At 62.8% G+C, this 55,601-nt stretch carries 55 protein-coding genes (1 of these 55 running past the window's edge); 33 read left to right on the top strand and 22 right to left on the bottom strand.

From position 1 onward, the window contains the following. On the top strand, positions 1-715 hold the 3' portion of the coding sequence (radA, locus tag REH59_RS24605; protein ID WP_003251626.1) for a DNA repair protein RadA. 656 nt of this gene lie to the left of the window's left edge; the window shows 715 of its 1,371 coding nt (coding positions 657-1,371); its start codon lies off the left edge, out of view; the stop codon is at positions 713-715. 35 nt (positions 716-750) lie between these two features. Here radA and REH59_RS24600 read toward each other — a convergent pair whose 3' ends face one another. Both REH59_RS24600 and REH59_RS24595 read right to left on the bottom strand, forming a co-directional pair. After that, positions 751-2,268 (bottom strand): nucleobase:cation symporter-2 family protein, encoded by a 1,518-nt coding sequence (locus tag REH59_RS24600; protein ID WP_012053706.1) that lies wholly within the window; start codon positions 2,266-2,268, stop codon positions 751-753. A 263-nt stretch (positions 2,269-2,531) separates the two neighbouring features. Then, positions 2,532-2,894 (bottom strand): PilZ domain-containing protein, encoded by a 363-nt coding sequence (locus REH59_RS24595; protein ID WP_003251630.1) that lies wholly within the window; start codon positions 2,892-2,894, stop codon positions 2,532-2,534. Positions 2,895-3,071: 177 nt separating this feature from the next. On the opposite strand from REH59_RS24595, the gene REH59_RS24590 reads away from it, so the two are divergent. From REH59_RS24590 to yjiA, 3 genes are all read left to right on the top strand, one after another. Then, positions 3,072-5,138, top strand: a complete 2,067-nt coding sequence (locus REH59_RS24590) for a carbon starvation CstA family protein (RefSeq protein ID WP_004577217.1) — start codon at positions 3,072-3,074, stop codon at positions 5,136-5,138. Positions 5,139-5,155: 17 nt separating this feature from the next. Continuing rightward, complete coding sequence (locus tag REH59_RS24585) at positions 5,156-5,353, top strand: YbdD/YjiX family protein (protein ID WP_003251633.1); 198 nt, start codon at positions 5,156-5,158, stop codon at positions 5,351-5,353. Between the two features lie 77 nt (positions 5,354-5,430). Continuing rightward, positions 5,431-6,408, top strand: a complete 978-nt coding sequence (gene yjiA, locus REH59_RS24580; protein WP_012053705.1) for a GTPase — start codon at positions 5,431-5,433, stop codon at positions 6,406-6,408. Here the strand turns inward: yjiA and REH59_RS24575 are convergent. Then, entirely contained in the window at positions 6,368-7,855 is a 1,488-nt protein-coding gene (locus REH59_RS24575) for a methylenetetrahydrofolate reductase C-terminal domain-containing protein (protein ID WP_265536552.1), read from the bottom strand. The genes yjiA and REH59_RS24575 overlap by 41 nt on opposite strands. Positions 7,856-8,084: 229 nt before the next feature. Between REH59_RS24575 and REH59_RS24570 the strand changes: the two genes are divergently transcribed. After that, positions 8,085-8,909 (top strand): 5-methyltetrahydropteroyltriglutamate--homocysteine methyltransferase, encoded by an 825-nt coding sequence (locus REH59_RS24570; protein WP_012053703.1) that lies wholly within the window; start codon positions 8,085-8,087, stop codon positions 8,907-8,909. Between the two features lie 287 nt (positions 8,910-9,196). Here REH59_RS24570 and REH59_RS24565 read toward each other — a convergent pair whose 3' ends face one another. Then, a complete protein-coding gene (locus REH59_RS24565; RefSeq protein ID WP_003251640.1) occupies positions 9,197-10,375 on the bottom strand; it encodes an acetyl-CoA C-acetyltransferase in 1,179 nt (392 codons plus the stop codon). A 301-nt stretch (positions 10,376-10,676) separates the two neighbouring features. Between REH59_RS24565 and fabV the strand changes: the two genes are divergently transcribed. Then, positions 10,677-11,888 carry an enoyl-ACP reductase FabV gene (fabV, locus tag REH59_RS24560; protein WP_003251642.1) on the top strand — a complete coding sequence of 404 codons (1,212 nt, stop codon included), beginning with the start codon at positions 10,677-10,679 and terminating at the stop codon, positions 11,886-11,888. Positions 11,889-12,031: 143 nt separating this feature from the next. Then, entirely contained in the window at positions 12,032-12,940 is a 909-nt protein-coding gene (locus REH59_RS24555) for an alpha/beta fold hydrolase (RefSeq protein WP_014859894.1), read from the top strand. 44 nt (positions 12,941-12,984) lie between these two features. On the opposite strand, the gene REH59_RS24550 is transcribed toward REH59_RS24555, so the two are convergent. From REH59_RS24550 to REH59_RS24535, 4 genes are read right to left on the bottom strand one after another with little or no spacing between them, the layout of a single operon-like run. Then, the gene (locus REH59_RS24550; protein ID WP_003251646.1) at positions 12,985-13,326 is read right to left on the bottom strand and encodes a HopJ type III effector protein; all 342 of its coding nucleotides are present in this window, start codon (positions 13,324-13,326) and stop codon (positions 12,985-12,987) included. Further along, positions 13,323-13,616 carry a DUF1244 domain-containing protein gene (locus REH59_RS24545; RefSeq protein WP_003251648.1) on the bottom strand — a complete coding sequence of 98 codons (294 nt, stop codon included), beginning with the start codon at positions 13,614-13,616 and terminating at the stop codon, positions 13,323-13,325. The genes REH59_RS24550 and REH59_RS24545 overlap by 4 nt, the downstream gene beginning before the upstream one ends. 9 nt (positions 13,617-13,625) lie before the next feature. Beyond that, entirely contained in the window at positions 13,626-14,363 is a 738-nt protein-coding gene (gene folM / locus REH59_RS24540) for a dihydromonapterin reductase (RefSeq protein WP_128573625.1), read from the bottom strand. Positions 14,364-14,396: 33 nt separating this feature from the next. Continuing rightward, entirely contained in the window at positions 14,397-14,957 is a 561-nt protein-coding gene (locus REH59_RS24535) for an antibiotic biosynthesis monooxygenase (protein ID WP_014859896.1), read from the bottom strand. 220 nt (positions 14,958-15,177) lie between these two features. On the opposite strand from REH59_RS24535, the gene REH59_RS24530 reads away from it, so the two are divergent. Beyond that, entirely contained in the window at positions 15,178-16,113 is a 936-nt protein-coding gene (locus REH59_RS24530; protein WP_012053699.1) for a MerR family transcriptional regulator, read from the top strand. Here REH59_RS24530 and REH59_RS24525 read toward each other — a convergent pair. Both REH59_RS24525 and REH59_RS24520 read right to left on the bottom strand, forming a co-directional pair. Continuing rightward, positions 16,098-16,715 (bottom strand): hypothetical protein, encoded by a 618-nt coding sequence (locus tag REH59_RS24525; RefSeq protein WP_012053698.1) that lies wholly within the window; start codon positions 16,713-16,715, stop codon positions 16,098-16,100. The two genes, REH59_RS24530 and REH59_RS24525, sit on opposite strands and share 16 nt — an antisense overlap. Before the next feature lie 59 nt (positions 16,716-16,774). Beyond that, a complete protein-coding gene (locus REH59_RS24520) occupies positions 16,775-17,203 on the bottom strand; it encodes a PAS sensor domain-containing protein (RefSeq protein ID WP_003251655.1) in 429 nt (142 codons plus the stop codon). A 115-nt stretch (positions 17,204-17,318) separates the two neighbouring features. Here REH59_RS24520 and REH59_RS24515 point away from each other — a divergent pair, with 115 nt between their 5' ends. Next, positions 17,319-17,774 (top strand): flavodoxin, encoded by a 456-nt coding sequence (locus REH59_RS24515; protein ID WP_003251656.1) that lies wholly within the window; start codon positions 17,319-17,321, stop codon positions 17,772-17,774. A 21-nt stretch (positions 17,775-17,795) separates the two neighbouring features. On the opposite strand, the gene REH59_RS24510 is transcribed toward REH59_RS24515, so the two are convergent. Next, positions 17,796-18,677: a LysR family transcriptional regulator gene (locus tag REH59_RS24510; RefSeq protein WP_003251658.1), complete on the bottom strand. Its 882-nt coding sequence runs from the start codon at positions 18,675-18,677 to the stop codon at positions 17,796-17,798. 97 nt (positions 18,678-18,774) lie between these two features. Between REH59_RS24510 and REH59_RS24505 the strand changes: the two genes are divergently transcribed. From REH59_RS24505 to REH59_RS24490, 4 genes are all read left to right on the top strand, one after another. Continuing rightward, positions 18,775-19,161: a CidA/LrgA family protein gene (locus REH59_RS24505; RefSeq protein ID WP_014859898.1), complete on the top strand. Its 387-nt coding sequence runs from the start codon at positions 18,775-18,777 to the stop codon at positions 19,159-19,161. Further along, complete coding sequence (locus REH59_RS24500; protein WP_003251661.1) at positions 19,151-19,837, top strand: LrgB family protein; 687 nt, start codon at positions 19,151-19,153, stop codon at positions 19,835-19,837. Before REH59_RS24505 ends, REH59_RS24500 begins: the two co-directional genes overlap by 11 nt. A gap of 176 nt (positions 19,838-20,013) precedes the next feature. Continuing rightward, the gene (locus REH59_RS24495; RefSeq protein WP_003251664.1) at positions 20,014-20,919 is read left to right on the top strand and encodes an alpha/beta fold hydrolase; all 906 of its coding nucleotides are present in this window, start codon (positions 20,014-20,016) and stop codon (positions 20,917-20,919) included. Positions 20,920-21,311: 392 nt separating this feature from the next. Further along, positions 21,312-24,536, top strand: a complete 3,225-nt coding sequence (locus tag REH59_RS24490) for a DUF6543 domain-containing protein (RefSeq protein ID WP_014859900.1) — start codon at positions 21,312-21,314, stop codon at positions 24,534-24,536. Here REH59_RS24490 and REH59_RS24485 read toward each other — a convergent pair. Continuing rightward, positions 24,467-25,300 carry an IclR family transcriptional regulator gene (locus tag REH59_RS24485; RefSeq protein WP_003251668.1) on the bottom strand — a complete coding sequence of 278 codons (834 nt, stop codon included), beginning with the start codon at positions 25,298-25,300 and terminating at the stop codon, positions 24,467-24,469. The genes REH59_RS24490 and REH59_RS24485 overlap by 70 nt on opposite strands. A 112-nt stretch (positions 25,301-25,412) precedes the next feature. Between REH59_RS24485 and hmgA the strand changes: the two genes are divergently transcribed. From hmgA to maiA, 3 genes are read left to right on the top strand one after another with little or no spacing between them, the layout of a single operon-like run. After that, positions 25,413-26,714, top strand: a complete 1,302-nt coding sequence (hmgA, locus tag REH59_RS24480; RefSeq protein ID WP_014859901.1) for a homogentisate 1,2-dioxygenase — start codon at positions 25,413-25,415, stop codon at positions 26,712-26,714. Between the two features lie 3 nt (positions 26,715-26,717). Beyond that, the gene (fahA, locus tag REH59_RS24475) at positions 26,718-28,010 is read left to right on the top strand and encodes a fumarylacetoacetase (protein WP_014859902.1); all 1,293 of its coding nucleotides are present in this window, start codon (positions 26,718-26,720) and stop codon (positions 28,008-28,010) included. A gap of 12 nt (positions 28,011-28,022) precedes the next feature. Next, on the top strand, positions 28,023-28,655 hold the full coding sequence (maiA, locus tag REH59_RS24470; protein WP_003251674.1) for a maleylacetoacetate isomerase: 633 nt from the start codon (positions 28,023-28,025) through the stop codon (positions 28,653-28,655). Here the strand turns inward: maiA and REH59_RS24465 are convergent. Next, positions 28,649-29,455 (bottom strand): SirB1 family protein, encoded by an 807-nt coding sequence (locus tag REH59_RS24465; RefSeq protein WP_004575364.1) that lies wholly within the window; start codon positions 29,453-29,455, stop codon positions 28,649-28,651. The genes maiA and REH59_RS24465 overlap by 7 nt on opposite strands. Positions 29,456-29,579: 124 nt before the next feature. On the opposite strand from REH59_RS24465, the gene REH59_RS24460 reads away from it, so the two are divergent. Then, the gene (locus REH59_RS24460) at positions 29,580-30,599 is read left to right on the top strand and encodes a Leu/Phe/Val dehydrogenase (protein WP_003251677.1); all 1,020 of its coding nucleotides are present in this window, start codon (positions 29,580-29,582) and stop codon (positions 30,597-30,599) included. 58 nt (positions 30,600-30,657) lie between these two features. Here the strand turns inward: REH59_RS24460 and REH59_RS24455 are convergent, their stop codons facing one another. Then, positions 30,658-30,921: a YebG family protein gene (locus REH59_RS24455; protein ID WP_003251679.1), complete on the bottom strand. Its 264-nt coding sequence runs from the start codon at positions 30,919-30,921 to the stop codon at positions 30,658-30,660. Between the two features lie 543 nt (positions 30,922-31,464). On the opposite strand from REH59_RS24455, the gene REH59_RS24450 reads away from it, so the two are divergent. Then, positions 31,465-31,935 carry a phosphate-starvation-inducible protein PsiE gene (locus tag REH59_RS24450; RefSeq protein WP_003251685.1) on the top strand — a complete coding sequence of 157 codons (471 nt, stop codon included), beginning with the start codon at positions 31,465-31,467 and terminating at the stop codon, positions 31,933-31,935. Positions 31,936-31,938: 3 nt separating this feature from the next. Here REH59_RS24450 and REH59_RS24445 read toward each other — a convergent pair whose 3' ends face one another. Both REH59_RS24445 and REH59_RS24440 read right to left on the bottom strand, forming a co-directional pair. Beyond that, complete coding sequence (locus REH59_RS24445; protein WP_003251688.1) at positions 31,939-32,229, bottom strand: DUF3509 domain-containing protein; 291 nt, start codon at positions 32,227-32,229, stop codon at positions 31,939-31,941. A gap of 121 nt (positions 32,230-32,350) precedes the next feature. Further along, entirely contained in the window at positions 32,351-32,698 is a 348-nt protein-coding gene (locus tag REH59_RS24440) for an HPF/RaiA family ribosome-associated protein (RefSeq protein ID WP_003251689.1), read from the bottom strand. Between the two features lie 255 nt (positions 32,699-32,953). Here REH59_RS24440 and REH59_RS24435 point away from each other — a divergent pair, with 255 nt between their 5' ends. From REH59_RS24435 to REH59_RS24410, 6 genes are all read left to right on the top strand, one after another. Beyond that, positions 32,954-33,259: a DUF3649 domain-containing protein gene (locus REH59_RS24435; protein WP_003251691.1), complete on the top strand. Its 306-nt coding sequence runs from the start codon at positions 32,954-32,956 to the stop codon at positions 33,257-33,259. Beyond that, positions 33,256-34,833, top strand: coding sequence for a PepSY-associated TM helix domain-containing protein (locus tag REH59_RS24430; RefSeq protein ID WP_014859903.1), 1,578 nt, complete (start codon positions 33,256-33,258; stop codon positions 34,831-34,833). Before REH59_RS24435 ends, REH59_RS24430 begins: the two co-directional genes overlap by 4 nt. Continuing rightward, on the top strand, positions 34,833-35,159 hold the full coding sequence (locus tag REH59_RS24425; RefSeq protein ID WP_014859904.1) for a DUF3325 domain-containing protein: 327 nt from the start codon (positions 34,833-34,835) through the stop codon (positions 35,157-35,159). The genes REH59_RS24430 and REH59_RS24425 overlap by 1 nt, the downstream gene beginning before the upstream one ends. A gap of 5 nt (positions 35,160-35,164) precedes the next feature. Beyond that, positions 35,165-35,740 (top strand): RNA polymerase sigma factor, encoded by a 576-nt coding sequence (locus REH59_RS24420; RefSeq protein WP_014859905.1) that lies wholly within the window; start codon positions 35,165-35,167, stop codon positions 35,738-35,740. Beyond that, positions 35,737-36,717 carry a FecR family protein gene (locus REH59_RS24415; protein ID WP_014859906.1) on the top strand — a complete coding sequence of 327 codons (981 nt, stop codon included), beginning with the start codon at positions 35,737-35,739 and terminating at the stop codon, positions 36,715-36,717. Before REH59_RS24420 ends, REH59_RS24415 begins: the two co-directional genes overlap by 4 nt. A gap of 198 nt (positions 36,718-36,915) precedes the next feature. Then, complete coding sequence (locus REH59_RS24410) at positions 36,916-39,306, top strand: TonB-dependent siderophore receptor (protein ID WP_320450364.1); 2,391 nt, start codon at positions 36,916-36,918, stop codon at positions 39,304-39,306. Positions 39,307-39,335: 29 nt separating this feature from the next. On the opposite strand, the gene REH59_RS24405 is transcribed toward REH59_RS24410, so the two are convergent. Then, a complete protein-coding gene (locus REH59_RS24405) occupies positions 39,336-40,211 on the bottom strand; it encodes a helix-turn-helix domain-containing protein (protein WP_014859909.1) in 876 nt (291 codons plus the stop codon). Positions 40,212-40,396: 185 nt separating this feature from the next. Between REH59_RS24405 and REH59_RS24400 the strand changes: the two genes are divergently transcribed. Further along, complete coding sequence (locus tag REH59_RS24400; protein WP_014859911.1) at positions 40,397-41,299, top strand: DMT family transporter; 903 nt, start codon at positions 40,397-40,399, stop codon at positions 41,297-41,299. Positions 41,300-41,416: 117 nt separating this feature from the next. On the opposite strand, the gene REH59_RS24395 is transcribed toward REH59_RS24400, so the two are convergent. Next, complete coding sequence (locus REH59_RS24395; RefSeq protein ID WP_004575357.1) at positions 41,417-42,391, bottom strand: 2-hydroxyacid dehydrogenase; 975 nt, start codon at positions 42,389-42,391, stop codon at positions 41,417-41,419. Between the two features lie 173 nt (positions 42,392-42,564). After that, positions 42,565-43,512: a LysR family transcriptional regulator gene (locus REH59_RS24390; protein WP_014859912.1), complete on the bottom strand. Its 948-nt coding sequence runs from the start codon at positions 43,510-43,512 to the stop codon at positions 42,565-42,567. 192 nt (positions 43,513-43,704) lie between these two features. Here REH59_RS24390 and REH59_RS24385 point away from each other — a divergent pair, with 192 nt between their 5' ends. From REH59_RS24385 to REH59_RS24370, 4 genes are read left to right on the top strand one after another with little or no spacing between them, the layout of a single operon-like run. After that, a complete protein-coding gene (locus tag REH59_RS24385) occupies positions 43,705-45,234 on the top strand; it encodes an efflux transporter outer membrane subunit (protein WP_014859913.1) in 1,530 nt (509 codons plus the stop codon). After that, entirely contained in the window at positions 45,231-47,408 is a 2,178-nt protein-coding gene (locus REH59_RS24380; RefSeq protein ID WP_003251716.1) for an FUSC family protein, read from the top strand. Before REH59_RS24385 ends, REH59_RS24380 begins: the two co-directional genes overlap by 4 nt. Continuing rightward, positions 47,398-47,598 carry a DUF1656 domain-containing protein gene (locus tag REH59_RS24375; protein ID WP_014859914.1) on the top strand — a complete coding sequence of 67 codons (201 nt, stop codon included), beginning with the start codon at positions 47,398-47,400 and terminating at the stop codon, positions 47,596-47,598. Before REH59_RS24380 ends, REH59_RS24375 begins: the two co-directional genes overlap by 11 nt. Before the next feature lie 10 nt (positions 47,599-47,608). Further along, the gene (locus tag REH59_RS24370) at positions 47,609-48,469 is read left to right on the top strand and encodes an HlyD family secretion protein (protein WP_014859915.1); all 861 of its coding nucleotides are present in this window, start codon (positions 47,609-47,611) and stop codon (positions 48,467-48,469) included. Positions 48,470-48,541: 72 nt separating this feature from the next. On the opposite strand, the gene REH59_RS24365 is transcribed toward REH59_RS24370, so the two are convergent. The 3 genes from REH59_RS24365 to REH59_RS24355 all read right to left on the bottom strand — a co-directional run bounded on the left by REH59_RS24365 (position 48,542) and on the right by REH59_RS24355 (position 49,871). After that, positions 48,542-49,009 (bottom strand): type II toxin-antitoxin system YhaV family toxin, encoded by a 468-nt coding sequence (locus tag REH59_RS24365; RefSeq protein ID WP_014859916.1) that lies wholly within the window; start codon positions 49,007-49,009, stop codon positions 48,542-48,544. Beyond that, positions 49,006-49,332 carry a type II toxin-antitoxin system PrlF family antitoxin gene (locus REH59_RS24360; protein ID WP_014859917.1) on the bottom strand — a complete coding sequence of 109 codons (327 nt, stop codon included), beginning with the start codon at positions 49,330-49,332 and terminating at the stop codon, positions 49,006-49,008. The genes REH59_RS24365 and REH59_RS24360 overlap by 4 nt, the downstream gene beginning before the upstream one ends. Positions 49,333-49,424: 92 nt before the next feature. Then, entirely contained in the window at positions 49,425-49,871 is a 447-nt protein-coding gene (locus REH59_RS24355) for a universal stress protein (RefSeq protein ID WP_014859918.1), read from the bottom strand. Between the two features lie 273 nt (positions 49,872-50,144). On the opposite strand from REH59_RS24355, the gene REH59_RS24350 reads away from it, so the two are divergent. The 4 genes from REH59_RS24350 to REH59_RS24335 all read left to right on the top strand — a co-directional run bounded on the left by REH59_RS24350 (position 50,145) and on the right by REH59_RS24335 (position 55,268). After that, the gene (locus tag REH59_RS24350; protein WP_014859919.1) at positions 50,145-51,050 is read left to right on the top strand and encodes a LysR family transcriptional regulator; all 906 of its coding nucleotides are present in this window, start codon (positions 50,145-50,147) and stop codon (positions 51,048-51,050) included. Between the two features lie 135 nt (positions 51,051-51,185). After that, positions 51,186-52,727: an MFS transporter gene (locus REH59_RS24345; RefSeq protein ID WP_014859920.1), complete on the top strand. Its 1,542-nt coding sequence runs from the start codon at positions 51,186-51,188 to the stop codon at positions 52,725-52,727. Positions 52,728-52,755: 28 nt separating this feature from the next. Further along, the gene (locus tag REH59_RS24340) at positions 52,756-53,817 is read left to right on the top strand and encodes an HlyD family secretion protein (protein ID WP_014859921.1); all 1,062 of its coding nucleotides are present in this window, start codon (positions 52,756-52,758) and stop codon (positions 53,815-53,817) included. Next, a complete protein-coding gene (locus REH59_RS24335) occupies positions 53,814-55,268 on the top strand; it encodes an efflux transporter outer membrane subunit (protein WP_003251734.1) in 1,455 nt (484 codons plus the stop codon). The genes REH59_RS24340 and REH59_RS24335 overlap by 4 nt, the downstream gene beginning before the upstream one ends. Positions 55,269-55,601: the final 333 nt, after the last annotated feature.

Below are 55,601 nucleotides of genomic sequence, written 5' to 3'. Positions count from 1 at the left end.
CAAGGAAGGCTCGCTGGCTGGCCCAAGGGTGCTGGAGCACATGGTCGACACGGTGCTGTATTTCGAAGGTGAGTCCGATGGCCGGCTGCGCTTGCTGCGGGCGGTCAAGAACCGCTTTGGCGCGGTCAACGAGCTGGGCGTGTTCGGCATGACCGATCGTGGCCTCAAGGAGGTATCCAACCCGTCGGCGATCTTCCTCAACCGTACTCAGGAAGAGGTGCCGGGTAGTGTGGTGATGGCAACCTGGGAGGGTACCCGGCCAATGCTGGTCGAGGTGCAGGCGCTGGTCGACGATAGCCATCTGGCCAACCCGCGGCGGGTAACCTTGGGCCTGGACCAGAACCGCCTGGCCATGTTGTTGGCGGTGCTCCACCGCCATGGCGGTATCCCGACCCATGACCAGGATGTGTTTCTCAACGTGGTCGGCGGGGTGAAGGTGCTGGAAACGGCTTCGGACCTGGCGCTGCTGGCGGCGGTGATGTCCAGCTTGCGTAACCGGCCACTGGCCCACGGTTTGCTGGTGTTTGGCGAGATCGGCTTGTCGGGCGAGGTACGGCCGGTGCCCAGTGGTCAGGAGCGCTTGAAGGAAGCGGCCAAGCACGGCTTCAAGCGTGCCATCGTACCCAAGGGCAATGCGCCGAAAGAAGCGCCTGCGGGGTTGCAGGTGATTGCCGTTACCCGCCTGGAGCAGGCGCTGGATGCATTGTTCGAATAGTGTGCAGGAGCGAGCAAGCTCGCTCCTGCAATCAGTCAGTGTTCGGCAACGGCCGTGCGCCTGACCGTTTCATTGCCATGCTCGTCCAGTTCCAGCATCGGCACTTCGTTACCTTCGGCATCGAACAGCTTGCCATCTTTGAAGTAGTCCCCATCACGCAGCGCGGAAATGTCCGAATACTGGATGGTCCGCTCGTAGGCTGCAGCGAACACTGACTGGTTTTCCGAGTTGCCGGTGGTGAAGTGGTTGAAGATCAGGTTCAGCAGGATGGCCATGATCGCCGCCGAGCTGATGCCGGAGTGGAAGATGGTCTCGAACCAGTTCGGGAAGTGGTGGTAGAAGGTCGGCGCGGCAATCGGGATCATGCCGAAGCCCAGCGAGGCCGCGACGATGATCAGGTTGACGTTGTTCTTGTAGCTGACCTTGGACAGGGTGCGGATACCGCTGGCCGCCACGGTGCCGAACAGCACGATACCGGCGCCGCCCAGTACCGGGGTAGGCACGGCGGCAATCACCCGGCCCATGACTGGCAGCAGGCCGAGTACCACCAGAATCACGCCGCCGGTAGCCACCACGTAGCGGCTCTTGACCCCGGTCACGGCCACCAGGCCAACGTTCTGGGCGAACGCGCTCTGGGTGAAAGAACCGAAAATCGGCGCCAGGATGCTCGATGCCATGTCGGCGCGCAGGCCGTTGCCCAGGCGCTTGGAGTCCACCTTGGTGTCGATGATCTCACCCACGGCGAGGATATCGGCCGACGTTTCCACCAGGGTGACCATGATCACGATACACATCGACAGGATCGCGGCGATGTGGAACTCCGGCATGCCAAAGTGGAAAGGCGTGGGGAAGGCGAACATCGGGCCTTCGCTGACCTTGCTGAAATCGGTCATGCCCAATGCCCAGGCGATCAGCGTGCCGACCACCATGGCCAGCAGGATCGACAGGCGTGAGATGGTTGCGCTGCCAAGCTTGCTCAGCAGCAGCACGATGGCGAAGGTCAGCCCGGCCAAGCCGATGTTGGCCACGCTGCCGAACTCCGGCGAGGCGCTGTTGCCACCCATTACCCAGCGTGCGGCAACCGGCATCAGGGTCAGGCCGATGGTGGTGATCACGATACCGGTCACCAGCGGCGGGAAGAACTTGGTGATGCGCGAGAACACCGGTGTGATCAGAAAGCCGATCAGCGACGCAGCCATGACCGCGCCGAGCACCCCAGGCAGGCCACCGCCCCCCTCGCTGCTCAGGATCGCACCCATGGTCGCCACACCGGCGAACGACACGCCTTGCACGAGTGGCAACTGGCAACCGAAGAACGGCAGGCCAAGGGTCTGCAGGAGGGTGGCAAGGCCACCGGCGAACAGCGAGGCGGCGATCAGCATGCCGATTTCGGCACCATTCAGGCCCGCGGCCTGCCCCAGGATCAGGGGTACTGCGACGATCCCACCATACATGGTCAGCACATGCTGCAGACCATAGGCCAGATTGGCACCAAGGCCGAGGTTTTCATCCTCGGGTCGCTTGGCGGGAGACGTGCTAGGGGACGTAGTCATGGAGCAGGCTCTCTGTTTATTGTTGTGCCGCTACTGTAGACACTTCCTACAAATGATTGCCACAAGAATTGTATACAATATTTTGATCGGAGCGCGAACAGATCTGGCTGCAAGGTGTGTTAAAACCCAATGCAGAAGGCGTACCAACTTGGCAGAAGCTGTATTAGAAGGGTGTGTACAAAGCATCGCTACCCAGGCTTAAAGCTGTCTGGGTAGACAAGAAACACCAGGCGGGAAGGCTATTAGCTAGCTAAGAGATTTTATTATTCGATGAGTTCGCGCAGCTCACGCATCATTTCGGTGCTGTCAGCCACGTTCAATTCCACAAGACGGTGCAAATGGCTCATCGAGTCGAGGTCGATGTACAGGCAGATGAAGCCCAGGCGGTCCGGTTCTTCGTGGCGCAGTTCGACCTGCATCTGCACACGGGCATCCTCGTTCAGCTCGATGATGGCGTCGAAGTCCTGAGTCAGGTCGGCATCCCAGCCTGCGGGGCGTTCGATCAGCAAGCCTTTGAGTGAAAGGTCCAGCAGTTTTGCAGGCCAGCGTTTCAGCCCCTGGCGCAGCTCGATGGGGGCATCGAAGTCGATGCGTTGAAAGCGGCGGCGTTCGTCATGATCGCTCATGGCTTGGATCCTCGAATAGGTCATCAGGTGTCATCCTGACTATAGTTAGAGTTGCATGTGCATCAGGTACTGCAATCAGGCCGCAGAGGCTCTAGAACAAAGCAAGTGTGGCAATGCCGCTTGACTGGCCCTAGACTCGGTGGGCGGTCTTTCCAATCCACCAGCTGGAAGCTAACCATGAACAACAATAATAGCCTGCTACGCCATATTCCGTGGCTGGCGCTGGCAGTCATAGGTGCCTGCGCACTGGGTGTGGTTGCCCTGCGTCGCGGCGAGGCGATCAACGCCTTGTGGATCGTGGTCGCGGCAGTGGCCATCTACCTGGTCGCCTATCGTTACTACAGCCTGTTCATCGCCACCAAGGTGATGCAACTCGACCCGCGCCGTGCCACCCCGGCGGTGCTCAACAATGATGGCCTGGACTACGTCCCGACCAACAAACACATTCTTTTCGGTCACCACTTCGCCGCCATCGCCGGCGCTGGCCCACTGGTGGGTCCGGTGCTCGCCGCGCAAATGGGTTACCTGCCCGGCACGCTGTGGCTGATTGCCGGCGTGGTGCTGGCCGGCGCGGTGCAGGACTTCATGGTCCTGTTCCTGTCTACCCGCCGCAATGGGCGCTCGCTGGGCGACATGGTGCGCGAGGAAATGGGCAGAATCCCGGGCACCATCGCCCTGTTTGGCTGCTTCCTGATCATGATCATCATCCTCGCGGTGCTGGCACTGATCGTGGTCAAGGCCCTGGCCGAAAGCCCTTGGGGCATGTTCACGGTGATGGCGACCATCCCGATCGCGATGTTCATGGGCATCTACATGCGCTACATCCGTCCGGGCCGTATTGGCGAAATCTCGGTGGTTGGCGTGGTACTGCTGCTGGCCTCGATCTGGCTGGGGGGCGTGATCGCTGCGGACCCGGTGTGGGGCCCGGCGTTCACGTTCACCGGCGTGCAGATCACCTGGATGCTGGTGGGCTACGGTTTTGTCGCCGCCGTGCTGCCAGTGTGGCTGGTGCTGGCGCCGCGTGACTACCTGTCGACCTTCCTCAAGATCGGCACGATCCTTGGCCTGGCCATCGGTATCCTGATCATCGCTCCCGAGCTGAAAATGCCGGCGCTGACCCAGTTCACCGACGGTACGGGCCCGGTGTGGAAGGGTACCCTGTTCCCGTTCCTGTTCATCACCATTGCCTGTGGTGCGGTGTCCGGCTTCCACGCGCTGATTTCCTCGGGGACCACCCCCAAGCTGCTGGATAACGAAACCAACGCCCGCTATATCGGCTACGGCGGCATGCTGATGGAATCGTTCGTCGCCATCATGGCCATGGTTGCGGCCTCGGTGATCGAACCGGGCGTGTACTTCGCCATGAACAGCCCGGCTGCAGTGGTCGGTACCGATGTCGCGTCGGTGGCGCAGACCGTCAGCAGTTGGGGCTTCCTGATTACACCTGAGCAGCTCGAAGCCGTTGCCCGTGACATCGGCGAGCACACCATTCTGGCCCGTGCCGGCGGTGCGCCAACCCTGGCGGTCGGTATCGCGCAGATCCTGCACCAGGTGTTGCCAGGTGAAAACACCATGGCCTTCTGGTACCACTTCGCAATCTTGTTCGAGGCGCTGTTCATCCTCACGGCGGTAGACGCTGGTACCCGTGCCGGGCGCTTCATGTTGCAGGACCTGCTGGGCAGCTTCGTGCCTGCACTCAAACGCACTGAATCGTGGGGGGCCAACCTGCTTGCCACTGCTGGCTGCGTGGCACTCTGGGGCTATCTGCTGTACCAGGGCGTCATCGACCCGCTGGGTGGCATCAACACCCTGTGGCCGCTGTTTGGTATCTCCAACCAGATGCTGGCCGGTATCGCCTTGATGCTCGGTACTGTGGTGCTGATCAAGATGAAGCGTCAGCGCTACATCTGGGTCACCCTGCTGCCGGCCGTATGGCTGCTGATCTGCACCACGGCTGCAGGCCTGATCAAGCTGTTCGACCCCAACCCGGCTGTCGGCTTCCTGGCCCTGGCCAAGAAGTACAGCACTGCGCTGGACGCCGGCCAGGTACTGGCCCCGGCCAAGGACATCGGGCAAATGCAGCACGTGATCTTCAACGCCTACACCAACGCGGGCCTGACGATCTTGTTCCTGCTGGTGGTCTTCAGCATCCTGTTCTTCGCCATCAAGGTCGGCTACGCCGCCTTGGGCCGCAAAGAACGCAGCGACAAGGAAACCCCGTTCCAGGCGTTGCCTGACGCGTAATCGAGAGGACTGCAATCATGTTCAACGACTTGGGTCGACTGGGCAAATACCTGGGGCAGGCAGCCCGCCTGATGGTCGGCATGCCCGACTACGACAACTATGTCGAACACATGCAGAAAACGCATCCGGACAAGCCGGTGATGAGCTACGAGGCGTTCTTCCGCGAACGCCAGGAAGCACGCTACGGTGGCAAGTCCGGGCCCAAGTGCTGTTGAGCCTGCGGTACGTGTAAACCTGTGGGAGCCTGGGTAACCGGCTCCCACAGTCATTTTCAGATTCAGGAGTATTTTGCGTGCAGACGCCCATTCCCGTAACCGTCCTCACGGGCTTCCTCGGTGCCGGCAAGACCACCTTGCTCAGGCACATGCTCAAGGCCGAGCATGGCCTGAAGCTCGCCGTGATCGAAAACGAATTCAGCGAGGCCGGCATCGACAGCCAACTGCTGGGTGACCAGCCGGTGCAAGTCATGACCTTGGCCAACGGTTGTGTATGCTGCAGCATCCATGGCGACCTGACTCGCGCGCTTTACCTGCTGCTTGAACGCCTGGATGCAGGGGAAATCGCCTTCGATCGCCTGGTGATCGAATGCACCGGCCTGGCCGACCCGGCGCCGGTCGCGCAAACGTTCTTCATCGACGAGGAGCTGCGTGAGCGCTACATCCTCGACGGCATCATCACCCTTGTCGATGCCGCGCATGCCGAACTGCACCTGACCCAGACCATCGCTCAGGCCCAGGTCGGCTTTGCCGATCGTCTGCTGCTGAGCAAGACCGACCTGGTCGAGCCAACTGCGGTTGAAGCCCTGCGCGAACGCCTGGCCCGCATCAATAGCAGGGCTGCGATCCGTGTGGTCGAACACGGCTGCATCGACCTGGCTGAACTACTGGATGTGCGCGGTTTCAACCTCAACCCCGACCTTGGGGTGAACCTGAAACCGATGTTGCAACCCGTGCTCAAGCCTGCCACCCCGGACCGTATCTCCACGATGGTGCTGCGTACCGAAACCCCGCTGGATATCGACCGCCTCAGCAGCTTCATGAACGAGCTGCTGGAAACCCACGGCAAACAGCTGCTGCGCTACAAGGGCGTGCTGAACATTGCCGGCGAGGAACGCAAGCTGGTGTTTCAGGGCGTGCTCAAGCTGTATGGCTTCGACTGGGACGCCGAGTGGGCCGCAGGCGAAGCGCGCGAGAGCGTGATGGTGTTCATTGCCGATGAACTGCCCGAGGCTACGATTCGGGCTGGCTTCGAGGCAATGGCTGCGGGCTGAGCCGCTGCGGCGCCTGCCCTGCGAACCACTGCGGCCATGAGCTGCGGTGGCGGGTTTCGACCTCGATGCACGGGATCAGGCGCTCGGTCAGCACAGCGGTTTGCCGCACGGCTTTGGCGGTGCGGTACTTGACGCTGTGGATGCACTCGCGGTCGCCGAACTCGCAGCGGTTCAGGGCGGTTCCGCCGCAAGGGCCATTGGCCAGGCCTTTAGGGCAAGTTTCCGGGCAGATATACAAGGTGTCTTCCAGGCGGCAACGGCCGCAGGTGTCGCAACCCACCAGGGGGCGCTTCACACTGCGCTCCAGCGTGTGTAGCACGTGTGCGCCAGCGCGTGTTGCCCACAGAGGCTGGCGCACTGCCCAGCCGAAGGCCTTGCTCAGGCCGTTGCGCCGGCTGAACAGCAGTGAATGCATGCCATGCATCAGGTGATAGCGGGCTTTTTCCTTGAATGAGGCATCGACCCGTGACTCGTCCAGGCGCCAGCCAGCCTGTGGCGGATGGAAGGTCACCGCCGGCAGGCCAGGCATCTGCCAGCTGGCGTGCCAGGCCGGTGCCCATTGCTCCAGGGACTGAACCAGGGATTGCCAGTGCTCGATACGGGTCTCAAGGGCCAGCAACTGTTCGAGTGTGTGAACCCCTGACAGGTGCACACCGGCGTACCCCATCAGCTTTGTACCGATGATCTGCAAGGCCAGGCGGTCAACACTGCGCGCCTGGGCAAAGGCCTTGGACTGCGCCGTTTCCGCTTCCAGCATGTCGCGCATGGAGGGCGTGACAGTCACGCCGGCCACGTGGTCGAGCATCGCCGCGCGCCCGTGGGTGAGGCTCATGAGGCAGGCCAGCATGGGCTTGGGTGAGGCCTGGCGGCGCATCCAGTGTATGGCTTCCTGATGCTTGGCGGCATCGAAGCCCAGTTGCAAGGTGAGAAAGTCAGCCCCCGCTGCCAGCTTTTTCTCGGCCTTGAAGTACTGGGCGCCGCCTTCTTCCTCGTGGTACTTGAACGGGTTCAGCGCCGCGCCCAGCAGCCAGTGCGGGCAGGCCTGGCGAGCAACCTGCAGGGCGGCGACCGATTCCAGATAACGCACCGGGCGCTGGCCAGGTTCATGGCCGGGCAGGCGGTCGCCAGTCAGCAGTAACAGCTGGTCGAGGCCGGCGGCGTCCATGCGCTGCAGTTGGGCGAGCAGGTGGTGGCGTTCGCGATCCTTGCCTGAAAAATGCGGCAGGGCAGGCACCGGGTTGCTGAACGAGGCGAGGGCGTCCAGCGGTGACATGTCCAGCGGGCTGCCGACACGATCACCGATGGCCACGGTCATCGGCCAGCCGCACAGGTGCGCACGGGCCATGATCGCTTCCATGGCGGCAAAGCGTTCTGCGGAAGGCTTGGGGACGAACTCCATGACACAGACGAAGTTCTGTTCGCGCAGGGCGGTTTTCAGCAGGCTCATGTTGGCCGGGCACCTGGTGTGGTCAGGGTGGCATTGTGCGGCAGAAGGCGAGCCGGGTCATGTCCGGATGCGCAGGATGGTGATCTGAATGAGACATGGGGGCGCGAAGATCATGACAGCATGATCATGAAGATTTCTTGGGTTCATCTCAAATTTAATGAGTTTGTCTCAATACCCCGTCAGCCGGAGAATCCCCCTTATTCATTCAAGCATGCTGAAGGGACAAGACATGGCACTGGCGCATAACCTGGGCTTTCCACACATCGGCCGTGACCGCGAGCTGCGTGCCCGCCACTGGCAGGTGCAGAAAGACGCCGGCATCGAGCTGGTGCCGGTCGGCGACTTCGCCTGGGACAGCCACGTGCTGAGCACTGGTGACCAGCCGTTCGTTCTGAACTGGGAACCATTGTTCGAAGAAGTGGAACACGCCAAGGCCCTGGGCCTTGCAGTCAAGCCGGTGGTGATCGGCCCCTTGACCTATCTGTGGCAGGGCCAGACCGTGGGCGGTGACGTCGACAAGCTGGAGCTGCTTGACCGCCTGCTGCCCGTGTATGACCAGCTTCTCAACCGCCTGGCCGACCATGGCGTTGAATGGGTGCAGATCGATGAACCCATCCTCGCCCAGGACCTGCCCCAGGATTGGAAAAATGCCTATGAACGTGTCTACAACATCCTTCAACGCGCACCGTTGAAGAAGCTGATCGCCACGTACTTCGGTGGCCTGGAAGGCAACCTCGGCCTGGCCGCCAACCTGCCGGTCGATGGCCTGCACGTCGATCTGGTTCAGGCGCCCGAGCAGTACCAGACCATTCTCGACCGCCTGCCGGCCTACAAGGTACTGTCGCTGGGCCTGGTCGACGGTCGCAACGCCTCGCCTTGCGATCTGGGCAAGACCCTGGGGCTGCTGCACGAGGCCCATGAACGCCTGGGTGAGCGGCTGTGGTTGGCGCCGGCCTGTTCGTTGCTGGAAAGCCCAGTGGACCTGGCCGTGCAGAAGTGCCAGGAAGTGGCGGTGCTGGCCGCTTCGCTGGAGCAGGACCGAGTCGCGGCTTGATCATTTGCTGCCTGTACGGGCCTCTTCGCGGGTAAACCCGCTCCTACAACGGCCTGCGCCCGATCACCGATGTGTGTCCGCCACCGATCAGTGGTAGGAGCGGGTTTACCCGCGATACGGTGGCAGCTGCAACGGTGAACGGCTGGTGGAAATTGGCCAGCAGGCCCGGCCCTTTCGCGGGTAAACCCGCTCCTACGACGGCGTGCGCCCGATCACCGATGTGTGTCCGTCACCGATCAGTGTAGGCGCGGGTTTACCCGCGAAGAGGCCGGGCCTGCTTGAATCAATCAGCGTTCGATGGCCAGCGCCACCCCTTGCCCACCACCAATGCACAAGGTCGCCAGGCCTTTTTTGGCATCCCGTTTGATCATCTCGTGCAGCAGGGTCACCAGCACCCTGCACCCGGAAGCACCAATCGGGTGGCCCAGGGCAATCGCCCCTCCATTGACGTTAACCCGCGCGGCATCCCATGCCAGCGCATTGCCCACGGCCAGCGCCTGGGCGGCAAAGGCCTCGTTGGCTTCGATCAGGTCCAGTTCGGCCAGTTGCCAACCGGCCTTGTCCAGGCAACGCTGGGTCGCCGAAACCGGACCAATACCCATGATCGCGGGGTCTACCCCGGCACTGGCATAGGCGGCGATCTTCGCCAGCACCGGCAGGCCCAACGCCTTGGCCTTCGCTGCGCTCATCAAAAGCACGGCGGCGGCGCCGTCGTTCAGGCTGGAGGCATTGCCTGCGGTGACGCTGCCGTCCTTCTTGAAGGCCGGGCGCAGTTTGGCCAGGGACTCGGCGGTGGTGTCCGGGCGTGGTTGCTCGTCACGGGCAAAAACCTTGGGCTCGCCCTTTTTCTGCGGCAGCACGATGGGGGTGATTTCAGCGTCGAAACGGCCGGCCTCGATCGCTGCCACTGCCTTGCGCTGCGATTCGGCAGCAAAGGCATCCTGCTGCTCACGGCTGAGGCCGTACTTGTCCACCAGGTTTTCGGCAGTGATGCCCATGTGGTAGTCATTGAAGGCATCCCACAGGCCGTCCGTGATCATGCTGTCGATCAGTTGGCCATGGCCCATGCGTTGGCCGGTGCGGGCCGAGGGCATCACGTAGGGGGCTAGGCTCATGTTCTCCTGGCCACCGGCAATCACCACCTCGGCATCGCCGCAGCGGATCGCCTGGGCGGCCAGGTGCAGGGCCTTGAGGCCCGAGCCGCAGACCTTGTTCAAGGTCAGGGCCGGTACGCTGAAGGGCAGGCCAGCCTTGATCGCTGCCTGGCGTGCCGGGTTCTGACCGGCACCGGCAGTGAGCACTTGGCCGAGGATGACTTCGTCGACCTGCGCCGGGTCCAGCTCGGTTTGTTTCAGCAGTTGCTTGATCACGGCGGCGCCGAGGTCGACCGCAGGCACAGTGGCCAAGGCGCCCTGGAAGCTGCCGATGGCGGTGCGGGTTGCGGCGACGATCACCACGTCGTTCATGTTGTTGTTCTCCGTGCAATGGGCGTAGTGCCGCCAGCATCGGCGGGTTTGGCTTATTTGTTAAGTTTGTTTTTCTTTCGGATTGATGTGAAAAGCAAATCAATGGGTGCCAGGCGTTCTAACCCGCCAATCTGGATTTCAAGCAGCCATGTCCTTCCTGCACAGAAGAACTCTGGTTTTGCATCCCTCTGATCACCCCGTAATATGTGTCGGATAACCTGCGGGGGTAGTCTCACCCTCTGATCAATCGGAATCGCCCCAAGCGGCGCTTTCCTGGCATAAACCTGACGAGGTACAGACATTGGCCATCATTCATCCTAAGGTTCGCGGTTTCATCTGCACCACGACTCACCCGAAGGGCTGCGAGCTCAACGTCCGTGACCAGATCGAAGCCACCCGCAAGCTGGGCGTACGCGAGGATGGCCCGAAGAAGGTCCTGGTCATCGGTGCTTCCAGCGGCTACGGCCTGGCTGCCCGCATCACGGCGGCCTTCGGCTTCAAGGCCGACACCTTGGGCGTGTTCTTCGAAAAACCAGGCACCGAGACCAAGGCCGGCACTGCTGGCTGGTACAACGCTGCCGCCTTCGACAAGTTCGCCAAGGCCGAGGGCCTGTACAGCAAGTCGATCAACGGTGACGCCTTCTCTGACGAAGCCCGCGCCAAGGTCATCGAGCTGATCAAGAACGAAATGGGTGGCAAGGTCGACCTGGTCATCTACTCGCTGGCTTCGCCCGTGCGCAAGCTGCCGCAGACCGGTGAAGTCATTCGCTCGGCACTCAAGCCGATCGGCCAGCCATACAAGTCGACCGCCATCGACACCAACAAGGACACCATCATCGAGGCCAGCATCGAGCCGGCCACCGAGCAGGAAATTGCCGATACCGTCACCGTCATGGGTGGCCAGGACTGGCAGCTGTGGATCGATGCGCTGGCTGGCGCCAATGTACTGGCCGAAGGCGCTCGCACCGTGGCCTTCAGCTATATCGGCAGCGATATCACCTGGCCAATCTACTGGCACGGTGCACTGGGCCAGGCCAAGCAGGACCTGGACGAAACTGCCCTGCGTCTGAACCAGAAGCTGGCCGGTGAAGTGAAAGGCGGCGCCAATGTGGCGGTGCTCAAGTCGGTGGTTACCCAGGCCAGCTCGGCCATCCCGGTGATGCCACTGTACCTGTCGATGGTCTTCAAGATCATGCAGGAGAAAGGTGTTCACGAAGGCACCCAGGACCAGCTCGACCGCATGTACCGCGACCGTATGTACCGTACCGACGGTGCGCCGGCAGAGGTCGACGAGAAGGGGCGCCTGCGCCTGGACGACTGGGAACTGCGTGACGACGTGCAAAACGCCTGCAAGGCCCTGTGGCCACAGGTGACCACCGAGAACCTGTTCGAGCTGACTGACTACGCCGGTTACAAGAAGCAGTTCCTCAACCTGTTCGGCTTCGAGCGCGCTGACGTCAACTACGACGAAGACGTGGCCACCGATGTGAAGTTCGACTGCGTCGAGCTGTAATCGGGTAAGCCTGTACCGGCCTCTTCGCGGGTAAGCCCGCTCCCACAGGTTCTCCCCCTGTAGGAGCGGGTTCACCCGCGAAGAGGCCAGTTCAAGCTACAAAATCTTTGCTAGTTTTGGCGCACAACAACAGGAAATGCGCCATGAGTAGCCTCATCCAACCCGCTACCCCATTTCGCCACCCCGCGGCCGACGGATACAGCCTCGGCGGCTTCTGCTGGCGCCACGCCCAACCTGACCCCCAGCGCCCGCTGGTGATCATCAACGCTGCCACGTCGGTACGCTGCCGCTATTACGCCCGCTTTGCCGACTACCTGTTCGCCCACGGCTGCGATGTGCTGACCTACGACTACCGTGGCATCGGCGAATCCCGGCCGGCGTCGCTGCGTGGTTTCCAGGCCTCCTGGAGCGACTGGGGCCGGCTGGATTTTGAAGCCATGCTGGCGCATGCGGCAGCGCATTTCCCAGGTCAGCCGGTGGACGTGGTGGGGCACAGTTTCGGCGGTTGTGCAGTAGGCCTGGCACCGTCGGCTGGCCAGATCCGTCGGGTCGTGATGGTTGGCGCGCAGTTCGCCTACTGGCGCGACTACGCGGCCAACCAGCGCTGGCAGCTGTTCGGCAAGTGGCATGTGGTCATGCCGCTGTTGACCCGGGTATTCGGCTACTTTCCCGGCAAGCGCCTGGGTTGGCTGGAAGACACGCCATCCGGCGTGGTGCACGACTGGACCACGCGTACCCCACGTTATGAGCACCGCCCCAGCGGGCGGGCGTTGGCGGCGCTACCGTTCGCCCAGGTGCGTGCGACGACGCTGGCCATCAGTCTGACGGACGACCCTTTCGGGACCGTAGCGGCAACCGAGCGTTTGTTGGGTTATCTGCAAACTGCCGAGCGCCAGCACCTGCGTATTGCACCTGTGGATATCTCGGTCGGGGAAATTGGCCATTTCGCGTTCTTCCATGACCGGTTTCGCGAAAACCTGTGGCCGGTGGCCTTGCAGTGGTTGCGGCAGGGGAGGCTGGAAGGTGGGGGGCCTGGCACCATTATCGATTGATGGTGGGCGCTGGATCGTGGGGCCGCAAAGCGGCCCCGGCAATATCAAGCCTTGCGCGCAAGCGGCTGCGCAGCAAACTTCACACCCGCCAGACCGTGTTTGATCAGCGCACGGATGTTGCCATGGTCGCTACCCTCAGGCGTGGCCACCACATCACGGTAGTGCTCGCCGAAGGCCAGCAGCGCTTCCTGGTCGCTCAGCCCTTCAAGCAAGGCCAGGCCCAGGGTTTTGCACGAACCTTCGTTCTGCCCTGCCGCATTCTCCACGCCGCCGTTGTTGAAGGCCTGCGGCTGGTAGCTGTAGTTGTCGGCAATGAACGCCAAGGTATCGGCAAATACATGTTGGCCGCTGGCCAGGCTTGCGCGCAGGGTATTCAGATCAGTCACGAGGTTTTTCCTTTTTCGAACGCCGCTTGTTGTTCGGCGCTGGCTTCTTTCTGGTATTGGGCTTTCCACTCGGCGTAGGGCATGCCGTACACCGCTTCGCGGGCATCATCCAGGCTCAGGTCCAGCTGACGCTCGTCAGCGGCGGCCTTGTACCACTTGGACAGGCAGTTGCGGCAGAAACCGGACAGGTTCATCAGGTCGATGTTCTGTACATCGGTGCGCTTTTGCAGGTGTTCGACCAGGCGCCGGAACGCGGCGGCCTCGAGCTCGAGCTGTTGTTGTGGGGTCATGGTCTTCTCTCAAGTCATGCGGTTCTTCAGGTGGCGGCCACCGTTGATGACCACCTGGCTGCCGGTGCTGTACTGGCTGGCGAGCAGGTACTTGACGGTCTCGATCAGCGGGCCGGCGCCGGGTTCGAATTCCAGCAGGGCCTTTTTCAGGGTTTGCTGGCGGTAGGCTTCGTCACCCCCTTCCTTGAGGATCAGCAGCCCGGGCAGGATACCGTTCACACGCACCTTGGGCGCATATTTTTCGGCGAATGACAGCACCATGTTCTGCAGTGCGGCCTTGGTGGCGGCGTAGCCGATGTGGCTTTTACTGCCGCGCGAAGAGGTTTCGTCGCAGATGTGAATGATGTCGGCCTTTTCCACCTTGGCCAGCAGGTCGCCCAGGGCCAGGTTGAGGTGGTAGGGCGCTTCGACGTGCAGGCGGAACATGGTCTCGAGGTTGTCGAGGCCGTCGTCGAGCCATAGCGAGGCGTTGTGGATGATGGCGCGCAGTCCGTCGTAACGATCGTGCAGGTGATCGATCAGCGCCTGGCGGTCGCCCGCCTGGCACAGGTCGGCCTGAAACTGCACGATGTTGGGGTGTGCTGCCTGGGGCAGGATGCTGCGGCTGGCACTGACCACCGTATGGCCGGCCTGTGCCAGTTCGAGGGCCAGGGCCAGCCCGACACGCTGGCTGGCTCCGGTAACGAGAATGGGGCTGTTCATGTTCGGGGTGGTCAACTTGTCTGTCCTTTGGTTGCCACCCAGCATACCCGAACTGTTTGCCTGTTGTATGGCCTGGCCTCAGCGGCTGCGCAAGGCGCCAGCAGTGGGCGGGGAGGCCTGAAGCCAACTGGCCAGCAGGCGGGTGGACAGCGGGATGAACAGGTACACCATCACCGGCGTCAGGGCCAGGGTGCTGAGCAGTACCCGGGGCACGAGGTCGAGTGCTGTCAACCAGTGGCCGAACAGCAGGTTGAAGGCCAGCGAAACTGGGAAAAACGCCAGCCAGATGGCCACGGCCTGCTTCCAGCGTGGCGGTTTCTGCACCGTGTTGGTGCCGAACCAGTCGTCGATACCGCTAACGCGCGCCTCTTTGGGGCGCTCGAACAGACCGTTGCCGCGTTGTAACCATGCGCGGCGAGAGGCGGAGTGCTCCCAGGCATGCAGGGTCGGCTCGTCGCTGAAGCGGAAGATGATCTGAAATTCGTCGCCATCCCGGGGCGGGGCAAGGATGCCCGAGCCGAGGTAGCCAGGGAAGTCGGTGGCCAGCTGTTCGCCTTCGTGCAGCCAGGCCAGCAGGTCCTGGTAGCGGCCATGGGCGGCGCGACGCGACACCATGAGGGTGACGGGTGGGGTAGACATTGTGTATCTCCTGGCAACGGGGCTGGCGGGTAGCTGGCCCCTTTGGCTGTGTGGCCCGGGGTGGTGGGCGACGCAGTCATGCATGCAAGAATCGGGCACGCATTATCGCGCAGTTGCGATCTTCGGCAACTATCAGCTGGCGAACGTTGGCATCAACAGACCGACGCAGTCGTAGTAAGCTATGTGCTCAGTTTTTTCGCACTGAGGGTACTTCGTGCAGATGAACGAACAGGGACGTAAACCGCTGATCGATGCGAGTTTCGAACAGCAGGAGCTGTTTCCGATTCGTGAAGTGTCACGCTTGACCGGTGTCAACGCCGTGACCCTTCGCGCCTGGGAACGCCGTTATGGGCTGATCCAGCCCATCCGTACCGACAGTGGTCACCGCCTGTATTCCCAGGCTGATATCGATGAAATCCGCCGTATCCTCGGCTGGCTGGAGCGCGGTGTGGCGGTCAGCAAGGTGGGCAGCATTCTCGCTCGCGGCCATGCCCTCTCCGGGCAGGCTGACGGCGCAGTGGACCCCTGCTTGCGCTGGCAAAACCAGATTCGCCTGGCGGTACAGCACTTCGACGTGGCGGGCCTGGATCGCCTTTATGACGAGGTGTTCGCGGCCAGCACCCTGGACCAGGTTTTCGCCAATGTGTTCATGCCGGTGTGGCATGACATGGTAGTCCGGCAAGGCGGCTACGGGCAGGCCAGCGAATGGCTGTTCTATGATCAGTTCCTGCGCGGTCGGGTTTTCGCCCGCTTGCAGCTGGCCCGTGTGCCGAGTAGCCGCACCGTGCTGGTGGCGCCATTGCCGGGGCAGTGCCATGAGCTTGAGTTACTGGTAACCAGTCTGATCCTGGGTAGCGATGAAACACGCGTGATCCCGCTGGCGAACGGGCAGCCGCTGCAAGAGCTTGCGCTGGTCTGCGAACGGCTGAAGCCGGACGCCTTGGTGCTGTTTTCCCATCCGTCGCCCACAGTAGAACTCACCCGGCACCTCAAGCGCCTGGCGTCGATGCTGGAATGCCCGTTGTTACTGGCCGGTGAGGCGGCAGAAGCGGTACAGGACAGCCTGGCTGGCAGCCCTGTAGCCTGCCTGGGCGCGCAGGGCAGTGTGATGCGCCAGCGTTTGCGGCAGTTTCTGGCCCGTCAGCTCGATACTTGAGTGTGCAGCTCGGGATGGGCGTGGCGGTGGGCCTGGAGGATATAGTCGCGCAGCCGTTCGATTTCTTCGGCTGGGCTTTGGCCGAGTTCGTAGGCAGCCAGGTCCGTGCCGATGCGCCGGCCCAACACACCATGCAGTTCGATCGGGGTGATGCCGCCTGGGGCGAAGCGCAGCTCGAAGCGGGCGGGTGCTGTTGGCAAATCACGGACTTCCAGCAGCACGCCTTTGAAGGAAATCTCGCGCACCCACAGGCCGCTTGCCTTGTCATGGGCATCGAGCAGTGCGCTCGGCTGGTCCAGCGACAAGCGCCATGGGCGCAGCATGGGGCCGTCTTCGTAGATTTCCGGTGAACCCAGCTGCAGGTGCAGGGCGTGGAACTCGTCCTCTACCAGCTGCAGCGGGAAACTGATCTGCTGGTTGTTGAACTGGGCCTGCAAGGTCACCTGCTCGTTAGCCACCAACCGCGTAAGCAAGCTTTGAATGCGGCGGTCGCCATTGACCAGCAGGCTCGACATGGTGTCAGCCAGGTTCAGTTGTGGCGAATGCTGCATGTTCTGTATGAAATCCAGCTCGTCCTGGGTCAGGAGGGCGTCTGCTTGCATGATCGAACTCGGTGGTGGCGATTTCTTCAACGGAATTGACCGTGCGTGGCGGACTTGGTTCAGGCGCGTTCGTCGGGTTTCGGACGAGCGCGCAGTTCCGCCAGCTCCCGTTCCAGTTCGACCTGGCGGCTGACGTCCTTCTGGATGCCGATGAAGTAGGTGCGCTGGTCGAAGTCGCTCTTTACCGGCGTGATCGACAGCTCGTTCCAGAAGGCGCTGCCATCCTTGCGATAGTTGCGCAGCACTTCGCGGCAGGGGCGGCCTTCGGCCATGGCCTTGCGGATGCGTGCGCGGCCAAGTTGGTCACGGTCGTCAGCCTGCAGGAACCGGCAATCCTGATAGAGAATCTCGTCACGGCTGTAGCCAGTGAGGCATTCGAAAGCGGCGTTCACGTAGATCAGGATAGTGTCGTCGCCTTCCTTTTCGGCAACCACGATGCCGTCATTGGACGCATCGACCATCGATTGCAGCAATTGCGCGTTGATCATGTCCGGGCCATAGGTGAAGGAAAACAGAAGATGGCGACTTTGGTAACGGCGGCCTTTTGCCAGCGTTGAATGCTAGTATCCTACGTTTTCACTCAGTTTCGGAATCCTCTACCCGATGAAAGTCGCCATTATTTCCGGCTCGGTCTATGGCACCGCCGAAGAAGTCGCCCGTCACGCTGAATCGCTCCTCAAGGCGGCGGGTTTCGAGGCCTGGCATGCTGCGCGTGCCACCCTTCAGGATCTTCAGGGTTTTGCCCCCGACGCCTTGTTGGCCGTGACCTCGACCACCGGTATGGGTGAGTTGCCGGACAACCTCATGCCGCTGTACAGCACACTTCGTGACACACTGCCCGCGGCCTGGCGCGGTCTGCCTGGTGCGGTGATCGCGCTGGGCGACTCCAGTTATGGCGATACCTATTGCGGGGGTGGCGAGCAGATGCGTGAGCTGTTCGCCGAGCTGGGCGTGCGCGAGGTGCAGCCAATGCTGCGCCTGGATGCGAGCGAGACCGTGACCCCGGAGGCGGATGCCGAGCCTTGGCTGGCTGAGTTGGCGAGCGCACTGAACGCCTGACCTGGCATCTGCGCAGGCGTGTTAGCCATGGGGCTCGCGCAACAAGGCCAACCACGCCTGCGCCGCCCGTGACAGGTAGGCGCCGCGTCGCCAGATAAACGCGATATCCCAACGCAAATCCTCCTGCGCATTCAACGGCACACGCACCACCCCGGGGCGCTCCAGCGCTTTTGCCACCACCCGGGGCAGCATCACCACGCCTTGGCCCGCTGCCACCAGCGCCGCCAAAAAATCCGCCTGGCCGCTGCGCCCGCCTTCCTTGGGGGTGAAGCCCTGCTGCTGGCACGCCTTCAGCAGCCGGTCGTTGAGCACGAAACTGCGCTGGTACAGCAGGAACGGTGTATCGGCCAGTTGCCTCAGGCCCACGGCGTCCAGGCCCGCCAGGGCATGGCCAGCCGGCAGCAAGGCATCCAGCGGTTCGTTGCAGAAGGGCTGGTAGTCGAATGCCTCGTCGGTGGGCGTCAAGCAGCCGCCCAGTTCCAGTTCGCCACTTCTGACGGCCTGTTCGACGTTGCGGCTGCCGCCTTCAAGCAGCTGGATGGCGATGTTCGGATGGCGCCGCCGGTACTCGGCGAACAAGCCGGCGAACAACGTGTCGCTGCCAAGCATCGGCAAGCCCAGGCGTAGTTCGCCACGCTCCATCTGGCTGAGGTCGTCCAGCTCGTTGAGCAGCGCCTGGCGCTGGCGCAGCAGGGCTTCGCCACGCTCCAGCACGATGCGCCCGGCAGCGGTCAGGTGCAGGTGCGACGCCTGGCGCTCCAGCAGCGGCTGGCCCACATCTTGCTCAAGCTGGGCCACCTGCTTGCTCACGGCCGACTGGCTGATGTGCAGGGTCTGTGCCGCCTGGGTAAAACCGCCGCGGTGGACCACTTCGATAAAGCTGCGCAGCTGTTTGAATTCCATTGCTTCGATTCCATTCTGGAATGGCAGGCAGTCTAACAATTCGCTTCTGGCCTAGGCAGCCAAATCTTAAAATGAGGGCCTGTCGAGGAACCCCGCCATGAAACCTGCATCATTGAAAAAAGCCCTGCGCCTGCTCGTCGAGCTGGCGGTTCTCTGTACCCTGTTCCTGCTCGGTGGCCAGATTGCCAGTTGGCTGGGCTGGCCGATCCCCGGCGGTGTGATGGGCCTGGCACTGCTGTTGATACTGTTCGCTTCGGGTGTGCTCAAACCGGCCATGCTGCAATTGGGGGCTGGCTGGCTGATGGCTGAGATGCTGTTGTTCTTCATCCCGGCGCTGATGAGCCTGCTCGACTATGGGTCACTGATCCGTGAAGAGGGCTGGCGCATCTTGCTGGTGATCGCCGTGAGCACGCTGATGGTGATGATAGTGACCGCCATGACCGTTGAGATGGTGTGCCGCTGGAGGCTGCGCCGTGAGCCTTGAACCCATGCCGCTGTTCTGGTTGGCCTTGACCTTGCTGGCTTACCTGGGTAGCCGTTGGTTGTACCGGCGTAGCAAGCGCTACCTGCTGTCGCCGTTGATCCTGGTACCGGTGTTGCTGCTGGCTGTGGCCGTGCCGCTGCATACGGCCTATGCCGAGTATGCGCGCAACACCCACTGGTTGATGGGCGTGCTCGGCCCGGTGACCGTAGCCTTCGCAGTGCCGATCTGGCAGCAGCGGGCCATGCTGGCGCGCCATTGGCCGGCCCTGATGGTGGGCATGGTAGCCGGCAGCAGTGCCTCGATCGCCAGCTCCTGGGGGCTGGCGCACCTGTTGGCGCTGGACAGCGCAACCAGCCTGTCGCTGGTGCCGCGCTCGATCACCACGCCCTTTGCCATGCCGCTGGCCCATGACTTGGGTGGGGTGCCAGAACTGACAGCGGTGTTCGTGATGTTCACCGGCGTGCTCGGTGCCATGTTCGGTGGTGTGCTGTTGCGTTGGTTGCCGCTGCGCACGCCGTTGGCACGGGGGGCGCTGTTCGGTGTTGGCGCGCATGGTGCCGGGGTCAGCCGGGCGCAGGAAGTGGGCCGTGAGGAAGGCTCGGTGGCCGGCCTGGTGATGGTCCTGACCGGGCTGCTCAACCTATTCGCGGCGCCGTTGTTGGCCTTGCTGCTCTGACCGTTCGTGCCACTGACTCGCTCAGTCATCAAGCTGGCTGGCAACGCAAGTTCCAGTCAATGGGCTGCTGGCTAGACTTTGCCTCGACATAGAGAGCACATGTAAGTGCCGAGGTGACATGCAATGAACGCAGCCTTGCCCTATTCCGCCAACACCACTACACCGGGACCCATCTGATGCCTATGGCCGAGATTCCATTGTGCGTCTGGCGTACCCGGTCACAGCGTTTCATGTTCCGGGGCCAGAGCATCCGCTACTGGACCGCAGGGCAAGGAGAGCCTCTGCTTCTGTTACACGGTTTCCCCACCGCCAGTTGGGACTGGCACTACCTGTGGGGCCCTCTGAGCCAACGTTTCCGGGTGATCGCTTGCGACATGCTTGGCTTTGGTGATTCGGACAAGCCCGTCGATCACACTTACAGCCTGATGGAGCAAGCAGACCTGCAGCAGGCATTGCTTGCCCATCTGCAGGTCGCGCAGCCCGTGCACCTGTTGGCCCACGACTACGGCGGCAGCGTGGCTCAGGAACTGCTGGCGCGACACCATGAGCAGCGTGCCGACATTGCCAGTTGCGTGTTCCTCAACAGCGGGCTGTTCCCCGAAAGCTGCCGCATGCTACTGATCCAGAAGCTGCTGCTCAGCCGGTTTGGCTGGCTGGTCGGGCGCTCGTTCGGGCGTGACGACCTGGTGCGTAACGTGATTCAGGTCTACGGCCCCTGCACCCATCCCAGTGAAAGCGCGCTGGATGATTTCTGGAGCCTGATCGCTGCCAACCGGGGCACGCGCATCCTGCACAAGCTGGTGGGCTACATGCCGGAGCGCAGGTTGCACCGCGAACGCTGGGTCGGGGCGATGCAACGTAAAGGCGTGCCGCTGCGCTTGATCAATGGCGTGGTCGACCCGCTTTCCGGCGCGCACATGCTTGAGCGCTACCGGCAACTGGTGCCGGAGCCGGACACTGTGCAGTTACTGGGCATTGGCCATTACCCGCATACTGAGGCGCCGGTGCAGGTGCTGCGCCACTACCTGGCCTTTCGTGAGCAGCCGCTGAGCTTCTACCCGCCGAAAGTGGCGTGGTCATGACGAGGCTTCAGCGCTGATGAGATCGGGCGCCGTCCGCGCGGCGCCCGATCTCATCAGCGCTGAAAGTATCGACGGTCACCTGACAGCCAGGATGCATTTTCAGATTTCAAAAAAAAGGCCGCTGCAAGCCGCAGCGGCCAATCGAGACGTCAGATCAAGGAGCTTCAAAATCTACGTCGGTGAACCTCGCAGGCTTGAAAGGCGGGGGGGAGAGCCCTTCAAGCCGGCCAGTGAGTCAAGAATAAGCGCTTGATCCGTTAGGAAAAATAGCTTCTGCCGACATTCACCTTTACGTTTCAGGCAACAGTGCCAAGTGCGGGGTAAGCTTCCCTGCGCTACTGCCTTTATCATCCGTTCACTCTGCTGCCTCCTTGTATTTTGGAGCGCAGTTCATGTCTTTCGATTTCAATCTCGGCAGCCCCGATTTCAGTGAAGGGTGCCCAGGTGCACGCTCTGTGAAAGAACAGGTGAAGGCCATGATGGCCCACGCCCAGGAGCTGCAACAGCTGATGGCTGCGGTTGCGCAATTGGGCAGCCTGATACCGGAGGCGCATCGACAACAGTTCACCGAGCAGAAGCGTTTGCCGTTGGCGGTTGTCGAGTCGCTTGTGCCGCAAAGGCAGGCGGTTCTTGACCAGTGGTGGGAGCAACAGTCCAGATTAAGTTTGAAACCACTTACCCTGGCGTCCCATTTGATCCAGCTGATGTTTGCTGAAACGCGCCTCAAGGCTCTTACGTTCAAGGCCTGGGAAGCCGGTATCGAGGCCCTTGAGCAGGACGGGGACATAAACAAGCATGAGGTGTATCTGGTTGCCGGAGATTTGCGCTTTCGCTTGCCGGGTGTCGTTGCCAGCCGTCATGACCTCGAACAGAACCCGGACGCACCTGCGGATTTTCTGATTTACAGCTTGGCCAGCGGTTGCTGGTTCGACACTGAACGCGCGCGCGCAGCCAGCGCACTCGCCCCAGCCTTTGCTGAAGGCAGCCCGTTGCGTTGGCTGTTGTCTTCGCAAGAGCGGGCGGCGTTGTCTACAGAGGGTTTGACACTCGATTTCGTGCCGCTGCAAGTACCACTTCACAGGTATTTCATCCGTGATCTGCGGGCTATCCAGCTTAAGGCCACCCAGCGCAGCCTGCGGATCAAGGTCGATGACGCGCGGCGTCTGGCCCAGCTCGACAGTGCGGCTCGGCTTGAGCCTCTGGTAGCTGCGCTGCAGAAACGTGCGACGCGGCATGTGCGAGCGTACCGCACCAGCCTGCTGCCCGAATGGCGGCGATTCATGCAGGGCGAGGAACTGCAAGCCTATCGACAACTGGAAGATGACCTGCAGGTGAAGGAGCAGCGTTGCACCGAGCGTCTGGCGCAATGGCGCGACCTGCGCAGCTTCGCCAAGAAACAGGTCAAGCAAGCCCTTGGCCTGGATATCGACCCCGAGCAGGTACGCGTGTGTGTCAGTCACGTCGATGACCCTGAGCAGGCGATGAAACACACCCTGCTCGATTGGGCGTTGAGTGGTGGCTACAGCGGGGGCCAGCTCAAGGTCGAAGTCCTGGGGGAGCGGCACCGTTCATTGTTGGGGAGTACCTCTATCCAGAGCGTGATCGAAAAACTGGATTTGCGCGTGAACTACGTCAAACAGATCCGTACGCTCTATGACGACGCTTTGACCATGGCCGCACTGTGCGAGGTGCTTGATGCGCGGCTGGCGCTGGCCAATCAGGCCGCTCGTCATCAAGGGTTTCACCCGGCTGGGTTCGATCTGCTGCACCACGCACGCCAGGGGAACATGCAGGCCAATGCCATCAGCGCCGGCCTGGTTTGCCTCAATGGTGCGCAAACGCCCTTGAAGGATCTGCTGTGTCTGGTGCAGGGCGATCAGTACTTGCTCTACGCCCCTGGAGCACCCGGAGGCGATTTTCATCTTTTCGATTCACTTCAGGAAATGGCGCTCGAAATCGGTAGCTGGACCTTGTGGCCGGTAGGCAGTGAGTACCTGCTGGGGCAATGCTCGCGGGCCCAGCATGATTCGCTCAAGCGCCATTTGCGCAAGGTCGAGATGCTACCCACCGACTGGACCATGCACAGCGTGACGCTCGCGCCGATCAAGTCGCAGCAGTGGCCGGCTGTGCTCAAAGCTCTGGCCAGGCGCAAGATCATTGCCCTGATCGAGGATCAACAGGCCACCACGCCAAGCTGGTTCATCAACGCCAGTCGTGCCGAGCAGCAGGCACTGGTTGATATCGATCAACTGCTCAAGCTTGCGCAGGCCAGGTACCAGTCGCTGATGAAGATGCCGAGCTTTCGCACCTTCGCCCATCGACAGGTGACGGAAAAGATCAACTCATACCCGGGCAATCGCGGCGGCCCAATCAACCCGGATCAGGTATTGATAACGCTGGAAGAGGATGCCATTCGCACACTGACACAGACTGTCATCAAAGGTTATCCCACGTATTACAATTTCTCCGACTTTGCCCGCATCACCTCGGCTACCGGCCAGGATATCTCGCACCTGAGCCCGGCGCTGCTGGGGAGCTACATTCGTGCTGCCGACCTGGGCAACAAGTACATCGAAGAAGTGAAAGCGCAGTTACTCGACCGCTCCAGGCCGGAATATGAAAGGCTCAGGCAGTGTTATCGCACGCTCTTTGCTTTGAAGATCAGGCGTGCCGTGCTCAGTGAGAAACTTCAGGGCCGATTGTCGGGCCGCCATGCGCAGTGGCTGGAATCGGTGATCGACAGTTTTTCGGGGACCTCGATCGACGCGGCGTGCAACCTTTATCCGTTGTGGATGGACGATTGCCCTGTTCAAGGTGCCTACCTGCTGAAGCATGCTCGTGACCGCGAGCTTGAGCCTTTGGTCTATCTGCCAGAAATCGAGCAAGGCCCCACGCTGCGGACCCTCAGCGAGCTGGCAAGGACTTGGCGTGAGCACGACTTGGCAGGTTATTGCCAAGACCGCGTGCCGTTATCGAGCCAGTCGCGCTTGAACGCATGGATCGAAGAGCAACTGCGCGCCGGGGATGGCATTGAGCTGGTGCTGGACGCCGTTGCCCGAGGCAGGGGCGTGCGGCCGCCGATAGGGGAGACCGGGCGTATCGGGGATCCTGTCCAGGACCTGGAGAAACGTATCAGGCGGATGATCAACGAAGCCGCCGAAGACAGCGCCGGTGCTGCCGAGCGTATTTCGGCCGTGGTGGTGGAGTGGGGGATTGTACTGGCCGGCATCCTCACCGTGCCGTTTCCGCCGGCGGCTATGGCCGTCGGGCTGTTCTGTGCGGCCAGGTCCTTTGTCACCGGCGCCATCGCGTGGAGCGATGGCGACCGTTCCGCCGCCTTGCTGTCGTTCGCGGCGGGGGTTGCAGGAACGGTGGCTTCCACGGGGGTTTTGGCGCGGCTGTTCGGTGCCGCGCAGAAATACATCACCGTACTTTCTCGTGCAGAGGTGTCGCAGCCCACGGCCTTCTCGCGTGTGATCGGGCGGCTATGCGATGACTACGGCGATTTGGTGAGCGAGGTGGCACCCGCCCTTTATGACGGCTTCTCTCAGGAACTGCTCTGGCTCGTCGAGGAGGAAACACAAGACGTCGAAGCGCAGTGTGGGTTGCCCGCGTAACCCATGCGCCAGCTCACGGTTCGTGCGGCCGTGAGCAGGCGCTGCGCCGCCGGCCCATGTTCATCGGCATGGAAGATCGACGTCGGCCCGACCACAGTCATCACCGCCGCAATCTGCCCCAGGGCGTTGAATACTGGCGCCGACAGCGCATCCACCCCCGGCATCAGCAGGCCATGCACATGGTGCAGGCCCTGTTCGCGGATGCCGGCCAGCAGTGTGTCGTAGTCACTGGCGGTTTGTTGCAAAGCGGCCAGTTCCCTGTCGCGCAGCTCCTGGGTTTCTCGCTCGGGCAGGTAGGCGGCGAATACCAGCCCGGTGGACGAGCTGAGCAACGGCAGCACCGAACCGATCTGGGTCACCACGGTGACTGCGCGCACGGCAGGTTCGATGCTTACCACCGTGGCCCCCTGGTTGCCCCACACAGCGATGAAGCAGCTTTCGTTGAGCTCATCTCGCAACTGCGACAACGGCATTGCCGCCACCTTCAGCACATCGATGCTGCCCAGCGCCGCCAGCCCCACCCGCAATGCCTCGCGCCCCAGCCCGTAATGGTTGGTGGCCGCATCCTGTTCGGCAAAACCACTCGCAATCAGCGCCTGCAGGTAGCGATGCACTTTGCTTGCAGGCATCTGCACGTGCTCGGCCAGGCGTGATAATGACGTCGAGGGTGAGAGTTCGGCGAGGGCCTTGAGGATGTCGGTGCCGACTTCCGCCGAGCGGACCTTCTGCTTGCCGGTGTCGGTGGGGGAGCTGGCTTTGGCCATGGGAGGGGAGGTTCCGGATTTATCGTGTCGCCTTTATAGCTTGACGCCTTGAGCGGAGCAAATTACGTTATTCGTAATCTGATTACGATAAAAACAAAATCCGGAGGCATCGATGAACCGCGACACGTCGCCCGACCTTCACTACCTGAGCGGCTTCGGCAACGAATTCGCCAGCGAAGCATTGCCCGGGGCGCTGCCTGTCGGGCAGAACTCCCCGCAGAAGGCCCCGTATGGCCTGTATGCCGAGCTGCTGTCGGGCACGGCGTTCACCATGGCCCGTAGCGAGTTGCGCCGTACCTGGCTGTACCGCATTCGTCCCTCTGCCTTGCACCCACGCTTCGAGCGCCTGTCGCGCCAGCCGCTCGGCGGGCCACTGGGTGGCATCAACCCCAACCGCCTGCGCTGGAGCCCGCAGCCGATTCCTGCTGAACCGACCGATTTCATCGAAGGTTGGCTGCCCATGGCTGCCAACGCCGCAGCGGAAAAACCGGCTGGCGTGAGCATCTACATCTACTGCGCCAACCGGTCCATGGAACGGGTGTTCTTCAACGCGGACGGTGAGCTACTGCTGGTGCCGGAACAGGGCCGCCTGCGCATCGCCACCGAACTGGGCGTGATGGAGGTCGAACCGCTGGAAATTGCGGTGATCCCACGTGGCATGAAGTTCCGCGTCGAACTGCTCGACGGCCAGGCCCGTGGCTATATCGCGGAAAACCACGGTGCGCCGCTGCGCCTGCCGGACCTGGGCCCGATCGGCAGCAACGGCCTGGCCAACCCCCGCGACTTCCTCACGCCCGTGGCCCACTACGAAGAAGCCGAAGGCCCGGTGCAACTGGTACAGAAGTTCCTGGGTGAACACTGGGCTTGCGAGCTGCAGCACTCGCCACTGGACGTTGTGGCCTGGCATGGCAGCAACGTGCCGTACAAGTATGACCTGCGCCGCTTCAACACCATCGGCACCGTCAGCTTCGACCACCCGGACCCCTCGATTTTCACCGTGCTCACCTCGCCAACCAGCGTGCATGGCATGGCCAACATGGACTTCGTGATTTTCCCGCCACGCTGGATGGTGGCCGAGAACACCTTCCGTCCGCCATGGTTCCACCGCAACCTGATGAACGAGTTCATGGGCCTGATCAATGGCGCCTACGACGCCAAGGCCGAGGGCTTCCTGCCGGGTGGTGCCTCGTTGCACGGGGTGATGAGTGCCCATGGCCCCGACGCTGAAACCTGTGAAAAGGCCATTGCCGCTGACCTGGCGCCGCACAAGATCGACAACACCATGGCCTTCATGTTCGAGACCAGCCAGGTGTTGCGCCCGAGCCTGCAAGCCCTTGAATGCCCGCAATTGCAGGCCGACTACGATAGTTGCTGGGCGACCTTGCCGAGCACCTTCAACCCGAACCGGAGATAACCCATGAACCACACTGCCAATGCCCGTAGTTGGGTCGAGCACGCCAACGGGCACAGCGACTTCCCGCTGCAGAACCTGCCCTTGGGCATCTTCAGCCGGCCGGGTGAAGCCAGGCGCTGTGGCGTGGCGATCGGCGACGCGATCCTCGACCTGGAGGCGGTGCTGGCCGCCGGCCTGTTCGACGGGGCGGCCAAGGCCGCCGTTGAAGCCACCCGCGGCGGGGCGCTGAACGCATTCTTCGCTTTGGGCCGCAACGCCCGCGTAGCCCTGCGCGAGCGTTTGCAGGTGCTGCTTGGTGAGCACAGCGAACACCAGGCGGCCTTGAAGCCGGCGTTGTTCCTGGCCAGTGACTGCCAGTTGCACGTGCCGGCGCAGATCGGTGACTACACCGATTTCTACGTTGGCATCGAGCATGCGAAGAACGTGGGCAAACTGTTCCGCCCCGACAACCCACTGCTGCCCAACTACAAGTACGTGCCGATCGGTTATCACGGCCGCGCCTCCACCATCCGCCCGTCCGGCACCGACGTGCGCCGGCCCAAGGGCCAAACCCTGCCGGCCGGGCACACCGAGCCGAGCTTCGGCCCTTGCGCTCGTCTGGACTACGAACTGGAACTGGGTATCTGGATTGGCCAGGGCAATGACATGGGCCAGGCAATTCCAGTAGGCGATGCCGCCGAGCACGTAGCCGGCCTGTGCCTGCTCAACGATTGGTCGGCGCGCGATATCCAGGCTTGGGAATACCAGCCACTGGGGCCGTTCCTGTCCAAGAGCTTCATCACCACCATTTCGCCTTGGGTGGTCACCGCCGAAGCGTTGGAGCCGTTCCGCTGTGCTCAGCCGGCACGCCCCGAAGGTGACCCGCAGCCGCTGTCGTACCTGCTGGACAAGCGCGACCAGGCCAGTGGTGCATTTGATATCGAACTCGAAGTGCTGCTGCTGACCGAGCGCATGCGTGAGCAGGGCATTGCCCCGCACCGCCTGACCCTGAGCAACACCCGCAGCATGTACTGGACCGTGGCGCAGCTGGTGGCGCATCACAGCGTCAACGGCTGCCAACTGCAGCCAGGTGACCTGTTCGGTTCGGGCACGCTGTCGGGCGCCACGCCGGGATCGTTCGGTAGCCTGCTGGAGATCACCGAAGGCGGCAAACTGCCGGTTGAGCTGGCCAGCGGCGAAGTGCGCAAATTCCTCGAAGACGGCGACGAAATCATCCTGCGTGCCCGCTGCACACGTGACGGCGTAGCCAGCATCGGTTTCGGTGAATGCCGCGGCACGGTCATCGCAGCCAACTGAGGAGGCAGGGGTATGGAGCTGTACACCTATTACCGTTCCACCTCGTCCTACCGGGTGCGCATTGCCTTGGCACTGAAGGGGCTGGCTTACCAGTCCCTGCCGGTCAACCTGCTGCAGGGTGAGCAGCGCGGCGAGGGCTATGTAGCCGTCAACCCGCAGGGCCGCGTACCGGCCTTGCGCACCGACGGTGGTGAGGTGCTGGTGCAGTCGCCGGCGATCATCGAGTACCTGGAAGAGGTTTATCCACAGCCTGCGTTGCTGCCGGCCACCGCCGAGGCACGGGCCAAGGTACGTGGGGTGGCGGCCATCATTGGTTGCGACATTCATCCGCTGCACAACGTCAGCGTCCTCAACCGGCTGCGCCAGGCCGGTCAGGATGAGGGGCAGGTCAACCAGTGGATCGGCCACTGGATCAGCCAAGGGCTCGCGGCAGTGGAGCAACTGATTGGCGATCACGGTTTCTGCTTTGGCGACACGCCAGGGCTGGCGGATGTGTACCTGATCCCGCAGTTGTACGCGGCCGAACGCTTCAACATCGACCTCGACAGCTTCCCGCGCATCCTGCGGGTTGCCGCACTGGCGGCCGCGCACCCGGCGTTCGCCAAGGCCCACCCCGCCCAGCAGCCGGACAGCCCGGCTCAGTGAAGTGAACGGTTCGTCGCCGGAAGCTTGCCGATTCGCTCGGACAGCTTCAGGCGCTGGACCGGGTCTTCCGTCAGCAGCAATGCATGCTCCAGGTCGAAGCGCTCGGCCTGTGGGCAATCCAGATGATGGTAGAGCGAGGCGCGGGTCATGTAGTCGCTTACCTGCACCGGGCCCAACTGCATGATTCGCTCTGCATCGATCAACGCCGCCAGGTGGTTGTCGTTACTGATGTGCAGTTGGCGCAGGTTGCGTGACAGGCGTTGCAGCATCTGCAGCGGGCTGGCGCTGCGCAGGTGCTCGGCGGTCAGCGCCAGGTGCGGGCCGAACTGGCGCGCCAGCAATTCGCGGCAGTCGCTGGGGTACAGGCGCCGGCCGCCGCAGGGATCGAGCAGGTGGTCGGCACCCGGCACGCGCAGCAGGAAATGGCCAGGGAAGCCCACACCCTCCAGCGGTATGGACAGGCGCCTGGCCAGTTCCAACGCGAGGATGGCCAGGGTCAGTGGTTGGCCGCGGCGGCGCTGCAATACCTTGTCCATCATCGCCGCATGGGGGCGCAGGGGGTGATATTCATCCTGCTGAAAGCCCAGCGCATTGAGCTGGCGCAGCAGTGGCTGGGCCAGTTCGCAGAGTGGAAGCATCGGCAGGTTGGCGCTTATCTCGCGCTGCAGGTCGTGCAGCGCAGCAAGGCTGGCCGCGGGCTCGACACCCGGGTCGTGCTCGGCAGCAATCCACAATGCGGCTTCCAGCAGGTCGACAGGCTCGCGTTCCAGGCAGGCCAGGCAGGCTTGACGTGGCTTCATGGGGCATCTCCACACACGTTTGAGTATTAGCCGTGGCGCGTGGTTTCGTCCAGTGGTCCGGCGGCGGCGTCAAGGCTGAGGCCGTGCCTATACTGGAAGGAGCACCTCGTAGGGGAGCCGGTCGATGTTCGCGCTGATGCAAAGCACCCGTACCCAGTCACTGCACCTGTTCAATGACCCGCCTACAGGCCTGAAAGCCGTTGTGGCAATCCACAGTGAGCATTTGGGCCCGGCCATGGGGGGGTGCCGCTACCTGCCTTACGCCGATGACGAAAGCGCCATGACCGACGCGATTCGCCTGGCCCAGGGCATGAGCTACAAGGCAGCACTGGCCGGCTTACCGATGGGGGGTGGCAAAGCGGTGATCATGCGCAACCCGCATGTGGAAAACCGCGCCGCGCTGTTCGAGGCCTTTGGCCGCTTCATCGATACCTTGCATGGGCGCTTTATCATCGCCGTGGACAGTGGCACCTCGACCTTGGACATGGACTGCATTGCCCACAGCACGCCCTACGTGACCAGCACCACTGCATCGGGCGACCCATCGCCACATGCGGCGATGGGGGTGTTCGCGGGCATACGTGCCACAACCTCGTTCCGGCTGGGCAGCGATGACCTGAGAGGCTTGCGGGTAGCGGTGCAGGGGTTGGGCAATGTCGGTTATGCACTGGCGGAGCAACTGCATGCGGTGGGCGCGGAGCTGCTGGTCAGCGACCTGGACCCGGGGCGGGTGCGGCTGGCGATGGAGCAGTTCGATGCCAAACCGGTGACCAACGATGCGTTGATCAGTACCCCTTGCGATATCTTTGCACCCTGCGGCGTGGGCCCGGTACTGAACGGGCAGAGCGTGATGCAACTGCGTTGTGCGGCAGTGGCGGGGGCGGCCAACAACCAGCTGACGACCTTGCAGGTGGCAGACCAGCTGGAGTCGCGCGGCATATTGTATGCACCTGACTACGTGATCAATGCCGGTGGGCTGATCTATGTGGCACTCACCCACCGTGGCGAAGACCAAGGCACCATTACTGCGCACCTGGCGCGGATTCCTTCACGGCTGACCGAAGTATTTGGCCATGCGCAGGCGGAGAAGCGTTCGCCGGCAAGGGTGGCACAGATGTTGGCGGAGCGGTTGTTGTATGGCTGAAGGTTGCTGATGGCGTTGTTGCCCACTTCGCCGGTAAACCCGCACACCTCGGGCGATATCACTCGGCAGCAGTACCCTCAAGCAATTCGGCCAATGCATCCGGCTGGCTTTTGAACGCCCGGGCGAACACATCGCGGTTCTTCGCCATGTAGATACCGGCTTCCTCGACCTGCTGCTCGGTCAGCGACGGCACCGCCTTGTGCAACACTTCGGCCAGGCGCTCGGCCAGTTCGAGCATTTTGTCGTGACGGTCTGCTTCGGCCTTATCCATGAACAAGCGCTCCGGGTCGCGGCTGCTGCGGTACACCACTTCGACGGCCATTCATCACCTCTATGCCTTTTTGCTGGTTGTGTTGCGATTTACTGTATCTATATACAGTAATGGCAATGCTGGTTGGTTCGCAAGCAGAAATTGTAGCGTGGCATAGACCGAGCGCTGCGGGTGCGCCTTTGCCAGGAACAATTGGTTCGAAACAGATGTTGGAGCGGGCTTGCCCGCGAATGCGGTGGCGACTGCGACGGTGAATGACCGGGAGATATTGGCCGGCAGGTCCGGCCTATTCGCGGGTAAACCCGCTCCTACAACGGGTTGTGGGAGCGGGCGAGCCCGCGAAGAGGCCGGACCTGCCGGCACATTAACCAGCCTTAGTGCGAAGTTCCTGGGCTCAGCGGGCATCTGCACCTGAACCAGTGCCGACTCAAGCAGAGGCCGCAGCGTCTCCAGTTCATGCATCGTGCCACGCCTCAAGGTGTCTTGCGGCAATCGGTCGCCTTCCAAGACAGGGGCTTGGCCCTTTAACTGCATGGCACAAGCGTCACATCAGCGACGCATCATCCTTAAAGACGTATCGGGGAATGGAACATCGTGAACATCAAATGGGCAGAAAAACTGCGCAAGGGCCTGCACGGCTCGGCCGACTCGCTGGGCAACCTGTGCGTCGAGGCGTTCCATTACCTGGCGCTGTTCGGCATTGGCGCGATCACCGCCTACGCGGCGGTGGTGACGTTCCTGGACATGCTGGGCAAGGGCGGGATCAGTGTCGATGACATCCTGCTGTTGTTCATCTACCTGGAGCTGGGGGCGATGGTGGGGATCTACTTCAAGACCAACCACATGCCGATCCGCTTCCTGCTGTACGTGGCAATCACCGCGCTCACTCGCCTGCTGATCGGCGATGTTTCGCACCACAAGGCACCCGATGAAGGGCTGTTGTACCTGTGCGGCGGCATCCTGTTGCTGGCGTTCTCGATCCTGGTGGTGCGCTACGCTTCGTACCGCTACCCCTCGACCAAGGTGCTGGACGCCAACGGCAAGGCAGTGGAGGAGGGCAAGTAGCCCTCAGTTGGCAATGAAATGGCGCGGCTCGTGGCGGGCGTCACGGGTCAGCGCGGCCAGCACTTGCAGGGGGTTCTGGCTGAGTTCGATCGCAAGGCCCAGGCGGATGCTGTCGATCACCCGTTGCAGGCGCACCGGGTCGTTGCGTTGGGCCGGGGTGATGAGGCGCTTGGCGACCACGCCGGCGTCGTCGGACAGGGTCAGCATGATACTGCCGTCGAGGTTTGCAATGCTCAGGTTCACCCGGTATTCGGGGGCGAATGCAGCACTGATTCGTTCGAATGGGTTGTTCATGGTCTTGCTTCTGCGTTGAGTGAATGCAGAGGTTGACCGGGACGTTCGCACGTTGGTTCAGCGCCATTGATCGGCACAAACGAAAACGCCCGGCTCAAGGCCGGGCGTTTTGCATTGCCGATCAGGCGTCCGGGTCACTCAGTTCCAAGACGCCGCGCTTGCTGCGCAGCTTGCCGTAGAAGTGCTCCAGCGCGTGATTGAGCTTGGTGGCGGCACCGTCGACTGCCTGGTCCAGCGAACTGGCGGTGTGGGTCACGGAAATCGGTTGGTGGCCTTTCGGGCGAGCCTCCATCTGGCAGCGTTTGTCATGCGGTCCGGGCTTGACGCCGTTCTCGTCGCGCAGGTGAACCTCGATGCGGGTGAGGTCTTCTTCGTAACGTTCCAGCGAGTTCTGCAGTGTGCTGCGGACCCACTGGTCGAGCCGGGCGTTACCGTCGAAATCGTTGCTGCTGTTGACCTGGATTTGCATGATTCAATCCTTATTCAGCTTGCTCGCATGGAGACGCGCCTAGGCCCTTGAGACCCTTGGAATTTCTGCGCCTCTTGACTCTAAGGTCAGGCAACTGCGGAATGAATTCAAGCCCTTTTTGAAAATAAATTTCTTGTTGCAAATGGGCTTACCGTGACGCGTGGCTCGTACGGCCAAATGGGTAGAGGGGCTGGGCTTTGCTTATGAGAATTGAAATCATTATTATTGCAGCCCCAAGAACGCCCGGACCTCGCCATGACGCGCAAAACCGCTGGCCTCCCGCTCAGCTATCGCCTGGCCGTGACATCCCGTAGCCTGGCCGCGCTGCTGGGCGGCTATCTGCTGGCGTCCCTCGCGAGCGTCTGTATTGCCTTGCTGGCGCCACTGCCCAAGGTCGATGCCACGCTCACCGGCCTGCTGCTGTCGTTCGTCTTCTACCTGCTGGCGTTCATCTGGTGTTTCGCCTGCCGCAGCGCCTGGCGTGCCTGGTTGGGCGTATTGGCGCCAAGCCTGCTGCTGGGCGTGATCAGCGGCGTTGCCTACTGGATGAAAAACGCATGAAAGAAGGCTTCCGCCAGGCCATGGCCTGGCTGCACACCTGGACCGGCCTGATATTCGGCTGGCTGTTGTTCGCCATCTTCCTTACCGGCACGCTGTCGTACTTCAAGGAAGAAATCACTCATTGGTCACAGCCTGAAGTGCGCAGCCATGCCCTGGACCCGATCAATAGCCTGGCGGTAGCTCAACGTTACCTGCAGGACAATGCAGGGCATTCGAGTACCTGGTTCATTCGCATGCCGAACGAACGGGAGGCCGCCTTGAGTGTGGGCTACCGCGACCCCAGTGGCGGCCCGCGTGGCTTTGTCAGGAAAACCCTCGATACCCAGACCGGCCAGCCGGTGGACGCACGTGACAGCCGCGGTGGTGAGTTCTTCTACCGCTTCCACTTCCAGCTTCAGATGCCTTACCCGGTTGGCCGTTGGCTCTCGACGTTCTGCGCTTTCATCATGCTGCTGGGGTTGGTCACCGGCATCATTACCCACAAGAAGATCTTCAAGGAGTTCTTCACCTTCCGCCCTGGCAAGGGGCAGCGTTCCTGGCTGGACGGGCACAATGCCATCGGCGTGCTGGTGCTGCCGTTCCACCTGATGATCAGCTACAGCAGCCTGGTGCTGTTCATGTACATGGTGATGCCGGCGGGCATCATGGCCAGCTACGGCAATGACACCGACAAGTACTTCAATGACCTGTTTGGCCGCAACGATGCGCCCAAGGCGGCCCAAGTGGCCACGCCGCTGGTAGCGTTGCCGAGCCTGTACGCCAAGGTGCAGGCGCTGCAGCCGGGGGCGCGTGTTGGCAGCATCCAGGTGCAAAACCCGGGCGACAGCAATGCCCGCGTCACCTTCACCCAATCGGCAGCCGACCACGTGGCTTATCGGCGTAGCGCCAACTGGACATTCGATGGGGCCAGTGGTGCGCTGTTGAGCCAGGGCAAGCCGGAGAGCGGTTTAATGATGACCGCCTTCAGTTTCGCCGGCCTGCACATGGGTAACTTTGCCGGGCCTTGGCTGCGCTGGCTGTATTTCTTCTTTGGTGTGGCCGGTACGGCGGTGATTGGTACCGGGTTGGTGATGTGGTTGGGCAAGCGCCAGCTCAAGCACGCCAAGAGCGGAGCTGTGCCAGGGGAGCTGCGCCTGGTCGAAGTGCTCAATATGGCCAGCATGAGTGGCTTGTTGCTGGCGGTGGCGAGCTTCTTCTGGGCCAACCGCCTGGTGCCCATGGCTGTCGAAGGCCGGGCCGACTGGGAGGTCAATGCTTTCTTCATCGCCTGGGGCCTGTCGCTGGTGCACGCCGTGCTGCGTAGCGGGCGCAAGGCCTGGGGCGAGCAACTGGCGCTGGGTGCGCTGGCCTTCGCCCTGCTGCCGTTGCTCAATGGCCTGACGACTGACCGGGGCTTGAACCATTCGGTACTGGAGGGCGACTGGGCCATGGCCGGCTTCGATCTGACAGCCCTGGGGACCGGCCTGTTTCTGGCCTGGCTGGCCCACAAGATGCTGGCCAGCCCAACCCCCGTAGCCAAGCGCGCGGCGCGTGCGACAAAAAAGTCGAGCATTGAAACGGTGGAGGTGAGCTGATGCTGGGTAACGCACTGATTGCCTTTGCGGGCTTCGTTGCCCTGTGCCTGGCGATGGAAAAGCACTTCAGCGACTTGCTCGGGCGTAAGCCGAGCCCCAGGCACTTGCTCCTGTTACGTGTTGCAGGTTGGCTGCTGCTGATGCTGTCGCTGGTGCTCAGCGTGTACCTGCGTGGCTGGGCCCTCGGCCTGGTGGAGTGGACCGCAGTGATGATGGCCGGGGTAACACTGTGGGTGTTCGGCCTGCCGTACCAGCCTCGTCTGCTGCTGGGCCTGGCTGCCGTCAGCGTGGTGCTGGGCCCCCTGCTGGCCGTATCTGCTGCGTGATCCCTGTGAGCGAGCCGAGGGATATCATCGAACCTGACGCTGACAGCGCAGGCGCGCGTGCACGTTTCGTCCAGGTGTTCCAGGCCCAGCGTGCGCGTATGGAGGCGTTGGTAAGCCGTCGGGTCGGCTGCCGCGCCACCGCTTCGGACTTGGTCCAAGAGCTGTTCCTGCGTTTCTGGCGTCGCCCCGAGGTCAAGGTCGAGGCGCTGGACACTTACCTGCTGCGTTGCGCGGGCAACCTGGCCATAGACCACCTGCGCAGCGAGAGTAGCCGCGAACGCGTGGCCGAAGCCGCTGTGCCGGTGAGCGAGGCGAGCCTGGCCCAGGCCCCTGAGCAGGCCGTGGAGGTCGATCACGACTTGCAGCGTATCGAGGCCACCTTGCGTGCCTTGCCCGAGCGCACCCGGCAGATCTTCCTGCTCAACCGCATTCACGGCTGCAAGTACAGCGAGATCGCCAAAGCCATGCAGCTGTCACAGAGCGCCGTGGAAAAGCATATGATGCGCGCCCTCGAAGCGTGCAAGGCGAGTGTTGCCGAGCCCGCGTCCACCCCACGCCGGCCAGGGAGCGCCCGTCGATGAGCCGTTTACCGCCGATCACCGAAGCGCAGTTTCAGGCTGCCCTGCAATGGTTCAACCGGATCAACGAGCAACCCGGGCAAGCCAAAGGGGCGGCATTCAAGCGCTGGTTGCTGGCCGACCCCGCACACCGCGCAGCCTACGACCAGGCCCAGGTGCTTTGGCAGAAAAGCGCCGCCCCGGCGGCGCGGCTGGCGGACGAAGAGCAGGACGCCCTGCAGCGCTACCTTGATGCCATGGCCAGACCACCGGCGCGTGGCGGCTGGCGGCGGGTGGCAGGGCTGGCGATGGCAGCCTGCCTGGTGCTGGCCGTGGGCGTCGCTGGTGGTTGGCACCCAGGGTACTGGTTGCAGGACCTGCAGGCGGACTACAGCAGTGCCGGGCAGATTCGCCAGGTGACCTTGGCCGACCAGTCACAGGTGACGCTTGATGCCGGTAGCGCCATTGCGGTCGATTTCGCCCAGGGTGAGCGCCGTGTGCGGTTGCTGCATGGCGCGGCGTTCTTCGAGGTTACCCATACCGGTGAGCCGTTCCTGGTGGAAGCTGCCGGCGGCGAAGTGCGGGTGCTTGGCACCCAGTTCGAGGTGCGTGAGCAAAGCGAGGGCGCCCAGGTGACGGTGCGCAGCGGGCGTGTGGGCGTCAGCCCCGCGCAGGGCACTGTGGCGCGAGAACTGACTGCCAACCAGCAGCTGACCTACCGCGCAGGCAGGGTAGGCGACACCCTGGCGGTGGACAGTGACAACCGCCTGGCCTGGCGCCAGGGGTGGCTGAACTATTACCAGGTGCCGCTGGCGCAGGTGATCGAAGACCTTGGGCGATATTACCCGGGGCGTATCCTGTTGCTCGATGGTGACCTGGGGCAGCGCAAGGTCAGCGGCAGCTTCCCGGTGGCCGAGCCGCTGCTGGCGCTGGATTCGCTGGGCAAGGTGATGGGTTTTTCACGGCAGACCGTGTTGGGGCGTTTGACCCTGATTCGGTAGTTGCCTGTGCCAGCCTCTTCACGGGTAACCCCGCCCCTACAGCGTTGCGCGCCCCCCTGTAGGAGCGGGTTCACCCGCGAAGAGGCCGGCACAGCAAAAAATATTTCCAGGCAAGGTGAGGTAACAGCACGTGGCATCCGTGTAATGAGTGAAAGTGCGATTGATTCGCAATAATCACCCCCTCACAGGTCAGCGTCCATGAAGTTCTCCCCGCGTTGCGTCCCTCTCTGGTTCGGCCTTGCTGCGCTCCCGGCCTTCGCTGTCGCCCCCCTGGCAACCGCGGCCGAGCAGCTGCAGGCCTATGCCTTCGCCCAGCCGGCCCAACCCTTGGCCCAGGCCCTGAACGCCTTCAGCCGCACCACTGGCCAGAGCGTGGTCTACACCCTCGAGCTGCCGGGCGTGCAAGCGCCAGCGCTGAAGGGTCGGTTCAGCGCCGAGCAGGCGCTGCAACAACTGCTGGGCAACGCTGGGCTGGCCTGGCGCCGCGTCGACGCACGTACCCTGACCCTCGAACCTGCAGACACTTCCGGTGCACTCAGCCTGCAGGCCACCACCGTGACCTCGCAACTGGACGACTACAGCTACCAGCCCCCGGCCAGCGCTTCGATCATGCGCGGGCAGGGCCCGAACCAGGACATCCCCCAGGCAATCAACGTGGTACCGGCCCAGGTCATCCGCGACCAGGCCCCGCGCAACCTCGATGATGCCCTGGCCAACGTCAGCGGCATTACCCAGGGCAACAACTTCGGCGGCACGTCCGACACGGTGATGAAACGTGGCTTTGGCGACAACCGCGACGGCTCGATCATGCGCGATGGCATGCCCGTGGTGCAGGGTCGCAACCTCAATGCCAGCACCGAGCGGGTTGAAGTGCTCAAGGGGCCTGCCTCGCTGCTGTACGGTATCCAGGACCCAGGTGGGGTCATCAACGTGGTCAGCAAGCGTCCGCAGTTGCAGCAGTACAACGCCCTGACGGTGCGCGGCTCGACCTATGGCAGCGGCAAGAACGGCAGCGGTGGCGGGCTCGACAGCACGGGCGCACTGGGTGACAGCAACTTCGCCTACCGCCTGGTCGTCGACCACGAAGACGAGGACTACTGGCGCAACTACGGTGTGCACCGCGAATCGCTGGTGGCACCGTCGCTGGCTTGGCTGGGCGAAGACACCCAGGTGGTGCTGGCCTACGAGCACCGTGAATTTCTCTATCCGTTCGACCGTGGCACCGCGTTCGGCAACAACGGCCACCCGCTGAACATCCCTGCCACGCGCCGCCTGGACGAGCCGTTCAACGACATGGAAGGGCGCTCCGACCTGTATCGCCTGGAAGTCGACCATCAGCTGGCCGATGACTGGAAGCTGCACTTCGGCTACAGCTTCAATCGTGAGACCTACGATGCCAGCCAGGTTCGCGTGACCGGCGTCAACGAAACCCAAGGCACGCTGACACGCAGCATCGACGGCACCCACAACGCCATGAGCCGTGACCAGTTCGTGACCCTGAGTCTCAATGGCAATGTCGAGCTGGCGGGGATGCAGCATGACCTGCTGTTCGGCATCGACCATGAAGACCGCAAGATCTTTCGCGGTGACCTGATTCGCCAGACGCCACAGTCCACGTTCAGTTATCTGGACCCGGTCTACGGACAGGAAGTGGAGGGCACCAACGTACGAGCCAGCGACAGCGACCAGACCGACAAGCTGCGCACCGATGCGCTGTTCGTGCAGGACGCGCTGCACCTCGATGAGCACTGGATCCTTGTTGCAGGTGCGCGTTTCCAGCAGTACGACCAGTACGCTGGCCGCGGTCGCCCGTTCAAGGCCAATACCGACATCAGTGGCCAGGCCTGGGTACCCCACGCCGGTATCGTTTACAAAGTCGACGACCAGCTCTCGTTCTATGGCAGCTACAGCGAGTCGTTCAAGCCCAACTCGACCATCGCGCCGCTGACCGGCAATGTCGTGCTCGATTCCTCGGTAGCACCTGAGGAGGGCAAGTCGTGGGAGCTGGGCGCCAAGCTCGACATGCCAGGCCGCATCACAGGCACCCTGGCATTGTTCGATATCACCAAGCGCAATGTACTGGTCTCGAACTTTGACGCCGTCACAAGCGAGACGGTCTACAGCAATGCGGGTGAGGTCAGTTCACGCGGAGTGGAACTCGACGTGACCGGCCAGATCAGCGAGCGCTGGAGCCTGATCGGCAGCTATGCACTGACCGATGCCAAGGTCACCAAGGACCCTGATCTTGAGGGCAATCGCCTGCAGAACGTGGCCCGGCACAGCGGCTCGCTGTCGGCGGTGTATGACTTTGGCAGCCTGTTTGGGGGGGACCGGCTGCGCTTCGGTGCCGGCGCCCGTTATGTGGGCGAGCGTTCGGGTAACGCGACCAATACCTTCGACCTGCCGAGCTATACCGTTGCCGATGCGTTTGCCACTTATGAAACCAAACTCGACGAACACAACGTGCGTCTGCAACTGAACGTGAAGAACCTGTTCGACAAGGTGTATTACAGCTCGGCGGTGAACCAGTACTTTGTGGCGATTGGCGATGCGCGGCAGGTCAGTTTGTCGAGCACCTTCGAGTTCTAGGCAAATGGGGCCGCAGAGCGGCCCCGGTTTCAGATGAAAAAGGCCTTGCGGTATTCGCCAGGTGTGGCCCCCAGGGCTTGGCGAAACCGGTTGCTGAAATGGCTGGCACTGGCAAACCCGCACAACAAGGCAATCTCCCCCAGCGGCATTACTCCCAGCCGCAACAACTGGCACGCCCGGTGCAGCCGCCGGGCCAGCAGATATTGGTGCGGCGGGAGCCCGAAACTGGCGCGGAACATGCGCGCAAAGTGGTATTCGGACAGATTGCAGCGCAGCGCCAGCTCTTCCAGGGTGATGGGCTGGTCCAGGTGTGCCTCGAGGTAGTCGACCAGCTGTCGGCGCAGGTTTGGCGCCAGCCCGCCTTTCAGGCGCAGGCCTTGGCGCAACCCGACCTGGCTGAGCAGCGCATGGTCAACGATCTCGTGCGCCAGGCTGCTGGCCAGCAGGCGCTCGCCGGGCTCGTCCCAGTCCAGCTGGATCAATTGACGAAAGCGGGCAGCCTGCTGCGGGTCGTCCAGAAAGGTCGCTTCCTGCAGTTGCAGCTGGCGCGGTTCCCGGTCGAGCAGGCGTACACAGCCCAGGGCGAACTGCGCCTCGCTGACATACAGGTGTGCCAGGCGGATCGCGCCATTGACGACCCAGTTCGATTCCTGCCCGGCCGGCATCACGCACAGCTTGTCGGGCGCACCTTTGTCGGCCGGGCGCTGGCGGCGGAAGGTGCCGGTGCCGTCGGCGATGTAGCACGACAGGGTGTGATGGCTAGGCGCCTGGTAGTCGCGCGCATCGTCACGGTTGCTCCACAACGCCGCCGCCAGTCCGTCGCCCAGGTGCGCGCTCAGCTCCAGCCTGGCGTTGGGCGAGGCATGCATGGCGTTGAACACTTGCAACTGGGTGAGTGGCGTCATTGGCGGGTCCTCTTGCCTGCCATCCTACTGCGCCCTGGATCGAGTGACAGCTACCGGCGCAAGAAAAGCGCAAGTTCGTGCAAGCAGCCAGAGGCCGATCGAAAGAACACTGGTGATCCCTGAAGGAGCGGGTTTACCCGCGAAGCGCCGGGCACCGATTTCCAAAGGCCCAAGGAACCGCCACCATGAACCTGTCACTCTACCTGCTCACCGTCCTGATCTGGGGCACCACCTGGATCGCCCTGAAACTCCAGTTAGGCGTGGTCGCGATCCCGGTGTCGATCGTCTACCGCTTCGCCCTGGCCGGGCTGATCCTGTTTGCTTTCCTGTTGCTTACCCGCCGGCTGCAACCCATGAACCGCCGTGGCCACCAGATCTGCCTGGCCCAGGGCCTGTGCCTGTTCTGCGTCAACTTCATCTGTTTCCTCAGCGCCAGCCAGTGGATCGCCAGCGGCCTGATCGCGGTGGTGTTCTCCACCGCGACACTGTGGAACGCGCTTAACGCTCGCATTTTCTTCGGCCAGAAAATCGCCAGCAATGTGCTTGGCGGTGGTGCCTTGGGCTTGCTTGGCCTGGGCCTGCTGTTCTGGCCGGAGCTGTCGCATCACGCAGCCAGCCGCGAAACCCTGTACGGCCTTGGTTTAGCCCTGTTCGGCACGCTGTGCTTCTCGGCCGGCAACCTGCTGTCGAGCATGCAGCAGAAGGCCGGGCTCAAGCCGATGACGACCAATGCCTGGGGCATGGTCTATGGGGCGGTGATGCTGGCGGTGTTCTGTGTGGTCAGCGGCGTGCCGTTCAGCATGGAGTGGAATGCGCGCTATATCGGTTCGCTGCTGTACCTGGTGGTGCCGGGGTCGGTGATTGCCTTCACTGCCTACCTGACGTTGGTCGGGCGCCTGGGCCCGGAGCGGGCAGCTTACTGCACGGTGCTGTTCCCGTTGGTGGCGTTGAATGTGTCGGCGGTGGCTGAGGGTTACCAATGGACGGCGCCGGCCTTGCTCGGCTTGGTGGCGGTGATGGCGGGGAATGTGCTGGTGTTTCGCAAGCCCCGGGCCAGGGTGGCTGGGGGTGTTGTGGTCGCCAAATAGGTGATGGGTTGCCTGGGCCGGCCCTTTCGCGGGTAAACCCGCTCCTACAGGGCAGTGCACACCCTTTGTAGGCACGGGTTTACCCGCGAAGAGGCCGGCCCAGGCACTCCAAAACGGTCAGCCCTTCCACACCTGCGGGTTCACCAGGTCCCGCGGCCGCTCGCCCAGCAGCGCCGCACGCAGGTTGTCGATCGCCCGGTTGGCCATGGCCTCACGGGTTTCGGCAGTAGCCGAACCAATGTGCGGCAGGGTCAGCGCATTGGGTAGCTTGAACAGCGGCGAGTCGCTCAGCGGCTCTTTCTCGTACACGTCCAGGCCCGCGCCGCGAAGGGTGCCGTTCTGCAGCGCCTCGATCAGCGCCGCCTCATCCACCACCGGCCCACGGGCAATGTTGATCAGGAACGCACTCGGCTTCATCAGCTTCAGCTCGCGGCTGCTGATCAATTTGCGGGTGGCATCGGACAACGGCACCACGATGACCACGAAGTCGGCTTCGGCCAGCAACTGATCCAGGCTGCGGAACTGTGCGCCCAGCTCCTGCTCCAGCGCAGTCTTGCGGCTGTTGCCGCTGTACAGGATCGGCATGTTGAAGCCGAAGCGGCCACGGCGTGCCACTGCTGCACCAATGTTGCCCATGCCGACGATACCCAGGGTCTTGCCATGCACATCGCTGCCGAAGTGGGCCGGGCCCACGGTGGCCTGCCAGTTGCCGGCCTTGGTCCAGGCATCCAGCTCGGCGGTGCGCCGGGCGCAGCCCATGATCAGCGAGAAGCCCAGGTCGGCGGTGCTTTCGGTCAGCACGTCGGGGGTGTTGGTCAGGGCGATGCCGCGCTCGTTGAAGTAGTCGAGGTCGTAGTTGTCATAGCCGACCGACACGCTGGACACCACCTCCAGCCTGGCCGCGCCTTCAAGCTGCGCCCGGCCGAGCTTGCGGCCAACGCCGATCAGGCCATGGGCTTCGGGCAGGGCTTCGTTGAACTGGGCGTTGATGTCGCCGAGCTTGGGGTTGGGCAGAATCACGTTGAAGTCTTGCTGCAGGCGCTCGGCCATGGCCGGGGTGATACGGCTGAAGGCCAGGACGGTCTTTTTCATCGGGCAACTTCTCTGCTAGGCGGGGTGGGGCTGTGCCGGCCTCTTCGCGGGCAAGCCCGCGCCTACAGGGGCGCGGTGCCTTGCAGGAACGGGCTTGCCCGCGAAAGGGGCGGAACAGGCGAAATCAATGGTTAGCAACCTACCATTGTCCGCCCCCGCAATGCAGCAGCTTTTTAGTTGGCGATCAGCACCTGATGGGTTTTCAGGTCTGCCTCATGCGCGGCAAGAATCTCTGGCAGCGAGTTGCGCAGGTACTCGACCCAGGTCTTGATCTTGGCATCCAGATACTGCCGCGATGGATAGATGGCATACAGGTTCAGCTCCTGCAGGCGATATTCGGGCAGCACCCGAACCAGGCTACCGTCCCGCAGGCCCTCGATAGCCGAATAGATCGGCAGCACGCCTACGCCCATGCCACTGCGGATCGCAGTCTTCATGGCATCGGCGGTATTTACCATGAACGGCGAACTGGTGATGTTGACCATCTCTTGGCCTTCCGGGCCATCGAACAGCCATTTCTCCAGCGGTATGACCGGGCTGACCATGCGCAGGCAGGCGTGCTTGAGCAGGTCGGCAGGCTTGTGCGCCACGCCATGCTGGGCGATGTAGGTGGGCGAGGCACAGACAATGCTGTAGGTGATGCCCAGGCGCTGCGAAACGAACCCTGAGTCGGGCAGTTCGGTGGCCAGCACGATGGAGACGTCATAACCCTCGTCGAGCAGATCGGGCACGCGGTTGGCCATGGTCAAATCGAAGGTCACGTCCGGGTGCGTTTCGCGGTAGCGGGCGATGGCATCGACCACGAAGTGCTGGCCGACCCCAGTCATCGAATGCACCTTCAACTGCCCGGCCGGGCGCGCATGGGCGTCGCTGGCTTCGGCCTCGGCTTCTTCGACGTAGGTAAGAATCTGTTCGCAACGCATCAGGTAGCGCTTGCCGGCTTCGGTCAGCGCAATGCGGCGGGTGGTACGGTTGAGCAGCCTTGTTTGCAGATGGGCTTCCAGATTGGAGACCGCCCGCGACACGTTCGCGGTGGTCGTATCCAGTTGCGCCGCAGCGGCAGTGAAGCTGCCGAGTTGGGCTACGCAACTGAAAGCACGCATGTTTTGCAGGGTGTCCATGGGTCACTCTCGAGGTAGAGGACAAAATTGTGTCACGAAGTAACTTGGAAAAGAGAAAAAGTTGCCTTCGACCAAAGGCGGATTATCGCTGTTTTGGTAACAAAGATTCGCAGGAATCTGTGCTTATCGCCAGTGCTGCCGCCCCCTAGAATTGCCCGGCCCCCTTCACCTCTTCCTCGGGAAATCGCAGCTGTGCCGCGTCGCATCATCAGAACGCTCAAGGCGTTCAGTGCCTGTGCCCTTGCCCTCACCTTGAGCGGCTGTATCGGAACCTGGGGCATTGCCCCGCAAAGCAAGACGCTGCAAGCCAATACCTTGACCACCGACGCGGCCATTCGCGAAGCCGCGACCGACGCTCACTGGCCCGACCAGCAGTGGTGGCACGCCTATGGTGACCCACAGCTGGACCGCTGGGTTACCCTGGCCGTGGCCGGTAGCCCAAGCCTGGCCATGGCCGCTGCGCGGGTGCGCGAAGCCAAGGCCATGGCCGGTGTGGTCGAGTCGGCGGAAAAGCTCCAGGCCAACGGCCAGGCAACGCTCAAGCGTCACAACTGGCCTGAAGACCAGTTTTATGGCCCCGGCGCGTTGTCGGGTGCCAACACCTGGGACAACAACGCCGCCATCGGTTTCAGCTACGCCCTTGACCTGTGGGGGCGCGAGCGCAATGCCAGCGAGCAGGCCGTGGACCAGGCGCACATGAGCGTGGCCGAAGCCCGTCAGGCGCAGCTGGAACTGCAGAACAATGTGGTGCGTGCCTACATCCAGCTGAGCCTGCATTTTGCCCAGCGCGATATCGTCAAGGCCGAACTGGAACAGCAGGAGCAGATCCTGGCCCTGGCCAAGCGTCGCCTGGATGCCGGTATCGGCACCCATTTCGAAGTCAGCCAGGCCGAAGCGCCGCTGCCGGAAACCCACCGTCAGCTCGACAGCCTCGACGAAGAAATTGCCCTGACCCGCAACCAGCTGGCCGCACTGGCCGGCAAGGGCCCGGGGGAAGGCGCGCAGTTGCAGCGCCCGGCCCTGGCCTTGGCCGCGCCGCTGAAACTGCCTTCGAACCTGCCCGCCGAACTGGTTGGCCAGCGGCCTGATGTGGTTGCCAGCCGCTGGCAGGTGGCTGCCCAGGCGCGTGGCATCGACGTCGCTCACGCCGGCTTCTTCCCCAACGTCGACCTGGTCGGCAGCCTGGGCTTCATGGCCACCGGCGGTGGCCCGCTGGAATTCCTGACCGGGCGCAAGTTCAACTACAACGTCGGCCCGGCCATCAGCTTGCCGATCTTTGACGGTGGGCGCCTGCGCTCAGAACTGGGCGTGGCCTCGGCGGGGTATGACGTGGCGGTGGCCCGCTACAACCAGACCGTGGTTGGTGCACTGAAGAACATCTCCGACCAGTTGATCCGCCGCGAGTCGATGAAAGAACAGTCGCACTTCGCCGCCGAGTCGGTTGCTGCCGCGCAGAAAACCTACGACATCGCCATGGTCGCGTTCCAGCGCGGCCTTACCGACTACCTGAACGTACTCAACGCGCAGACCTTGCTGTTCCGCCAGCAGCAGGTGCAGCAGCAGGTGCAGGCCGCCCGCCTGATTGCCCATGCCGAGCTGGTCACCGCTCTGGGTGGTGGCCTGCAGGCCGGACAGGATGCGCCGAAAGAGGAACGCCAGGCAGCGCCGAAGACCCCGGCCACCCTGGCCATTTTCGACAAGAAGCCGGATAACGCCGAATGAGCACTTCCAGTTTGCCCGTGCGCTGGCTGCAAAGCCTGGAATGGCGCCGGGGCTTCTTTGCCTGGGCGCGCACCGACGGCGTGACCTGGGTGTACATCTTCAAGGTGCTGGCCGCCGCGTTCATTACCTTGTGGTTGGCCATGCGCCTGGAGCTGCCGCAACCGCGCACGGCCATGATCACCGTGTTCATCGTCATGCAGCCGCAAAGCGGGCATGTGTTCGCCAAGAGCTTCTACCGGGTGCTGGGCACCCTGGCCGGCTCGGCGATGATGGTGGCGCTGATTGCCATCTTTCCGCAGAACACCGAGCTGTTTCTGCCCAGCCTGGCCCTGTGGGTGGGCCTGTGCTCGGCCGGTGCCATGCGCTACCGCACCTTCCGCGCCTATGGTTTCGTGCTGGCCGGCTACACCGCAGCGATGATCGGCCTGCCGGTGCTGCAACACCCCGACCAGGCGTTCATGGCAGCGGTATGGCGGGCGCTGGAAATCGCCCTGGGTATTCTGGTGTCGACCTTCGTCAGTGCCGCGATCCTGCCGCAGTCGGCCAGTGCCGCAATGCGCAACGCCCTGTACCAGCGCTTTGGCGTGTTTGCCGGGGTGGTGGTGGAAGCCTTGCGTGGCGACAGTCAAAAGGACCGCTTCGAGAGCAGCAACGTGCGCTTCGTGGCAGAGGCCGTGGGCCTTGAGAGCCTGCGCAACGTCACCGCTTTCGAAGACCCGCACATGCGCCGTCGCAGTGGCCGGCTGGTGCGCATGAACAGCGAGTTCATGGCCATCACCACCCGCTTCAATGCCTTGCACCGCTTGCTGGAGCGCCTGCGTGCCCGTGGCCCGCTGCAGATCGTCAGTGCCATCGAACCGGGCCTGAACACCTTGGTGGAGTTGCTGCAGCCCTATGTGGGCCGGGCGTTGACTGACGCCGATGCGCTGCGCCTGACCCTGGAGCTGGCCGCCTACAAGGAAGGCCTGCAGGCCCAGGTGCGGGGGCTGCGGGCTGAGTACCTGGCAACGGACCCCAGCGAATCCGACCTGCTCGATTTCCATACCGCGTTCGAGCTGCTGTACCGCTTCGTCGACGAGATGTTGAGCTACGCCGAAACCCATGCCTCGCTGGCCGCGCACAAGCACGAGCGCGAGCAGTGGGACGAGCCCTACGTGGCGCAGACCAGCTGGCTGGTATCGCTGGCGGCCGGTGTGCGCGCCTCGGCAGTGCTGTTGCTGCTGGGCAGTTACTGGCTGCTCAGCGATTGGCCCAGTGGCGCCATGATGACCCTGATCGCCACGGTCACCGTATGCCTTTCGGCGGCGTCACCCAACCCCAAGCGCATGTCGTTCCAGATGGCTTGCGGCACGGCCATCGGCGCTTTTGTCGGCTTCTTCGAAACCTTCTTCGTGTTCCCCTGGATCGACGGTTTCCCGCTGCTGTGCATGGTGCTGGCGCCTGTGTTCGTGCTGGGCGCGTTCCTTTCGTCGCGCCCTGCCTACGCCGGTTATGGCATCGGCCTGCTGGTGTTCTTCGCGATTGGCTCGGTGCCGAACAACCTCACCGTTTATGACCCCTACACCTTCATCAACGACTACATCGGCATGGTGATCGGCATGTTCGTCTGTGCCGCCGCCGGGGCGATCATCCTGCCGCCCAACAGCCGCTGGCTGTGGAGCCGCCTTGAGCAGGCGTTGCGCGAGCAGGTGCTGTTCGCCATCAGCGGCCGCCTGCGCGGCCTGGGCTCGGCCTTCGAAAGCCGCACCCGCGACCTGCTGCACCAGGCCTATGGCCTGGCGGCCGGCAAGCCGCAGGTGCAAAGCCAGCTGATGGGCTGGATGTTCACCGTGCTGGAGATCGGCCACGCCGTCATCGAGCTGCGCAAGGAGCAAGCCCGCGCCCCGGTGCACCCGGCCTATGCCGAGTCGCAGCCGTGGCGCCAGGCAATCCGTGTCATGGGCCGTGCGCTGACCCGGCTGTTCCTGCAGCCCAGCGCCAGCAACCACGAGCGCGCACTGGTGGCAGTGGACCACGCCATCGCCCGCGTGCAGGCCACCGACGAGCCATTCGCCCGGCACTTCGACACCTCGGTGCTGCGCCGCGTGCAAAGCTACCTGCATTTCATCCGTACTTCCCTGCTGGACCCACAGTCGCCACTGGCGCCGGCGAAAGGATTGCACCATGCCCCGTGAGATCGCCTTCCATGGCGTGTACATGCCCACCATGACCTTGATGTTCCTGTTTGCCCTGGGCCTGGCCTGGGGCCTGGACCGGTTCATTGCCAGCCATGATGGCTACCGCTTCTTCTGGCACCCGGCGCTGCTGCGCCTGAGCCTGTTCATCTGCTTGTTCGGCGCCATGGCGCTGTCTGTCTACTGGTGAGAATCCTTCGATGAAAAAGTTCTTCAGCCTGATCGCCACCCTGCTGGTGCTGGTCGCTGCCGTGGCCATCGGTCGCCAGTTGTGGCTGCACTACATGACCACGCCATGGACCCGTGATGGCCGTGTGCGTGCCGACATCATCAACGTTGCTGCCGACGTGCCCGGCTACGTGGTGGATGTACCGGTCAAGGACAACCAGCGGGTGAAGAAGGGCGACCTGCTGATCCAGATCGACCCTGAGCACTACCAGTTGGCCGTCGACCAGGCCAAGGCACTGGTCGCCTCGCGCAAGGCCACCTGGGAAATGCGCAAGGTCAATGCCAAGCGCCGTGCCGACATGGACAACCTGGTGATCTCCAAGGAAAACCGCGACGACGCCAGCAACATCGCCAATTCCGCCCAAGCCGATTATCAACAAGCCCTTGCCGAGTTGGCCGCAGCCGAGCTGAACCTCAAGCGTACGCATATCGTGGCGACGGTTGACGGCTATGTGACCAACCTGAATATTCACAAGGGCGACTATGCGCGTACCGGTGAAGCGGTGATGGCGGTGGTCGACGAGCACTCGTTCTGGGTTTACGGGTTCTTCGAGGAGACCAAGCTGCCGCATGTGAAGGTGGGGGACCAGGCCGAATTGCAGATGATGAGCGGCGAGCGTCTCAAGGGGCATGTGGAGAGCATCGCCCGCGGCATCTACGACCGTGACAACCCACAGAGCCGCGAGCTGATCGCCGACGTGAATCCGACCTTCAACTGGGTGCGGCTGGCACAGCGGGTGCCGGTGCGCATTCACATCGATGAAGTGCCGCAAGGTTTTTTGCTGGCGGCGGGGACGACCTGTACGGTGGTAGTCAAGCCTGGCGAAGATTGACCTTCGCGACCATACCGGCCTCCCGCATCATCTGTGGGAGCCCTGCTGATGCATGCGTATTAGCCAGTCGGCTCAATCTGCGGCAGCCTCTTGCAGCAACTGGTCCCAATCGTCCGGTGGGTGGCCGCTATGCAACATCTTTTGAAAGACCTTGTAAGCATCGTCGTTACTTTCATAGGCCCGCTTGCTCGACTCGTCATTGACCCAGGCCAGCACGATGATCCTGCTGGGGGTGTGGTAGCGGAAGAACAACCGGTACTGCTGGAAGAACTTTGCTCTGAACCAGTGCTTGTGGTCACCGCCAAGTGTTGCGCCTTGCCGGTATTCGGGTTTGGTCGGGTCTTGAGGGATTACATCGAACGCCAACCGCCGGATGGCGGCCAGCCTTTTAAAGGTATTTCTTTTCGTATAACCCGTTGGGTCTTTGTCCCGTTGAGCCTCGACTTGAGCGCTTAGCGCGTCCAGTTTGGCCAGGAACAGCGGGTGGGCAATTACAGTCCATCCATGAATAACCAGAGGCTTCCTGCTCGCATCACTCATTCATCGTCCGCCGACAGAGGTTGATCCAGGTCGACCTCCGCGTCGCCGACAAGCTTGTCGAGGCGCGCGATGAGGCCAGCATCGACAACCTGCAGCCGTTGAGGGTTGGTAGCGATATCGTGTGCCAGGAAATCCAGAAATTTGCCCAGTACCGGATCGTCCTCGGTTGCCTCTGCGCGGGTGAGTATCACCCCACCGTCGGGGCGAATCGAGTAATGGATCTTGTCACGTTTTTTCAAGCCCAAGGCGCGCCGCACCGTTTCGGGAACAGTGGTTTGATAGCGATCGGTCAGCGTGGACTCGACGTCGAAGGTGGCAGCCATGAGTAATGTCCTGTGGGTGACAGCGATACAACCCAAGGTAATGCGATTGCATTGCCTTGTCAATGCCGGTGCATTACCACGGTGATGAGCGGTCAGGCAGAGCCCACCAACACTGGCATGTCTACCCGGTCAATCACCTTCGCGCTGATTGACGGGTCCAGCAACCGCCCCAACCGCGACAGGTGGCGGTGGCCCATGATGATCAGTTCGCAGTTCAATTCCTGCGCTTTGGCCACAATCGCTTCAACCGGCAGCCCGGCCACCATGCAGCCCTGGCTGGCGAAGCCGGCTTGCTGCAGTTCGCGCACGGCCTCGGCTACGGCGTGGTCGGCATGCTGCTGTTCCTGGCAGGCGGCGGGGTATTCTTCCAGTTCCTCGGCGGTGTAGGGCGCGGGTTGCTCATGCACGGCGAAGGTGGAATCGATGGCCAGCAGCACGTGCAGTTCGTGTTCGCCGGGGCGGCAGTAGCGGCGGGCGAGGGTGAGCAGGGTGCTGGAGGCGGGGGAGGCGTCGATGGCGATCAGGACGGGGCTGGGCATTGGAATCCTTGGCAGAGGCTGGCTTGTGTGTCTGCAGGATCGGCCCTTTCGCGGGCATGCCCGCTCCCACAGGTTGTGTCGCACAACATTCGGGAATTGTGGGGGGCCTGTGGGAGCGGGCGCGCCCGCGAAAAGGCCAGACCTGCCAATGCTTCATTTAAGGCCGAATACGCCCAGTGAATAAATGCCCCACCACGCAAGAGCGCATTGCGTCTGATGCAATCCTCCAACCTGCTACCATCGCGTTTCCCGCAGCTGTAACGGAAAACGGCCATGCAACTCCCGGACATGAACCTGCTCGTCGCCCTCGATGCCTTGCTCGACGAGGGCAGCGTGGTGGGCGCAGCGCAGCGCATGAACCTGAGCCCGGCGGCCATGAGCCGGACATTGGGGCGTATCCGCGATGCCTTGGGTGACCCGATCCTGGTGCGCGCCGGCCGTGGCCTGGTGCCTACGCCGCGTGCGCTGGCCCTGCGTGAGCAGGTGCATGGCCTGGTGGAGCAGGCCGGGCAGGTATTTCGCAGTCGCGACGATGTCGACCTGGTGAACCTGGACCGTGCCTTTAACATCCGCACCAATGACCTGTTCATCGCCCTGTATGGCGCTCAGTTGTTGCGCATGATGCTGGCCCAGGCACCGCATACGGTGCTGCGTTTCGTGCCGGAGGGCAGCGGCGACGATGATGCGGTGCTGCGCAATGGGCAAATCGACTTGATCATCAGTTCAGCCATTGAACTGGGCCCCGAAATCAAGGTTCAGAGCCTGTTCAACACCTACTTCGTGGGCTTGGCGCGTGAAGGGCACCCGGTTTTCGATGACGAGATCACCCCTGAGCGCTTCGCTGCCTACCCGCACATCAGCGTGTCACGCCGTGGCCGTGCCAATGGGCCTATCGACGTGGCGCTGGCCAATTACAAGGTGGAGCGCCGGGTGGCGCTGATCACGACGAGCTTTCACTCCGCGATGTTTTCGCTGCCGGACTCGGACCTGATCTTGCCGATACCCGCCAATATCCTGAACAGTGTGAACAGGCTGAAACTGCCATTGAGGTCCTTCGAGATCCCCGTGCCACTGGAAAAGGTCAATGTCATGCAGGCATGGCACCCGCGGTTCGATAACGACCCGGCCCATCGCTGGCTGCGGCAGACGTTGAAGGCGTGCGGCAGGATGGACCCTTGAGGCGTGGGGCACGTGCGCATCCGTTGCCCGATTGCGTTTGACGCAATATAAAACTGCCAACAAGTCAGTTTTCGTAAGCATTCGACCTTTTTAGACTTGCTCCAGTCGCAAATTTGTTGCCGGAGATGTCTGCCCATGAGTTCCCTGTCCGCCCCGTCTGCCGCCATGGCCGCCGCCCCCGCGCCGGCTGCGCCCGTGCAGGCGGCGTTCGGCCTGCAGGTAGTGGTCGGGTTGTTCGGTGTATTGCTGGCTGTGCTGTGCGCCGGCCTCAACGAGTCGGTAACCAAGATTTCCCTGGCCGATATCCGCGGCGCCCTGGGCATCGGTGCCGACGAAGGTGCCTGGTTGCTGGCGGTGTACAGCGCCGCTTCGGTCTCGGCCATGGCCTTTGCGCCGTGGCTGGCGACGACCTTCTCGCTGCGCCGCTTCACCATGAGCGCTATTGGTCTGTTCGCCGTGCTTGGCCTGCTGCAACCGTTCGCCCCCAACCTGCACAGCCTGATGTTGCTGCGTGTACTGCAGGGCTTTGCCGCTGGCGCGTTGCCGCCGATGTTGATGAGCGTGGCCCTGCGCTTTTTGCCGCCAGGTATCAAGGTCTATGGCTTGGCCTGCTACGCCCTGACCGCCACCTTCGGCCCCAACCTCGGCACGCCACTGGCGGGGCTGTGGACCGAATACGTCGGTTGGCAATGGGCATTCTGGCAGATCATCCTGCCCTCGCTGCTGGCCATGGTCTGCGTAGGCTGGGGGCTGCCGCAGGACCCGCTGCGCCTGGAGCGTTTCAAACAGTTCGACTGGCGGGGCGTACTGCTGGGCCTGCCCGCCATCAGTTGCACTGTGCTGGGCCTGTCGCTCGGCGACCGCTGGGGTTGGTTCGACTCGCCGCTGATCTGCTGGCTGCTGGGCGGTGGCCTGCTGTTGCTGGTGTTGTTCATGTACAACGAGTGGTCCGAGCCGTTGCCGTTTTTCCAGTTGCGCTTGTTGCAGCGGCGCAACTCGAGTTTCGCCTTGGTGACCCTGGCCGGTGTGCTGGTCGTGCTTTCGGGTGTGGGCAGCATCCCGTCGGCCTACCTTGCGCAGATCCAGGGCTACCGCCCAGCGCAGACCAGCCCGTTGATGATGCTGGTGGCCATGCCGCAACTGATCGCCCTGCCGCTGACGGCGGCACTGTGCAACATCCGCGCAGTGGACTGCCGCTGGGTGCTGGGCATTGGCCTGGCGATGCTGGCGGTGTCCTGTGTTGGCAGCAGCCTGCTGACCAGCGAGTGGATCCGTGGCGACTTCTACCCGTTCTACCTGCTGCAGGTGTTCGGCCAGCCGATGGCAGTGCTGCCGTTGCTGATGCTGTCCACCAATGGCATGACCCCGCAGGAGGGCCCGTTCGCCTCCAGCTGGTTCAACACCGTCAAGGGCCTGGCCGCCGTCATCGCCGGTGGCCTGCTGGATGTTCTTGGCACCCTGCGCCGGCATTTCCATTCCAATCACCTGGTGGACAGCCTGGGCAACGCCCCGCTGGTCGACGGCAACGCCGCCGGCCTGGCCAAGCGCATTCACGACCAGGCGCAGGTATTGACCTCGGCTGACCTCTATCTGGTGCTGGCCTGTATCGCCGTGGCCCTGATCTGCCTGATTCCTTTCGTGCCTACCCGGGTCTATCCGCCGCGTGCGGTGGCTTGAACCCTGGAAGATTTCGAGAACCATTGAAATGACCAACAACCGCAAAACCCTTTTCATCGGCTCGGTGCTGGCCGTGGCCGTCCTGGCCGGCATCGTCGGCCCCTGGATCTTTGGCAGTGACCACCGCCAGAGTACCAATGACGCCTATGTGACCGCCGACTACACCGTGGTCGCGCCCAAAGTCGCCGGTTTCATCAAGCAAGTGCTGGTGGAAGACAATCAGCAGGTCACGGCTGGCCAGTTGCTGGCGACCATCGATGCGCGTGACTACCAGGCCGCGCTGGATGCTGCGCAGGCGCAGTTGTTGGTAGCCCAGGCACAAAGCGCCGATGCCCGCGCCACGCTTGAACGCCAGGACGCGCTGATTGCCCAGGCCGAAGCGGCAGTGAAGGCGGCCCAGGCTGAAGCGGCGTTCGCCGACCATGAAGTCAACCGCTACAGCCGCCTTGCCGAGCAGGGCGCGGGTACCGTGCAGAACGCCCAGCAGGCGCGCAGCGCTGTCGATCAAGCCCGTGCTCGCCTGGCCAACGCTCAAGCTGCGCGGGTGGCGGCGCGCAAGCAGGTAGACATCCTCACGGCTCAAGTAGCCAGCGCCGATGGCCAGCTCAAGCGTGCCGAAGCAGGCCTGGAAAAGGCCCAGCTCGATCTGTCCTACACCCGCATCACAGCGCCGGTGGACGGTATGGTCGGCGAACGCGCCCTGCGCGTGGGGGCCTACGTCAACCCGGGCGCTCGCCTGCTGTCGGTGGTGCCGTTGCAGCAGGCCTATGTGGTCGGCAACTTCCAGGAAACCCAGCTGACCCACGTACAGCCGGGCCAGCCGGTGCGCATCAGCGTCGACACCTTCTCCGGCGAAACCCTGCAAGGCCATGTGCAAAGCATTGCCCCGGCTACCGGCGTAACCTTCGCCGCAGTCAAGCCAGACAACGCCACCGGCAACTTCACCAAGGTGGTGCAGCGCATTCCGGTCAAGATCGTTCTCGATGATGGCCAGCCACTGCTCACCCGCCTGCGTGTGGGCATGTCGGTCGAAGCCACCATCGACACGCGTGGCGACAAGCTGGACGGCAAAGAGGTAAGCGCGCGATGAAACCGGGATTACGCTTGAGCCCTTTGCTGCTGGCTGTGCTGCTGACCGGTTGCACCCTGGGCCCGGATTTCCTGCGCCCAGATAGCCAGGCCCCGCAGCAGTGGGCGCCGCTGCAAGGCGAGGCGGCGGCCAGCCAGCCGCAGGCCGAACCGCTTGAACTGCGCTGGTGGGAAACGTTCCACGATGCCCGCCTGAGCGCGTTGATCCAGCGCGTTGCCGAACGCAACCTCGACCTGCAGATGGCCAGCGCGCGGCTGCTGCAAAGCCGTGCCCTGCGCAGTACCTTGGCTGCCGACGAAGTACCGTCGGTGGACGTGAACGCCGGTTACAGCCGCGCTCGTAACAGCGCCGATGGCTTGAGCGATCCGTCCGGCAAAGCCGGGAAAGAAGCCTTCAACCTTTGGCAGGGCGACCTGGTGGCCGGTTGGGAACTGGACCTGTGGGGCCGTGTGCGGCGTCAGGTCGAGGCTGCCGATGCCACGGTCGAAGTGGCCGAGAATGACCGCCGCGGTGTGCTGTTGGCACTGCTTTCGGAAACCGCCGGCAATTACATCCAGCTGCGTGCCGTGCAGCACACCCTCGATGTGACGCAGGATAACCTCAGGGTCGCCCGGCACAGCCTGAAGCTGTCCCAGGACCGCCAGGCCGAAGGCGTTGCCACACGCCTGGATGTGGCCCAGGCCAGCGCCCAGGTCGCTTCTATCGAAGCACGCCTGCCAAGCCTGGAAGCGCGGCGTGATGACCTGATCAATGCCCTCAGCCTGCTCGCTGCCGAGCCGCCGCGCAGCCTCCAGGCCGAATTGCTGCCAGGCGGCGAGCTGCCTGCGCCGCAGCAGAAGTTTGCCATTGGCTTGCCGTCCGAACTGGCCGAGCGCCGCCCTGACATCCGCCAGGCCGAGGCCCGCCTGCATGCCGCCACTGCCAGCATTGGCGTGGCCAAGGCGGATTTCTACCCGAGTATCCGCCTGTCGGGCAGTGTCGGCTTCCAGGCGATGCAGCTGTCGGATTTCGGTGGCTGGGATTCGCGCCGGTTCGCCTTCGGTCCACAGATGTCGCTGCCAATTTTCGAGGGCGGCCGGCTCAAGGGCACCTTGGAACTGCGCGAGGCGCAACAGCAGGAAGCTGCGCTGAACTATCGCAAGGTGGTGCTGGGGGCCTGGCATGAAATTGACGATGTGCTGCGCCTGTACAACGCCAGTCAGTTGCGCCGTGATCACCTTGCCGAGGCCGTGCGGCAAAACCGTATCGCCCTGGAAACCGCCCAGCGCCAGTATGTGGAAGGGGCGGTGGACTTTCTCAATGTGCTGACGGTGCAAGGCGCGCTGCTGGCCAGCGAGGAGCAATGGATCGACAGCTCGGCGGCGGTGTCGCAGGCGCTGGTGGGGCTTTACAAGGCGCTGGGCGGTGGCTGGCAGGCGTTTGACGAGCAGCTGCCGAATGCTCACAGCTAGGGAGGAAGCACAGAGTTTGAAGGGGTGGATTGCGGTCCATGGCTTTATTCTTTGCAGGCTGCACCGGCCTCTTCGCGGGTGAACCCGCTCCTACACGGCGGTCTGTGTCCAACCACCGATGTGTGTCCACCACCGATCTGTGTAGGCGCGGGTTTACCCGCGAATACGGCAGCGGCGGCAACGGTGAACGGCGGGTGGAGATTGGCCAGCAGGGCCGGCCTCTTCGCGGGTGAACCCGCTCCTACACGGCGGTCTGTGTCCAACCACCGATGTGTGTCCACCACCAATCTGTGTAGGAGCGGGTTTACCCGCGAATACGGTAGCAGCGTCAAC

This window comes from Pseudomonas sp. BO3-4 (genome assembly GCF_034044115.1).
GTDB classification, from domain to species: Bacteria; Pseudomonadota; Gammaproteobacteria; order Pseudomonadales; family Pseudomonadaceae; genus Aquipseudomonas; species Aquipseudomonas alloputida.
Note: the sequence above shows the minus strand (reverse complement) of the source record. Positions and strands in the feature narration are given on the sequence as shown.

Coding starts and splice junctions, on each gene's coding strand:
- REH59_RS24600 (WP_012053706.1), bottom strand. CDS start 2,268: ATGACTACGTCCCCTAGCACGTCTCCCGCCAAGCGACCCGAGGATGAA.
- REH59_RS24595 (WP_003251630.1), bottom strand. CDS start 2,894: ATGAGCGATCATGACGAACGCCGCCGCTTTCAACGCATCGACTTCGAT.
- REH59_RS24590 (WP_004577217.1), top strand. CDS start 3,072: ATGAACAACAATAATAGCCTGCTACGCCATATTCCGTGGCTGGCGCTG.
- REH59_RS24585 (WP_003251633.1), top strand. CDS start 5,156: ATGTTCAACGACTTGGGTCGACTGGGCAAATACCTGGGGCAGGCAGCC.
- REH59_RS24575 (WP_265536552.1), bottom strand. CDS start 7,855: ATGAGCCTGCTGAAAACCGCCCTGCGCGAACAGAACTTCGTCTGTGTC.
- REH59_RS24570 (WP_012053703.1), top strand. CDS start 8,085: ATGGCACTGGCGCATAACCTGGGCTTTCCACACATCGGCCGTGACCGC.
- REH59_RS24565 (WP_003251640.1), bottom strand. CDS start 10,375: ATGAACGACGTGGTGATCGTCGCCGCAACCCGCACCGCCATCGGCAGC.
- REH59_RS24555 (WP_014859894.1), top strand. CDS start 12,032: ATGAGTAGCCTCATCCAACCCGCTACCCCATTTCGCCACCCCGCGGCC.
- REH59_RS24545 (WP_003251648.1), bottom strand. CDS start 13,616: ATGACCCCACAACAACAGCTCGAGCTCGAGGCCGCCGCGTTCCGGCGC.
- folM (WP_128573625.1), bottom strand. CDS start 14,363: ATGCTGGGTGGCAACCAAAGGACAGACAAGTTGACCACCCCGAACATG.
- REH59_RS24535 (WP_014859896.1), bottom strand. CDS start 14,957: ATGTCTACCCCACCCGTCACCCTCATGGTGTCGCGTCGCGCCGCCCAT.
- REH59_RS24530 (WP_012053699.1), top strand. CDS start 15,178: ATGAACGAACAGGGACGTAAACCGCTGATCGATGCGAGTTTCGAACAG.
- REH59_RS24525 (WP_012053698.1), bottom strand. CDS start 16,715: ATGCAAGCAGACGCCCTCCTGACCCAGGACGAGCTGGATTTCATACAG.
- REH59_RS24520 (WP_003251655.1), bottom strand. CDS start 17,203: ATGATCAACGCGCAATTGCTGCAATCGATGGTCGATGCGTCCAATGAC.
- REH59_RS24515 (WP_003251656.1), top strand. CDS start 17,319: ATGAAAGTCGCCATTATTTCCGGCTCGGTCTATGGCACCGCCGAAGAA.
- REH59_RS24510 (WP_003251658.1), bottom strand. CDS start 18,677: ATGGAATTCAAACAGCTGCGCAGCTTTATCGAAGTGGTCCACCGCGGC.
- REH59_RS24505 (WP_014859898.1), top strand. CDS start 18,775: ATGAAACCTGCATCATTGAAAAAAGCCCTGCGCCTGCTCGTCGAGCTG.
- REH59_RS24495 (WP_003251664.1), top strand. CDS start 20,014: ATGCCTATGGCCGAGATTCCATTGTGCGTCTGGCGTACCCGGTCACAG.
- REH59_RS24490 (WP_014859900.1), top strand. CDS start 21,312: ATGTCTTTCGATTTCAATCTCGGCAGCCCCGATTTCAGTGAAGGGTGC.
- REH59_RS24485 (WP_003251668.1), bottom strand. CDS start 25,300: ATGGCCAAAGCCAGCTCCCCCACCGACACCGGCAAGCAGAAGGTCCGC.
- hmgA (WP_014859901.1), top strand. CDS start 25,413: ATGAACCGCGACACGTCGCCCGACCTTCACTACCTGAGCGGCTTCGGC.
- fahA (WP_014859902.1), top strand. CDS start 26,718: ATGAACCACACTGCCAATGCCCGTAGTTGGGTCGAGCACGCCAACGGG.
- maiA (WP_003251674.1), top strand. CDS start 28,023: ATGGAGCTGTACACCTATTACCGTTCCACCTCGTCCTACCGGGTGCGC.
- REH59_RS24465 (WP_004575364.1), bottom strand. CDS start 29,455: ATGAAGCCACGTCAAGCCTGCCTGGCCTGCCTGGAACGCGAGCCTGTC.
- REH59_RS24460 (WP_003251677.1), top strand. CDS start 29,580: ATGTTCGCGCTGATGCAAAGCACCCGTACCCAGTCACTGCACCTGTTC.
- REH59_RS24455 (WP_003251679.1), bottom strand. CDS start 30,921: ATGGCCGTCGAAGTGGTGTACCGCAGCAGCCGCGACCCGGAGCGCTTG.
- REH59_RS24445 (WP_003251688.1), bottom strand. CDS start 32,229: ATGAACAACCCATTCGAACGAATCAGTGCTGCATTCGCCCCCGAATAC.
- REH59_RS24440 (WP_003251689.1), bottom strand. CDS start 32,698: ATGCAAATCCAGGTCAACAGCAGCAACGATTTCGACGGTAACGCCCGG.
- REH59_RS24435 (WP_003251691.1), top strand. CDS start 32,954: ATGACGCGCAAAACCGCTGGCCTCCCGCTCAGCTATCGCCTGGCCGTG.
- REH59_RS24430 (WP_014859903.1), top strand. CDS start 33,256: ATGAAAGAAGGCTTCCGCCAGGCCATGGCCTGGCTGCACACCTGGACC.
- REH59_RS24425 (WP_014859904.1), top strand. CDS start 34,833: ATGCTGGGTAACGCACTGATTGCCTTTGCGGGCTTCGTTGCCCTGTGC.
- REH59_RS24415 (WP_014859906.1), top strand. CDS start 35,737: ATGAGCCGTTTACCGCCGATCACCGAAGCGCAGTTTCAGGCTGCCCTG.
- REH59_RS24410 (WP_320450364.1), top strand. CDS start 36,916: ATGAAGTTCTCCCCGCGTTGCGTCCCTCTCTGGTTCGGCCTTGCTGCG.
- REH59_RS24405 (WP_014859909.1), bottom strand. CDS start 40,211: ATGACGCCACTCACCCAGTTGCAAGTGTTCAACGCCATGCATGCCTCG.
- REH59_RS24400 (WP_014859911.1), top strand. CDS start 40,397: ATGAACCTGTCACTCTACCTGCTCACCGTCCTGATCTGGGGCACCACC.
- REH59_RS24395 (WP_004575357.1), bottom strand. CDS start 42,391: ATGAAAAAGACCGTCCTGGCCTTCAGCCGTATCACCCCGGCCATGGCC.
- REH59_RS24390 (WP_014859912.1), bottom strand. CDS start 43,512: ATGGACACCCTGCAAAACATGCGTGCTTTCAGTTGCGTAGCCCAACTC.
- REH59_RS24380 (WP_003251716.1), top strand. CDS start 45,231: ATGAGCACTTCCAGTTTGCCCGTGCGCTGGCTGCAAAGCCTGGAATGG.
- REH59_RS24375 (WP_014859914.1), top strand. CDS start 47,398: ATGCCCCGTGAGATCGCCTTCCATGGCGTGTACATGCCCACCATGACC.
- REH59_RS24370 (WP_014859915.1), top strand. CDS start 47,609: ATGAAAAAGTTCTTCAGCCTGATCGCCACCCTGCTGGTGCTGGTCGCT.
- REH59_RS24365 (WP_014859916.1), bottom strand. CDS start 49,009: ATGAGTGATGCGAGCAGGAAGCCTCTGGTTATTCATGGATGGACTGTA.
- REH59_RS24360 (WP_014859917.1), bottom strand. CDS start 49,332: ATGGCTGCCACCTTCGACGTCGAGTCCACGCTGACCGATCGCTATCAA.
- REH59_RS24355 (WP_014859918.1), bottom strand. CDS start 49,871: ATGCCCAGCCCCGTCCTGATCGCCATCGACGCCTCCCCCGCCTCCAGC.
- REH59_RS24350 (WP_014859919.1), top strand. CDS start 50,145: ATGCAACTCCCGGACATGAACCTGCTCGTCGCCCTCGATGCCTTGCTC.
- REH59_RS24345 (WP_014859920.1), top strand. CDS start 51,186: ATGAGTTCCCTGTCCGCCCCGTCTGCCGCCATGGCCGCCGCCCCCGCG.
- REH59_RS24340 (WP_014859921.1), top strand. CDS start 52,756: ATGACCAACAACCGCAAAACCCTTTTCATCGGCTCGGTGCTGGCCGTG.
- REH59_RS24335 (WP_003251734.1), top strand. CDS start 53,814: ATGAAACCGGGATTACGCTTGAGCCCTTTGCTGCTGGCTGTGCTGCTG.